The organism is Pseudomonas sp. LBUM1670, assembly GCF_059695695.1.
Genome location: NZ_CP166783.1, coordinates 3,081,478 through 3,139,148 on the forward strand (window position 1 = coordinate 3,081,478; position 57,671 = coordinate 3,139,148).

A 57,671-nucleotide genomic window follows, 5' to 3' on the forward strand; every position below is an offset into this window, starting at 1 on the left:
CGGCGTGCAGATTCATGCCGCACACGGTTACCTGATCAGTCAGTTCCTGTCGCCGCTGACTAACCGTCGGACCGACCGCTGGGGCGGGTCGCTTGCGAATCGCGCGCGCCTGCTGCTGGACGTCGTCAGCGCCGTTCGCCAAACCGTGTCACCGCAGTTTTGTGTGGCGTTGAAGCTCAACTCGGCGGACTTCCAGCGCGGCGGATTCGATGCCGACGACGCCCGACAAGTGATCCAGTGGCTCAACGATTCGCAGATCGATTTGTTGGAGTTGTCTGGCGGCAGCTACGAAGCACCGGCCATGCAAGGCGAGGCACGCGATGGCCGGACACTGGCGCGGGAAGCGTACTTTCTGGAGATGGCCGGCGAACTGGCGAGCGTGGCGCGCATGCCGGTGATGGTGACCGGCGGGATCCGGCGTCTGGCGATCGTCGAACAAGTGCTCGACAGCGGCATCGCCATGGCCGGTATTGGCACGGCGCTGGCCCTCGAACCGCAGTTGGTCAAACACTGGCGCGAAGGCCAGGACAGCCATCCGCAATTGCCGCCGATCCTCTGGAAACGCAAGGCGTTGGCCTCACTGGCGAGCATGGCCGTGGTGAAATTCCAGCTCCATCGCCTCAGCCGCGGACGCAAGCCCCGGCCCGAAGTGTCGGCAGTCTGGGCGCTGATCCTCGACCGCTTGTACATCGGCCGCCGCACACGGCAGTACCGTCAGGCGATGGGCAAGTAATCGGGAGAGTGCGCGAGAACGAGGTGATGGTGAAGGCTGGCGATGATCAAACGTGGGAGCGGGCTTGCTCGCGAAAGCGGTGGGTCATTCAACATTGATGTTGGCTGCACGACGCCTTCGCGAGCAAGCCCGCTCCCACAGTTGGTCGGTGGCGTTCACAAATCCCCTGTGGGAGCGAGACCGGCTTGCCGGCGAAGGGGCCATTGACATCACTGTTTTACCGGCCGGAGAAACGCAGTCGCGACAGCTGCCGCAAATCCCCCGCGAGGTAATAATCATGGGTCCAGCTGTCATCCGCCTTCAACGGCTGCACGTGCTTCAGCGCCAGTTTCTTGGCAAAGTAGCGAAAGCGGTAATGCTCGTAGAACCGCAGCAGTTCCAGGCCATAACGGTCGGCCAGATGGGTATCGCCGCGAACGATCAGGTAGTTCTCGTCGTTGCCGTTACTGGCCGCAGCGCTGAGGTTGTGGCTGCCACTGATGATCGTCGGCGCGTCGCTGGTGAAGTCGGTGACCACGGCTTTGGTGTGCACCAGCAAGTTACCCTTCTGGCCTTTCATGTTCTCGCGAAGCCAGCCTTCGAGCCCGGTGTTGAGCAGCGCAGTAGCGGCGAATTCGGCGCTGCGGTCGGCGTGGAAACCGGGGATGCGGCTCGCGGTGTTTTGCAGGCCGTAGCGCAAAATGTCGTCGTGGGGCTGGCCGAGCAACGCATTGAGAATGTCGTCGGGCAAGGCGAACGCGGTGACGAACAGCACGTCCTTTTTCGCGGCGTTGATGATCTCGACAAACTCACGCAAATCACCCTGCCCCGAACGCGGTGAGAAACCGGCGAACACCGGTTGCTGCGGGTCCATCGCGTTGTGTTGCGTGATCCATTGCCGGGTGGCGCCGACGTCGGCCGGTGTCGCCCAGACCTGCTCGAAGGTACGCAGATAACTGGCGCTGACGCTTGCATCGTCCAGCACATGCACCACGTTGGCCTGGCGATAAACGCCATTGGGCGTGAAGTTGGTGCTGCCGCACAGCACCGCTTCGGGCTGAAGCTGCCCGGCTGCATCGACCCGGCTCAGCACTATGAATTTGTTGTGGAAGATGTTGTGAGTGATGCGCCCGCGTTTGTTCGCTGCGGGGATTTTTTCCAGGCTGGCTTCGTTGATGGCGGTGTCGCCATCGTCGGGTTGCGCGTGATACAGCACGCGAACCTTCACGCCCCGTTCGAACGCCGCGTTGACGGCATTGACGATCGCCTCCAGCTCATATTCGTAAATGGCGATGTCCAGCGCCCACTGATCATCCAGCGCCCGCTCGATAAACCCCAGCAAGCGCCCGAGCAGACCATTTTCCAGCCATTGCCGAGGGGCATCGGGCCAGGCCTCGATGGGCAGGTTTTTGTTGGCGCTGATCTGCGCGTCAAGGTCGGGAAACTTGCGCTGGAACGCCTGACTGGCGGCCACCGCACGATTGAAGATCACGCTTTGATACTGCGGCAGGCCATTGTCGGACGTGACGGTCACTTCCAGGTATTCGCCCAGTTGCGGTGCGTCAGCGCTGCCGTACGCCAGGTGAATCCGGTAATGAATCGTCATCCCCGGATTGACCGCGTAATCGGCCCAGCGAAATTTCTGCAACGGCGCGAGATCGCTCGGGGTGGCGTGAAACTGCGGGAACGTGTGAGCCTTGCCGGGAAACGTCAGGCTGTTGAACAGGAACAACCAGGGCTTGCTGCCCTGCTGCTTTTCGATGGCGAAACCCAGCAGGCCTGTGCGACGGGATTCGGCCAGGTCCATGGCCAGCAGCACGCCGTTGGTGCCGGCGTAGGCTTTGACGCGGAAATCGTCCTGACTGTTTGTGGCTAGAACACGCATGATTCACTCCTGTGAATGACTGCTTTCAGAGCATAGGGCAGCGTTGCGGATTGGCCGTGATTATCCGATACCGAGGTGATGCTTTCGCGAGCAAGCCCGCTCCCACAGGGGATTTATGAACGCCACAGATCAACTGTGGGAGCGGGCTTGCTCGCGAAGAGGCCCGCACAAACACTGCAAAACTCACCCTGAAATCAGCTCGTCAATATGTCGATAATCCGCTTGCAGTTCTACTGCCAACTGCCGCGCCCGACCCAACCGAATCGGCCCCCGCTCAATATCAATCAGCACCCCCGGACACTCCAGCGCCGGCAACCTCGACCAATCCTTCAATCGCCCATCCGTCACCAGCAACAACCGCTGCTGTTCCGCCGGACAGCGTTTTTGTCGTGCCGCGAGCCATCGCCCCGCTTCGCCGAGCGCCGCCAGCAACGGTGTGCCACCGCCCGCACCGAGGCCATCGAGCCAGTGGCGTAAACCGGTAGAAGCTTTCAACCCCTGCACTTGCCACGTGGGTGCATGACCGCTGGCCGTCAACAACGCCAGGCGCGCGCGCTGACGGTAAGCGTCGTCGAACAATTGCGCCAACAAACCCTTGGCATCGCTCAATGCCTGGTGGCGGCGCGTCGAGGCCGAGGCGTCGACGATCACCAGCCACAGTTCGTGGGGCGAACGGGTGCGCACATGAAACAGGACATCCTGGCGTTGACGAGGACGGCCATTGAGCAAGGTGCCGGGCCAGTCGATCGAGCCGCTGCGCGCGGCCTGACGTTTACCCTGTTTGCCGTTGGCCAGCCGTCCGGCACGGGGTCTGGCATTCGCCCCCGCATCAGATCGAGGGCGAATGCCTAGGGCTTTTTTGGCCAGCTCGGCACTTCACGTCGGGCACCGACCGGCAGCGCCTGGGCAGGCATTTCGCCCCACTGGCCCTGGCCTTCACTCGGACTGGAATGTTGTGGTGCGGGTTGCTGGGCCTGCTGCGGCGTCGGTGGCGATTGTTCGCGACGACGGTGACGCAAGGCGAATTCGGCGACCGCGTCGATATCGACCTCGGCAATGACGCTCGCACCCCGCCACGCCGCATGGGCACGGGCGGCACGCAGCCAGACCAGGTCGGCGCGCAGGCCGTCGACACCGGCGGCAAAACAGCGCTCGGTAATCTGTGCCAGCGCTTGATCGTCGAGGGGAATGCTTGCCAGTGTGCTGCGCGCGTTCTCACAACGTTCGCGCAGGGACTGCTGATGACTTTCCCACTCGGTGCAGAACCGTTGCGGATCGCTGTCGAAATCCAGACGCCGGCGGATGATCTGACCACGTTGGGCCGGTGCGGTATGGCCACTGAGCGCCACGTTCAAGCCAAAGCGGTCGAGCAATTGCGGCCGCAGTTCACCCTCTTCCGGGTTCATCGTACCGATCAGTACGAACTTCGCTGAATGCCGGTGGGAAATGCCGTCGCGCTCGATCAGGTTGGTGCCGCTGGCGGCGACGTCGAGCAGCAGGTCGACCAGATGATCGGGTAGCAGATTGACTTCATCGACGTAAAGCACGCCGCCGTCAGCCTTGGCCAATACACCGGGAGAAAACTGCGCACGACCTTCGCTCAGGGCCGCGTCGAGGTCGAGGGTGCCAACCAGGCGCTCTTCGGTAGCGCCGAGCGGCAAGGTGACGAATTGACCGCTGGCGAGCAGGTCCGCGAGGCCGCGGGCCAGGGTGGATTTGGCCATGCCGCGCGGACCTTCGATCAGCACGCCGCCGATTTTCGGGTCGATGGCGGTGAGGTACAGGGCAAGTTTCAAGTCGTCGGCGCCGACCACGGCGGATAAGGGGAAATGCGGGATGTCGGTCATGTCGGGGTTTCTCATCATGGTCGGGGTGAACGATCTTTCACAGGCGCCGTTACCCCTGTGGGAGCGGGCTTGCTCGCGAAAGCGGTGTGTCAGCCAATACCAATGTCGACTGAAACACCGCTTTCGCGAGCAAGCCCGCTCCCACAGGGTTTGCGGCGCATCAGCTGTCTTCTTCTATATCCAGCAACAAATTCTCCAGCGCCTCGCGGTACTCGCCCGGTTCCTTCCACATCCCGCGCTGCTGCGCTTCCAGCATCCGCTCGGTCATGTCGCGCAAGGCATGCGGATTATGTTCGCGAACAAACTCCCGGGTCGCCGGGTCCAGCAAATAAGCATCCGCCAGCAACGCGTACTGGTGATCGTCGATCAGTTGCGTCGTCGCGTCGAAGGCGAACAGGTTATCGACCGTCGCCGCCAGTTCAAACGCACCTTTGTAGCCGTGGCGCGTCACGCCGTCGATCCACTTCGGATTGGCTGCCCGCGAGCGGATCACCCGGTTCAACTCTTCCTTCAACGTGCGAATTTTCGGCAAGTCCGGCTGACTGTGATCGCCATGGTAACTGGCCGCTGCTTCGCCGCTCAGGCTTTCCACGGCGGCGAGCATGCCGCCCTGGAACTGGTAATAGTCGTTGGAATCGAGCAAGTCATGCTCGCGGTTGTCCTGGTTTTGCAGCACGGCCTGAACCTGGCTCAGGCGCTGGGCGAACTGCTCGCGGGCCGCGGTGCCTTCGTCTGTACCGCCGTAAGCGTAGCCGCCCCAGTTCAGATACACCTCGGCCAAGTCCTCGCGGCTCTGCCACAATCGACCGTCGATGGCGCCCTGCACACCCGCGCCATAAGCACCGGGTTTTGCGCCGAAGATTCGCCAACCGGCCTGGCGCCTGGCCGCTTCCTCATCGAGCCCCGATTGCAGTAGCATTTCACGCTCGGCGCGGACCTTGGCGGCCAATGGATTGAGATCGTCCGGTTCATCCAGCGCGGCGACCGCTTGCACGGCGGCGTCGAACAGGCGGATCAGATTGGCAAAGGCATCACGGAAGAACCCGGACACGCGCAAGGTAACGTCGACCCGCGGACGGTCGAGCAGACTCAGCGGCAGAATTTCAAAATCATCGACGCGCTGACTGCCCGTCGCCCACACCGGGCGCACGCCGATCAGCGCCATGGCTTGCGCGATGTCATCGCCGCCGGTGCGCATGGTCGCGGTGCCCCAGACCGACAGGCCGAGCTGACGCAGGTGATCGCCGTGATCCTGCAAGTGCCGCTCGAGAATCAGGTTCGCCGACTGGAAACCGATGCGCCAGGCGGTGGTAGTCGGCAGGTTGCGCACGTCCACCGAGTAGAAATTGCGCCCGGTCGGCAGCACGTCCAGGCGACCACGACTTGGCGCACCGCTCGGGCCGGCCGGGACGAAACGACCGCTGAGGGCGTCGAGCAGACCGCGCATTTCCGCTGGGCCGCAGGCGTCCAGCCGTGGCGCGACCACTTCGCGCAGGTTGTCGATGATCGCGCCCACGTCAGACCAACCCGGACCCTGTGGGAGCGGGCTTGCTCGCGAAAGCGGTGTGTCAGTCGATATTGATTTGCCTGACACACCGCTTTCGCGAGCAAGCCCGCTCCCACAGGGTCCGGGTTTGGCTTGAGGATGATTTAGAGTCTGCGAGACCAGTTGAGCTGCGAACAGTTCAAGGCGTTCGCGGGTGTCACCAGCGGTGCGCCAGACTTCATCAGCGACGCGCTGCAATTCAGCCGGCCGCGGCCCGACCCAAGGCTCAGCCAACGCACAATCCAGAGGATCGAAACCCAATTCAAACGCCTTCGCCAACGCCCGCAACAAACTCGATTGTGCCCCTCGCCCATCGCCTCGCGGAATCCGCAACAGCGCCAGCAACGTATCGATGCGCAAACGCCCGGTCGGCGACTCGCCGAAAATGTGCAGGCCATCGCGGATCTGCGACTCTTTCAAATCGCACAGGTAAGTGTCCAGACGCGGTAACCAGATCGCCGCATCAGTATCGCTGTCGAGCTTCTCGTCCAGCTGCAGTTCACGGTCGATGTGCGTGTCGCGCACCAGTTGCAGTATGTCGCGCTGCAACTCCCGGGCGCGACGCGGATCAAGCAATTGTGCTTCGTAATATTCGTCGGCCAACAGCTCGAGATTACGCAGCGGACCATACGTTTCGGCGCGAGTCAGCGGCGGCATCAGGTGATCGATGATCACCGCTTGCGTGCGACGCTTGGCCTGGGCACCCTCGCCCGGATCATTGACGATAAACGGATAGATGTTTGGCATTGGCCCGAGCAACGCGTCCGGCCAGCAGCTTTCCGACAGCCCGACGCCTTTGCCCGGCAGCCATTCGAGGTTGCCGTGTTTGCCGACGTGGATCACGCCGTGAGCGCCGTAGGTGTTGCGCAACCAGAAGTAGAACGCCAGATAGCCGTGAGGCGGCACCAGGTCGGGGTCGTGATACACCGCGCTCGGGGCAACCTGATAACCCCGCGCCGGTTGAATGCCGATGAAGGTCAGGCCGAAACGCAGCCCGGCGATCATCATCCGTCCGCCGCGGAACATCGGATCGTTTTCGGGCGTGCCCCAGCGTTCCAGCACGGCTTGACGGTTGGTCTCGGGCAAGGCGTTGAACATCAGGTTGTAGTCGTCCAGCGCCAGGCTTTGATGACACGGACGCTGGTCGAGGGTATCGAGGTCGTTGCTGACACCGCCGAGCAATTGCTGGATCAACGCGGTGCTGCTGTCCGGCAGTTCGGCGGGCAGCGGATAACCTTCTGCGTGCAACGCACGGAGGATATTCAACGCGGCGGCCGGCGTGTCGAGACCGACACCATTGCCGATCCGTCCGTCGCGTGTCGGGTAGTTGGCGAGGATCAGCGCAATGCGTTTTTCGCTGTTCGGCACCCGCGCCAGATCAATCCAGCGCCGCGCCAGTTCGGCGACAAAGTCCATGCGCTCAGGTGCAGGCCGATAGCAGACCACATCGGACTGACTGCGCTCGCTGCGCCACGCCAGGTCCTTGAAGCTGATCGGGCGGCTGATGATTCGCCCGTCCAGCTCGGGCAGCGCAATGTGCATCGCCAGATCCCGCGGGCCGAGGCCTTGCTCGCTGGCACGCCAGCCGGGTTCGTTGTCCTGGGCGCAGATCGCTTGAATGACCGGGATATTGCGGCAAAACGGTCGCAAATGCGGCGCTTCGGGGCTGGACTGGGCGAAACCGGTGGTGTTGAGAATCACCCCTGCTTCGACCTCATCCAGCCAGTCCTCGACCACCGTCAGGCAGCCGGGCTCCTTCAAACTGGCCACGGCAATCGGCAACGGGCTCAACCCCGCCGCTTGCAAGCGCTGGCAGAAAACATCGATGAATGCGGTGTTCGCCGCCTGCAAATGCGAGCGGTAAAACAGCACCGCCGCCACCGGTTGACCGGCCTGCCAGTCGGCCTGCCAATCACTCAATGCGGCGGGGCTTTTTTGCGGGTGGTAGATCGCGGTGCGCGGCAGGGTTTGCGGTTCGGCCCACGCATAATCGCGATCCAGCCAGCGATTGGCGAGGCAGCGAAACAGGTCGAGCGCGTTGGCCATGCCGCCCTGACGCAAGTAGTGCCAGAGCCGATCGCGGTCTTCAGGCATCACCGTGCTCAGGTCGCTGAGCTCCGGGTCCGGGCGATCATCGCCGGGCACCAGAATCAGCTGTACGCCACGCTGCGAAAGCTCGACCAGACGCTCGACGCCGTAGCGCCAATAGGCGATGCCGCCGTGCAGCGAGATTAAAATCACCTTGGCGTGGCGCAGCACTTCGTCGACATACAAATCGACCGAGGCGTGATTCTGAACCTGCATCGGGTTGGCCAGGCGCACGCTCGGGTAGTCGTCGGGCAACTGCTGCGCCGCTTCGGCGAGCAACGCCAGGCTGGAATCGCCGCTGCACAGGATCACCAGCTCGGCGGGGGTTTGTCCAAGGTCGGCAATGTTGTCATCCGAGACGAAACCGCCGGGCTGGGTCCTGAGCAGGTGCATGGGTTAAACGCTGAGCGCGGCGCGCAATTGCGCTTCGAGTTGCGCGGCGTCCAGCGCCTGACCGATCAACACCAGACGCGTGGTGCGCGCTTCATCGGCGCCCCACTGACGGTCGAAATGCTTGTCGAATCGCGTGCCCACGCCCTGGATCAGCAGGCGCATCGGTTTGTTCGGGATGGCGGCAAAGCCTTTGACGCGCAGGATGCCGTGCTTGACCACCAATTGGGTCAGCGCGTCCAGCAGCAGGCTTTCGTCGGCTTGGGGCAGTTCGATGGAAATGGAGTCGAACGCGTCGTGATCGTGATCATCTTCGCCTTCATGGTGGTGATCGTGATGGCTGTGACGGCTGTCGATGTGTTCTTCAGAACCGGCGCCGAGGCCAATCAGCACGTCCAGTGGCAGACGACCGCTGCTGGCTTCGATGACTTTCACCGCCGGCGGCAGTTCTTCGGCGACTTCCAGGCGTACGCGGGCCAGGTCTTCCGGGCTGATCAGGTCGGCCTTGTTGAGGATCACCAGGTCGGCGCTGGCCAGTTGGTCGGCGAACAGCTCGTGCAGTGGCGATTCGTGGTCCAGGTTCGGGTCGAGTTTGCGCTGGGCGTCGACCTGATCCGGGAAGGCAGCGAAAGTGCCGGCGGCAACGGCCGGGCTGTCGACCACGGTGATGACCGCGTCCACGGTGCAGGCGCTGCGGATTTCCGGCCACTGGAAGGCTTGCACCAAAGGCTTCGGCAGGGCCAGGCCGGAAGTTTCAATCAGGATGTGATCGAGGTCGCCGCGACGGGCAACCAGTTCGCGCATCACCGGAAAGAATTCTTCCTGAACGGTGCAGCACAGGCAGCCGTTGGCCAGTTCGTAGACCCGGCCGTTGGCTTCTTCTTCGGTGCAACCGATGGAACACTGCTTGAGGATTTCGCCGTCGATGCCCAGCTCGCCGAACTCGTTGACGATCACCGCGATGCGGCGGCCCTGAGCGTTGTCGAGCATGTGCCGCAGCAAGGTGGTTTTGCCCGAGCCGAGGAAGCCGGTAACGATGGTGACGGGGAGTTTGGCCAGTGTTTTCATCGGATGCCCTTTGGCAAGGTGGCGGGCATACGGGACGACGACCGCTGCTGCACAGGCAGGCGCGCGGAAGATTTCGCCACCGGATCACCCCGCCCGGTTGTAGTGAGAATTCGTGTCGAGGCAGGTCTCCTGGCTGGCGGTGTGCCTGTCGCTAGACTGGCGTTTGCTGCGCCTTCCCGCGGGCTCCAGGGCTGGAGCGTGCAGTGGCGTGGCAGCGAACATCACCGTTCACAGTTGCGGGGGCAGCCGCGGCATTGACCGCGTTCCCTTCTTAGCTTCGGCAAACGCCGAAGAACCTCGAAAGCGCAAGGCTACGCATCGTCTTGGGGCGGGTCAATGTCCACGCTGAGTTCTGTGGTGCCTGAGACGACGCCTTCGCGAGCAAGCCCGTTCCCACAGTTGATCGCGTTCCAATGTGGGAGCGGGCTTGCTCGCGATGAAGGCGCCTCGGTCTCGAGATGAGAACGCCTGCCAATTGACGCCCAACCCCCGCCCATGCTCTCCTACACGCCTTGTTACGGGTGCCCTTCACAGGGTGAAACGGGAAACCGGTGAATCATGTGCTTTACTCAAAGCCATGTCAGTCCGGTGCTGCCCCCGCAACGGTAAGCGAGCGAAGCGTCAGATCCACTGTGCCAGCAGTTCGGCATGGGAAGGTGACGCTTGCAGGTTTCGGCTGACGCCCAAGCCCCTCGCGAGCCCGGAGACCGGCCCGCAACACAAAGTGACGATTACGTTCACTGAATAACAAACCCGCGGTGGGCGGGCGCTGTTTGAATCTCTGCGAGCCCGATTCGCAGGGCTCTTCCATGCGCTCTATTCACCCGCTGACAGACCAGAGGGAAGCGCCATGTCGATCATCAGCAGCACCGGCCACACATCCGCCAGCACCACCACTTCAACCCTGACTCAACGCCTGACCGTCGCCGTCTGTGCGTCGATCCTGGGCGCGTGCCTTGTGTATTTCGCCGGTTTCTCGCACATCGAAGCGGTGCACAACGCCGCACACGATACCCGTCACAGCTCCGCGTTCCCGTGCCATTGAGACCTGCCGACATGATCAAGCGTATCGCGCAAACCGCAGGCTTTACCGGGCTGCTGGCCGCCCTGCTGCTGACCCTGCTGCAAAGCTTCTGGGTCGCTCCGCTGATTCTGCAGGCGGAAACCTACGAAAAATCCGAACCGGCTGTTGTTGAGGTTCACGAACATGCCGCCGGTGCCGCCGCTCATTCCCACGATGCCGAAGCCTGGGAACCTGAAGACGGCTGGCAGCGCGTGCTGTCGACGACGGGCGGCAACCTGGTGGTTGCAGTGGGTTTCGCGCTGATGCTCGCCGGCCTCTACACCTTGCGTGCGCCGACCAAAACCTCCCAGGGCCTGCTTTGGGGCCTGGCCGGTTACGCGACGTTCGTGCTGGCACCGACCCTCGGCCTGCCGCCTGAATTGCCCGGCACTGCCGCGGCGGATCTGGCACAACGGCAAATCTGGTGGATCAGCACTGCAGCGTCCACCGCTGTCGGCATCGCGCTGATCGTGTTCAGCCGTCACTGGCTGATGAAGATCCTGGGCGTGGCGATTCTCGCCGTTCCTCACGTCATCGGCGCACCGCAACCGGAAGTGCACTCGATGCTCGCGCCGGAAGCCCTGGAAACGCAGTTCAAAATCGCTTCGCAGCTGACCAACGTGGCGTTCTGGCTGGCCCTGGGCCTGATCAGCGCCTGGTTGTTCCGCCGCAAAAGCGATGGCCAATACCACGCATGACAGACACTGGCACAGCGCCGACGTTAGTGGTCGGCCTGGGCTGCCAGCGCGGCTGCCCCGTCAGCACACTGCGGGCATTACTCGATCAGGCGTTACAGGCGCATCAAATCGGACTTCACCAGATCAAGGCCCTGGCCAGCATCGACTTGAAGCGCGACGAACCTGCTCTGATCGAGCTCGCCGCACAACTCTCGCTGCCCTTGATGTACTTCAGCAGCGAACAACTGGCCGGCTATCAATCGCGACTCAGCCACCGCTCAGACATCGCTTTTGAACGCACCGGCTGCTATGGCGTAGCAGAAAGTGCCGCCCTCGCCCTCGCTGAACAACTGGCTCAGGCACCGGCAAAACTGCTGATCTTGCGACAAAAATACGCCCAGGCCACCCTGGCATTGGCCGGCACTGCGTAAAATCCTCGATAATCCCGCCTTCGATCATGAGCAATCTTCATCTGAAGCCTTGCCCAGACCTTTTTCTGACAGGAAACGACGATGACCGTCTACTTCATTGGCGCAGGTCCCGGCGACCCGGAACTGATCACCGTCAAAGGCCAGCGCCTAATCCGCAGTTGCCCGGTGATCATCTACGCCGGTTCCCTGGTGCCCGCCGCGGTGCTGGAAGGCCATAGCGCCGGACAGGTGGTCAACAGCGCCGAACTGCACCTGGAACAGATCATCGAACTGATCAAGACCGCCCATGCCAATGGCCAGGATGTGGCGCGGGTGCATTCCGGCGACCCGGGTCTGTATGGCGCGATTGGCGAGCAGATTCGCTACCTGCGTGAACTCGACATTCCCTTTGAAATCATTCCCGGTGTCACCGCCACGGCGGCCTGTGCGGCGCTTTTGGGCGCGGAGTTGACGTTGCCGGACGTGTCACAGAGCGTGATTTTGACCCGCTACGCCGACAAGACTGCGATGCCCGCCGGTGAAGAACTGGGGAGTCTGGCGCAGCATGGAGCGACCATGGCGATTCACCTTGGGGTCAATCATCTGGAGAAAATCCTGGTTGAATTGTTGCCGCATTACGGCGCGGACTGTCCGATTGCGGTGATCCACCGGGCGACATGGCCGGATCAGGATTGGGTGGTGGGAACGATTGCGGATATTGCCGGGAAGGTTGAGGCGAAGGGGTTTCGGCGTACGGCGTTGATTCTGGTGGGTCGGGTGTTGGGTAGCGATCACTTCAGTGAGTCATCGTTGTATCGCGCAGGGCATGCGCATCTCTATAGACCATAGGACCCCTTCGCGAGCAAGCCCGCTCCCACATTGGATCTCCTGCGCGCACAGATTTTGTGTTCGACAACGATCCACTGTGAGAGCGGGCTTGCTCGCGAAGGCGCCAGTGAAATTTATCCATAAAAAAACGGCACTCACGGGGCGCCGTTTTTTCATTTTTGCAGCGAACACCTTACTTAGTAGTAGGCGTTTTCTTTCTGCGTATGGTCGGTCACGTCACGAACACCCTTGAGCTCGGGGATGCGCTCAAGCAAGGTGCGCTCGATGCCTTCACGCAGGGTGACGTCCGCCTGGCCGCAGCCCTGGCAACCGCCGCCGAACTTCAACACGGCGATACCGTCGTCGACCACGTCGATCAGGCTGACCTGACCGCCGTGACTGGCGAGCCCCGGGTTGATCTCGGTTTGCAGGTAGTAGTTGATGCGCTCGTTGACCGGGCTGTCGGCGTTGACCATCGGGACTTTGGCGTTTGGCGCCTTGATGGTCAGTTGGCCGCCCATGCGGTCGGTGGCGTAGTCGACAACCGCGTCGTCCAGGAAAGCTTCGCTGAACGAGTCGATATAAGCAGTGAAGCTTTTCAGCCCCAGCGCAGTGTCTTCGGGTTTTTCTTCGCCCGGCTTGCAGTAGGCAATGCAGGTTTCGGCGTACTGAGTGCCAGGCTGGGTGATGAAGACGCGGATGCCGATGCCCGGGGTGTTCTGCTTGGAGAGCAGATCAGCCAGGTAATCGTGGGCGGCGTCGGTAATGGTAATAGCGGTCATGGAAACTCCTCGCAGGCTTGGGCGCAGTTTACGCCAATCATCGCGCCGTACAAAGTCCTAGTATTTTTGTCGGGAAAGCGCCGGTTCGACACGAGGCGGCGATTGGCCGTCATTCCGCGCGTCAAGCCACCGATAGCTGCTTTTTGGTTGCGACGCAAACGGCGAACATCACGTCCCCTGTGGGAGCGGGCTTGCTCGCGAAGGCGGTGTGTCAGGCAATAGCGATGTCCATGACACACCGCCTTCGCGAGCAAGCCCGCTCCCACATTGGTTCAGCGGTGCCTTACCGATCCGACACCGGCCCACCATCAAAAGTCGATCAAAGATTCTCGTAGCGGTTCATGTCCAGCACGCCCTCTTCCACCGGGTCGGTTTCGTGGACGTACTGGCTCAGGTCATGGAAGTAAAACCAGAACTGCGGATGGCTACGACGAATCCCCCAGCGTTCAACGATTTTCTCGAAACGGTTGGTGTCCCTGGCATTTTCCATCGCCTCCACAAACGCTGGCACCTGCTCGGCGGGAATGTTGAACATGAAGTTCGGATAGCTGCTGAGTACGCCCGGGAATAGGGTGAGCGTGTCGAGCCCCGGTTGGTAACGCAGCGACTCGCCCAGCAGGAACGCCACGTTGCTGTGCGCGCGGTTGCGCAACAGGCTGTAAACCTCACGCTTGCCGCTCGCCGTTTCGATACGCAGCATGGTTGCTTCCGGCAACTGATCGATGACTTTCAGCCCGGCGGCAGGACGCGAGGTCAGGCGGCTGAGCGCTTGCTCGGCACTTTGCAATGCAGAATCAATGTTCGGCCGCGAGCAATAAGCGCCATCGCAGCGGTTGATCGGGTCGGGCTTGGCATTGAGTTCACCGTAACGAGTCAGTAACTGCATCGCAAAATCGCGCTTCGGGTCTTTCTCGTCGAGTTTCAGCGCCGTCGGTTTGTCGTTGTCGATGGCTTCATAGTCGAGCCACATCTTGAATTTGCCGCTGCTCTGATACCAATCGTCGAGATAGCCGTCCCGGGAATCGGCGGGCATCAGGCGCAGGAAGTTCTGTTCGGCGCCGTTGCGAATCAGGTCGAAATACAGACGCGTCTGAGCCTGATGGGAGACGTTGCCGAACACGTCGAAGTTGACCGCCAACTGATAGTACGTGCGCTCCAACAGCGGAAAATCGAACAGCCACATCGTTTGCGGCACATCGCCGATCAGGCCCTTGTTCACCGAGGCACTGTCGAAGTGCCGGAAAATGCTCAGCAGCGCGTTGTCGTTGCCTGCCCACAAGGTCGACCAGCCCGGCGCGGGTGAATCGGCGTAGTAGTCGCGGCGCAGCGCCTCGTACTTGTTGCGCTTGTCGCGGTAGTCATGCCACAGGCTCAGCACACTGCCGACATCGTCGTTCTGCCCCGGCATCGCCAGCAGTGGCGTGGCCTGACCGCGGTAATTGGGGTCGATGATGTAGAGGTCGTGTTCGGGCGCCTGAAACAGCGCCCAGAAATTATCGCGGATCACGTCGGTGGCAATCTGGCCACGACACACCGGCCCGCGGATAAACGTGCGCACAAAGTACTCGGCGTTATCGAGCATGAACTGATAGCGCGCCTGCGCCGGGATCGCCTCGAACGTGGCAAACGGATTGGCCCGGCGTTCCGGCCCGTAACCCGGCAAGGCGTTGACCTGCCATTTACCGTTGTAGAACAGGCTTTTGATCCGCGCCATCTTCGCCGCGCTCAGCGGATAGGTGATGTGGGTCTTCTGCACGATCACGCCCTGCACCGGCCACAAGCGGTAATACACCTGCGTACCCGGATCGTCATTCGGGCGGCGCGTGTTGATCAGGTCAATCGGCTGGCCGCTGGGCGTGCGCGAACGCACCCACTGAAAGAAATGCCCCGGCTCGCCCTCCTTGAAGTAAATGTGGGCGAGGAACCAGTGCTCAAACAACCAGCGCCCCACCAGGCTCTGGCGGGCGCCCGGCGAGTTGAGCAGGTTTTCCCACTGCACCACTTGCAAGGCTTCTTTCGCGGACGGCAGCAGACCTTGCTCGTCGATCGGCGCACCCGAGGCCAGCCAGCGTTGCAGCGTCTGGTACTGCTGATCGGTCAGGCCGGTAACCGCCAGCGGCATGCCTTCCTTCGGATGCGCGCTGGCGTAACCGTCGAACTCGGCCGGCATCGCGCACATGTTTTCCCGGTTCAGACCGAGGACGATGTCTTCCGGCAATTTGGCGTTGGGCGTCATCGGCGTTGTGTGACCCAGTTCCAGCATCCGCGCCATCAGCGCGGCCTGGCTGCCCTGAGCGTCGAGCACCGGATAGAAGCCCTTTTGCTGCCAGGCGTGCTTGCCGAAAGCGTCATAAAACAACCGGGTCGGCGCGGCCGCCTGACTGCGTTCGCCGTCGTAGACCGGGACTTTCGACGCGCCGCGCGCAGCCCCCTCGCCGCTGCCCAGATTGAGCTGACAGGCGGAGTCATTGCAGGCATGGCAGGCCACGCACTTTTCGGTGAAGATCGGTTGGATGTCGCGGCTGTAGGAAATGGCAGCAGAAATCGCCGGATCCTGCGCTACGGCGCCCCAGCTTAAAAACAGCAATACACTGCCGATGACGACGCGATACGACATGTCCCTGTTCCCGATCCCTGAAAAAACGCCGCGATTCTACCGGGACAGCGCCCACATCAACATGAGCGATATTCATGAAAAAACCGCACATGCTCTAAAAGCGCACAGGTTTGCTATGATCCCGGCCCTTCGTCATGGTCTTTCCGAGTAGTCCCAATGTCCGATCGCAGTGTTCGCCTTCAAGCCCTCAAGCACGCCCTCAAAGAGCGCATTCTGATTCTCGATGGCGGCATGGGCACGATGATCCAGAGCTACAAGCTCGAAGAGCAGGATTATCGTGGCAAGCGCTTTGCCGACTGGGCAAGCGATGTCAAAGGCAACAACGACCTGTTGGTGCTGACGCGCCCGGACGTGATCGGTGGTATCGAAAAAGCCTACCTGGATGCCGGCGCTGACATTCTGGAAACCAACACCTTCAACGCCACCCGGATTTCCATGGCCGATTACGGCATGGAAGAACTGGCCTACGAACTGAACGTAGAAGGCGCTCGCCTGGCGCGCAAGATCGCCGACGCGAAAACCCTCGAGAACCCGGACAAGCCGCGCTTCGTCGCCGGCGTGCTCGGCCCGACCAGCCGCACCTGCTCGCTGTCGCCGGACGTCAACAACCCCGGCTACCGCAACGTGACCTTCGATGAACTGGTGGAGAACTACACCGAGGCCACCCAAGGCCTGATCGAAGGCGGCGCCGACCTGATCCTGATCGAAACCATTTTCGACACCCTGAACGCCAAAGCCGCGATCTTCGCCGTGCAAGGGGTGTTCGAAGAGCTGGGCATCGAACTGCCGATCATGATTTCCGGCACCATCACCGACGCCTCCGGCCGTACCTTGTCGGGCCAAACCACCGAAGCGTTCTGGAACTCCGTGGCCCACGCCAAGCCGATTTCGGTCGGTCTGAACTGCGCCCTTGGCGCCAGCGAACTGCGCCCGTATCTGGAAGAGCTGTCGAACAAGGCCAGCACCCACGTATCGGCGCACCCGAACGCCGGCCTGCCGAACGAGTTCGGCGAGTACGACGAACTGCCGGCGGAAACCGCCAAGGTCATCGAAGAGTTCGCCCAAAGTGGCTTCCTCAACATTGTTGGCGGCTGCTGCGGCACCACGCCGGGCCACATCGAAGCCATCGCCAAAGCCGTGGCCGGTTATGCGCCACGTGAAATTCCGGACATTCCGAAGGCCTGCCGCCTCTCCGGTCTGGAGCCGTTCACCATTGATCGCAGCTCGTTGTTCGTCAACGTCGGCGAACGCACCAACATCACCGGTTCGGCCAAATTCGCCCGCCTGATCCGTGAAGACAACTACACCGAAGCCCTGGAAGTCGCCCTGCAACAGGTCGAAGCCGGCGCCCAGGTGATCGACATCAACATGGACGAAGGGATGCTCGATTCGAAGAAGGCCATGGTGACCTTCCTCAATCTGATTGCCGGCGAGCCGGATATCTCCCGCGTGCCGATCATGATCGACTCCTCGAAGTGGGAAGTGATCGAAGCCGGTCTGAAATGCATTCAGGGCAAGGGCATCGTCAACTCGATCAGCATGAAAGAAGGCGTCGAGCAGTTCATTCATCACGCCAAACTGTGCAAGCGCTACGGCGCCGCAGTGGTCGTGATGGCCTTCGATGAAGCCGGTCAGGCCGACACCGAAGCGCGCAAGAAAGAAATCTGCAAACGCTCCTACGACATTCTGGTCAACGAAGTCGGCTTCCCGCCGGAAGACATCATCTTTGACCCGAACATCTTTGCCGTGGCCACCGGTATCGAAGAACACAACAACTACGCCGTGGACTTCATCAACGCCTGTGCCTACATCCGTGACGAGCTGCCGTATGCGCTGACCTCGGGCGGCGTGTCCAACGTGTCGTTCTCGTTCCGTGGCAACAACCCGGTGCGTGAGGCGATTCACTCGGTGTTCCTGCTGTATGCGATCCGCAACGGCTTGACCATGGGTATCGTCAACGCTGGCCAACTGGAGATCTACGACCAGATCCCGGTCGAGTTGCGCGACGCCGTCGAAGACGTGATCCTCAACCGCACCCCGGAAGGCACCGACGCCCTCCTCGCCATCGCCGACAAGTACAAGGGCGACGGCAGCGTCAAGGAAGCCGAGACCGAAGAGTGGCGCGGCTGGGACGTCAACAGACGTCTGGAACACGCACTGGTCAAGGGCATCACCACGCACATCGTCGAAGACACCGAAGAATCCCGCCAGTCCTTCGCGCGTCCGATCGAAGTGATCGAAGGCCCGCTGATGTCGGGCATGAACATCGTGGGTGACCTGTTCGGCGCCGGCAAAATGTTCCTGCCGCAGGTGGTGAAATCCGCCCGCGTAATGAAGCAGGCCGTGGCGCACCTGATCCCGTTCATTGAACTGGAAAAAGGCGACAAGCCGGAAGCCAAGGGCAAGATCCTGATGGCCACGGTGAAAGGCGACGTGCACGACATCGGCAAGAACATCGTTGGCGTGGTGCTGGGCTGCAACGGCTACGACATCGTCGACCTCGGCGTGATGGTGCCGGCAGAGAAGATCCTGCAAGTGGCCAAGGAGCAGAAGTGCGACATCATCGGCCTGTCCGGGCTGATCACGCCTTCGCTGGATGAAATGGTCCACGTCGCCCGCGAGATGCAGCGTCAGGACTTTTACCTGCCGTTGATGATCGGTGGCGCGACCACCTCCAAGGCGCACACGGCAGTGAAGATCGAACCGAAGTACAGCAACGACGCGGTGATCTACGTCACCGACGCCTCCCGCGCCGTCGGTGTGGCGACGCAATTGCTGTCCAAGGAATTGAAACCGGCGTTCGTCGAGAAGACCCGCCTGGAATACATCGACGTTCGCGAGCGCACCGCCAACCGCAGCGCCCGCACTGAACGCCTGAGCTATCCGGCCGCCATCGCCAAGAAGCCACAGTTTGACTGGAGCGCCTACGAGCCGGTCAAGCCAACCTTCACCGGGTCGAAGGTGCTGGACAACATCGACCTGAAAGTCCTCGCCGAATACATCGACTGGACACCGTTCTTTATCTCCTGGGACCTGGCCGGCAAGTTCCCGCGCATCCTTGAAGACGAAGTGGTCGGTGAAGCTGCGACCGCGCTGTATGCAGACGCCCAGGAAATGCTCGCCAAACTGATCGACGAGAAACTGATCAGCGCCCGCGCGGTGTTCGGTTTCTGGCCGGCCAATCAGGTGCGCGACGACGACATCGAAGTCTACGGCGATGACGGCAAGCCATTGGCCAAGCTGCATCATCTGCGTCAGCAAATCATCAAGACCGACGGCAAGCCGAATTTCTCCCTGGCCGACTTCGTGGCACCGAAAGACAGTGAAATCACCGACTACGTGGGCGGCTTCATCACCACCGCCGGCATCGGTGCCGAAGAAGTGGCCAAGGCGTATCAGGACGCTGGCGACGACTACAACTCGATCATGGTCAAGGCCTTGGCCGACCGCCTGGCCGAGGCCTGCGCCGAGTGGCTGCACCAGCAGGTGCGTAAAGAGCACTGGGGTTACGCCAAGGACGAGACGCTCGACAACGAGGCGTTGATCAAAGAGCAATACACGGGCATCCGCCCTGCTCCGGGCTACCCGGCGTGCCCGGATCACACCGAGAAAAGCACGCTGTTTGCCTTGCTCGACCCGGAAGCCCGCGAAATGCAGGCCGGCCGCAGCGGCGTGTTCCTCACCGAGCACTACGCAATGTTCCCGGCGGCGGCGGTCAGCGGCTGGTACTTCGCTCACCCGCAGGCGCAATACTTTGCCGTGGGCAAGGTCGACAAGGATCAGGTGCAAAGCTACACGTCGCGCAAAGGGCAAGAGTTGAGCGTGACCGAACGCTGGCTGGCACCGAACCTGGGTTACGACAACTAAAATCACTCTCTGGCCACAATCCTGTGGCCAACAGAGATCCCCAACTGTGGGAGCGGGCTTGCTCGCGAAAACGGTGTATCAGACGACAATGATGTCGACTGACACAGCCCCTTCGCGAGCAAGCCCGCTCCCACAGGTGTTTTGGGGCGTTCACAAATATCCGGATCAATACTGATCAAGTGTGGGAGCGGGCTTGCTCGCGAAAACGGTGTATCAGACGACATTGATGTCGACTGACACGGCCCCTTCGCGAGCAAGCCCGCTCCCACAGGTGTTTTGGGGCGTTCACAAATATCCGGATCAATACTGATCAAGTGTGGGAGCGGGCTTGCTCGCGAAAGCGGTGTATCAGACGACATTGATGTCGACTGACACGGCCCCTTCGCGAGCAAGCCCGCTCCCACAGGTGTTTTGGGGCGCTCACAAATATCCGGATCAATACTGATCAAGTGTGGGAGCGGGCTTGCTCGCGAAAACGGTGTATCAGACGACAATGATGTCGACTGACACAGCCCCTTCGCGAGCAAGCCCGCTCCCACAGGTGTTTTGGGGCGCTCACAAATATCCGGATCAATACTGATCAAGTGTGGGAGCGGGCTTGCTCGCGAAAGCGGTGTATCAGACGACATTGATGTCGACTGACACGGCCCCTTCGCGAGCAAGCCCGCTCCCACATTTGGTTTGTGCATGTCGCTGATTGTCTATGCTTACCACACACACATCCGTGCCGAGGAGTTTATGGACGATCCAGTCGACAACAAGCCGCCCACGTTCTGGCAGATGCTGCACAGCGTCATGGCGGCGGCGTTCGGGGTGCAGAGCGGGAAGAACCGGGCCCGGGATTTCACTCACGGCAAGCCCAGTCATTTCGTGATTCTGGGGATTCTGTTCACGACCGTGTTCGCATTGACGCTCTACGGCATCGTGCAACTGGTAATGCTGCTGGCAGGGGTTTAGCGCATCAGGGTTTGCAAGTTGAACGGATTGCGACAGGACGTCGGCCGGCCCTTGGCCGACAGTCGACGGAAGGTCATGCAATTCCAGCAGTGTTCGTCCGAGCCCCCGAAAATTCGCTGCGCACTCTAGCCAGCGAACCTCCGTAAAACGGCGCTTATTCCGGTTTTTGTCTAACAGTTGTCAGAATCGGGCCCGGACGGGGTCGGTTACTGATGGCTGACCCAGAATACCGCGGTGCCCACAACCAGAATGATCAGAAACAGAATGGCCCAAGCATCGACCGTACTGTCAGGCTTTGAAGCTTTGGTAGGGTTGCTCATTGCATCGCCTCTTGTCGGTTTTATCGGTGATTGCATAAAGACTCGACCACAGTAAAGACGAGGATTGCCCGCGCGACAAATACGGGTTTATCAATAACGGTTCTCGTTAGTCGTTTTGGTTCTTTACATATACTCAAACATCACTTTTGCGCATAACTCCAAACTGGTATCTTGCCCCGGCTCCGTTGGGAGTGCGCGGCCGTGCGCGCAGAATTGCCGAGGCAGTATCGGAGACTTTCCAGGCGAAAAACGCAACTGGATCCGACCGGCCCAAGCCTGAGAACAGGACTTATATGTACGTATACGACGAGTACGATCAGCGGATCATCGAGGACCGCGTCAAGCAGTTCCGTGATCAGACCCGACGCTATCTGGCAGGCGAGCTGAGCGAAGAAGAATTCCGCCCTCTGCGCCTGCAAAACGGGCTCTATGTCCAACGCTTCGCGCCGATGTTGCGGGTAGCAGTGCCTTACGGCCAGCTGACTTCGCGCCAGACGCGAATGATGGCCAAGGTTGCCCGCGACTATGACAAGGGCTATGCCCACATCAGTACCCGCCAGAACGTGCAGTTCAACTGGCCGGCACTGGAAGACATCCCGGACATCCTGCAAGAGCTGGCCACCGTGCAGATGCACGCGATCCAGACCAGCGGCAACTGCCTGCGCAACGTCACCACCGACCAGTTCGCCGGTGTCGCTGCCGACGAGTTGATCGACCCGCGCCCGTGGTGCGAGATCGTTCGCCAATGGACGACGTTCCACCCGGAATTCGCCTATTTGCCGCGCAAGTTCAAGATCGCCATCAACGGTTCGACGTCTGACCGTGCAGCCATCGAAGTTCATGACATCGGCCTTGAGCCGGTGCACAACGCCGCGGGCGAACTGGGCTTCCGTGTGCTGGTCGGCGGTGGACTGGGCCGTACCCCGGTGGTCGGCGCGTTCATCAATGAATTCCTGCCGTGGCAAGACCTGTTGAGCTACCTCGACGCCATCCTGCGTGTTTACAACCGCTATGGCCGTCGCGACAACAAGTACAAGGCGCGGATCAAGATTCTGGTCAAGGCCCTGACGCCTGAAGTCTTCGCGCAGAAAGTCGATGCGGAAATGGAACACCTTCGCGGAGGCCAGACCACGCTGACCGAAGCCGAAGTGCATCGCGTTGCCAAACACTTCGTTGACCCGGACTACAAGGCGCTGGACAACCAGACGGCCGAACTGGCCGAACTCGACAAACAACACCCGGGCTTCGCTCGCTGGCGCACCCGCAATACCCTGGCGCACAAGAAGCCGGGTTATGTCGCCGTGACCCTGTCCCTGAAACCGACCGGCGTTGCGCCGGGCGACATCACCGACAAGCAGCTCGACGCCGTGGCCGACCTGGCCGATCGTTACAGCTTCGGTCAACTGCGCACGTCCCACGAGCAGAACATCATTCTGGCCGACGTTGAACAGTCCCAACTGTTCGCCATGTGGGGCGAATTGCGCGAGCAAGGTTTCGCCACGCCGAACGTCGGTTTGCTGACCGACATCATCTGCTGCCCTGGCGGTGATTTCTGCTCGCTGGCCAACGCCAAGTCGATCCCGATCGCCGAATCGATCCAGCGTCGTTTCGACGACCTGGATTACCTGTTCGACATCGGTGAACTGGACCTGAACATCTCCGGTTGCATGAACGCCTGCGGTCACCACCACGTCGGCCACATCGGCATCCTCGGGGTGGACAAGAAAGGCGAAGAGTTCTACCAGGTGTCCCTCGGCGGCAGCGCCAGTCGCGATGCGAGCCTGGGCAAGATCCTCGGCCCGTCCTTTGCCCAGGAAGCCATGCCTGACGTGATCGAAAAGCTGATCGACGTGTACATCGAACAACGTACCGAAGACGAGCGCTTCATCGACACCTATCAACGTATTGGCATCGACCTCTTCAAGGAACGCGTCTATGCAGCGAATCATTAAGAACAACGAAGTCGTCGACGAAACCTGGCACTTGCTGCCCAAGGACTTCAACATCGACGAGATCAGCAACTGCGACGACCTGATCGTGCCGCTGACGCTGTGGCGCGAACACGGCCGTATGCTCAAGGCGCGCGACGGCGGCCTGGGCGTTTGGCTGGACGCTGACGAAGAAGCTGAAGAGATCGGTGACGACGTGGAAAACTTCCAGGTGATCGCCCTGAATTTCCCGGCCTTCACCGATGGCCGCAATTACTCCAACGCCCGTTTGCTGCGAGACCGTTACGGTTTCAAAGGCGAACTGCGGGCGATTGGCGATGTGTTGCGCGACCAGCTGTTCTACCTGCATCGCTGTGGTTTCGATGCATTTGCGATTCGCGCCGATAAAGACCCGCACGAAGCCCTTGAAGGTCTCAAGGACTTCTCGGTGACCTATCAGGCCGCCACCGACGAACCGCTGCCGCTGTTCCGTCGCCGTTGATTGTTATGCCTTGAGCCCCTTGCGGGGTTCAAGGCTCACAGGCTGTTGCTAGGGATGCCCTACGGCCGGAAATGGCCGCCCCAACGCCACCCAGTGGGCGTAAAGTCGCGCCCGGTCCTCCAATGTTGTGAACGCCGCAAACGGGTTGTCGAAGGCACCCGCTGGTAACGGCACATCCTGAATCAATCGCCCCCACAATTCATTCGAAGCGTCTGCTTCAGTCAGCAGTCGCCATACCCGTGTCTGAAGATCCAGATAATTGACCTGAAAATCCGCGGTGAGCGTCAAGGTATTGATAGTCCCTAAAAATCGTCCGCCGCGCTGTCTGAGTGCCAGTCGTTGCCATATCTGTAACCGGGCATTCTCTTGCGCGGGTTCAATGCCGTGCAACCAGGCAGCCGGATTCGAATAGTCATTGCCCGGTGCGCTCAGCCACAAGTTGATGCCTGTTTGTTCGCGATGCGTGACCAGGCGCTGCAAGGTGTCCTCGTCGGTGATCGGGTTATGCCACAGCAGAACTCGATCCCGGGCGATAGCCTGATTCAGTACCGCCTGCGGCACTCGACTGATCAGGTTATCTCTCAAATCCAGCAGCGTCAGATACGGTTGGTCCATGATCCCGACCGGGCAAATTTTGATCTTTGAGTTGTTCAAATTCAAAGACCGCAGCTGGTTCATGCTCATGACCAAGGGCGGATCACCCAATGGGTTATCGCTCATGTCCAAGTGTTGAAGATTAGTCAGTTCATTCAACTTCCCGGCATTGAGCTCACTCAATTTCAGGTGGGTGTTACGCAAGCTCAATGAAGTGAGACGCTTCAAACTCGGAATCGTGACTGGCAATTCGCCGACCTGGAACGCATTACCAATGTGAAACCGCAAGTCAACATCTTCAAGATCCAGCATTTGCAGATTGGGGAAGCCATCAAGAAATTCATCCAGGCTGGAAATGACGTTCATTTGAAAGCTCGCCATTTCCAAACCGACAACATCGTTCAGTCGAACGCTGAGCGCTGGTAATCGGTGGAAAAATTCTCCTTCCATGTCCATCGTGACACCCACAACATGGTTGCCGGAATAATGGCTGTTTGGCTGCGGTGGACGCTTTCGCCAGATGGAAATGAGTTCGTCGGCCAGTTCAATTCTGGTCTGCCTCTCAAGCGTCATCGCATCTTGTATCAGCCCTGCATTATGGGCTGCCAATTGCGCAGGATTCATACCTGCTGCCCCGGGATCGCCGATGTTCAGGACAGGTACACCCATATCGTCAATGTCGTGCGCCACCAGATCAATCCAGTCGCTCATATCAACGCACAACTGCTCAAGTTGATCTTTCAACCGATCCATATGGGCTATGTAATTGATGCCCACTGACTCCAACTCCGCATCGGCTTCAGCATCAGTGAACTCTGGATAGATTTCCCTGAGCAGTAGCCTCTTCACTGGCTGCGTGAGCGCTTCGGCTTGAGTTGTGTCCGGGTAAACGCCGCCCTTGAGTCCCTGCGAATCAAAGGCGAGTCGTGAGTTCATTCTGTCCAGCCCGGTAGCCAGCTCGGTGCGAGACAGCGCGTGATCGCTGATTTTGAGCTTCAGCTCGGCGCCAGTATCCGCGGACAGCAGTTGCAAGGCCGAACGTTCGTCCTTGGACAGGACCTCGGCGACCGCCGCGCAAAAATTTGTCGCTGCGGTAGCAGGAGCTGACTGATAGCGCTCCTGGACCTTGATCAGGCGCAGGCAATCAGGTGAGGTGACTGGACCGGTATGATCCAGCACCCGCCCGCCAAGCGAACCGTCGAGCACTTCGATTCGCAGTCCTTTGGGCCATCCAGGAAGGTTTGCGAGTGAATGCAGCGCCAGTGTGTCCGATTCAGCACTGGTGACTGAGCGAAGATAGAGACCTTCATAGGCACGATTGAGGCGCACGTGCTGCTGGTATTGGCGGGCCTTTCTGTCCAGTTGTTTGAACAATTCCCTGGCAAGGTCAGGGTCGGGGGTCGCCTTGAAATCGATGCCATAGCGATCGAGCATTTGCTCCACGGCCGATTTGGGCAAATCGGGATAGGTCCGTTGAAAGAGCTGGACCCATTCGTGCTCCGACTGCTGAAGTGCCTGATATCGACGGTTGAACTCAGCAGCCGCAGTCGACGGATCGCTCAACGCTGCGACTTCCTGATCAATCCTGAAACGATCCACCGTATCGGCCAGTAAAGGCGTCGGTGCGCGCCCGGCCTGCATCAGCCGAAGCATGTCGTTATCGACGGCGCTGACCTTGCCGATTTGTGCCAGCACCTCATCCGTGAAAGTACCGGCCGGGGCACCGACTCCCCGCAAAAGCTCCACCCGCGTCGGCAGCGGTAATTCCGGTTGCAGGGGCGCTGGGGGTGCAACGGGTTCCTTTATCGGCTGGCTTGAGCCGCCGCTTTCGTGATCCAGATCGGTCAGCTCAGCCAACTCCGCCCCGTCCTTGCCAAGCGAACCAACGGCTGGTATCAGCGGCAGTGCATTGAGCAAACCGAACACGGTTCGCGTCACACCCTGCGAGCGTTTGCTGGCGGTTTCACCGTTAACAGCCTGATCCAGGCCATACCCGGTGTCGATCAGTCCGGCAAGGACCAATAACCCCTCGCCTCCAGGAACGAACAGCGCCAGCGGGCCGAACTGATTGACCCACTGGACAATGGGCTCGACGATGGCGCTCAAATTGGCGCGATTGACATCAGCATCGTCGCGGATGATTTGATTACTGACGATGGCCGCCTGCTTCATGGTCAGAACCAGCTGCGCAAACGGATCAGTCTTCGAAGAAGCAATGTCGACGTCGATGTAGTCCGCGGGGTCCCAATAGCCGTCGTTGTTGAAGAAGCCGGACTCTTTGGTCAAGTGATACTGGCGCGGATAAATCGCCATGCCATCGAGCGCTGTGAGCACGCCGGCGTGAAAGGTTCCGTCCTCGCGATCCTCAACTGCGAAGTGCGCAGCCAGTGCCTGCTTCGTTACCGCAGCCTTACCCTGCTCGACTATCCATTGGCGAAGCTCGCTCCCGTCGGCGAACTCATGCAGCGGTGAGGAGTTGCCGGGAATGTACAGCAGCACTCGGCCACTGGATCGGTCGCGGTAACACCAGACATCCCTTGCCGTGTATCGATAGAGCTTTAAACGCCCCCCCTCGACGCTGGCAGACAGCCGCGTCGACGCTTGCAGTTGTCCAATAGTCAGCCCTTCCCAGGTTTGATCGGAAGGCAACCCCGCCGCGCGCATCGCCAGCTCCAGGCCTTTTCTGGACAAGCTGTTCTCATGATGTTGCAGCCACGCGGTCATGACAAAAGCGGCCTTGGCCGAGGTTCTCAATGCGTAAGGTCTGGACGCCATCAGCACCTCGTCCGACGGCCAGGCTTTGTCCAGATAGTTTTCATACAAATACTTCAAATCCAGCTCCCAGACCCATTTCTTGAAGTCGGCTGGACGCAGGTTGATTTGTGTATCGGGTCCATAGGCTTGCGGGGTTGTCTGTCGATAAATGCCTTCGTAAGTACGGTGATTGCCACTGCCGTGATCAGCGAATTCGTCGACGTTTTCGACAAGACGAACAGCTGGCCCGACATCTGGCGGCGTATATAAACCAAAAGCTGTTTCACCGAAGCGCCCGTCGCCAACGGTCTGGTAGTTGGAAAGCAGCGTCTGCACCAGCGTGCGCGAACTTCCCACTTGGCCTTGGTGAATGCCGTTCTGTGCTTCATGGCCCCTGTAGTCGTAATCGAGGGTCACCAGCAAGGCGGTCTGCGGATCGATTTCCGCACCCCACTTTTGCTTGATCAATTGCTCGCCAAACTGGCCCGGGGTTTGCGGAAGCGCGATGTCCACCGCCGCTTTCAGTTCGTCGCGCATTCGTAGAGGGGGTGCCGTGTTCATGATGCATTCCTTTGCAGTCAATTCAGAACCACCACCCTACCCAATCCGGCCGCTCTGCAACGTCAGAGTGATCGACAGCAACGTAAGGAAAGTTCGCTGCTGGCGGACGGACGTTTTGCAGACCAAAAAAAACCGTGGAAATGTCCACGGTTTTTTATTGGTCATGACGATTAGACATTCCAGCCAGGCCCCGTAGGAGCGAGCTTGCTCGCGATGGACGCCAACGATAACGCGTATTCTCTGGATACACGCGTCGTCCTGAAGTCCATCGCGAGCAAGCTCGCTCCTACACGTTACCAGAAGCGTTGCTGCGTCAACCGGCTCCACCAGGTCAGCAACACGCGATCGACCGAACCGCTGGCCGCCATGCCGATGCGCTCCTGCAGGCTTTTGCGTTCGGCGTAGTGCAAGTGGTACAGCTCGGACTTCTTCGCCCGTTCGGCGAGGTATTCGTCGCTGGTCTTGAGTTCGTCCACCAATTGCTTGTCCAGCGCGGCGACGCCGAGCCAGATTTCGCCGGTCGCCACTTCGTCGATGGCCAGTTGCGGGCGATAGCGGGAAACGAAGTTCTTGAACAACTGATGGGTGACGTCCAGGTCTTCCTGAAATTTCTCGCGGCCCTTTTCGGTGTTTTCGCCAAACACGGTCAGGGTGCGTTTGTATTCGCCGGCGGTGAGGACTTCAAAATCGATGTCGTGCTTTCTCAGCAGGCGATTGACGTTTGGCAACTGCGCCACCACACCGATCGAGCCGAGGATGGCGAATGGCGCGCTGATGATCTTCTCGCCGATGCACGCCATCATGTAGCCGCCGCTGGCCGCGACCTTGTCGATGCACACCGTCAGTGGCACGCCAGCGTCACGGATGCGCGCCAGTTGCGACGACGCAAGGCCGTAGCTGTGAACCATGCCGCCACCGCTCTCCAGACGCAGCACCACTTCATCCTTTGGCGTGGCCAGGGTCAGCAGCGCGGTGATTTCGTGGCGCAGGCTTTCAGTGGCCGAGGCCTTGATGTCGCCATCGAAATCCAGCACGAACACCCGGGATTTGGCCTCGGGTTTTTTCTTCTGCTTTTTCTCGATTTTAGCTTCGACCTTGCGAAGGGCCTTGAGCTGGTCCTTGTCGAGCAAGGTCTGCTCCAGGCGTTCGCGCAGCCCTTTGTAGAAATCATTGAGTTTGCTGACTTGCAACTGGCCGGCGGACTTGCGCCGACCTTTACTGCGCAACGACGCGAAACTGGCCAGGACCACCAGAATGGCGATCACCAGCGTCACGGTTTTAGCCAGGAAACTGGCGTACTCGGACAAAAACTCCACAGTGACTCCTTCAGCACAATGCGCGGCAAAAACGCGCGCGGGATAACATCAGCATACCCATGCGCCAGCCCGGCGACCAGCCGGGAAACCTCTGGCACTGGCCTGCAACAAGCATTTCAAACAAGCGTATGTTTTTTCATTGACAGCTCACCGTCATCCTCATAACCTCGCCAAACCTTCAACGTACCGGGATGACGCGGACGTGGGCAGTATCTATTTGATTCGACATGGCCAGGCCTCCTTTGGTGCAGACGACTATGACGTCCTGTCACCGACCGGTATTCGCCAGGCAGAAGTCCTCGGCCAGCACCTCGCCGGGCTGGGTATCCGCTTTGATCGCTGCCTCTCGGGCGATCTGCGCCGCCAGCAACATACCGCCAGCAGCGCGCTGGAACAGTTCGCCGCTGTGGGGCTGCCGGTGCCGACTGTGGAAACCGATTCCGCCTTCAATGAATTCGATGCCGATGCGGTGATCCGCGCGCTGCTGCCGGCCATGCTCGACGACGAGCCCGAAGCGCTGGAGATCCTGCGCAACGCCGCGCAAAACCGTGCCGAGTTCCAGCGTATTTTCGCGCTGATCATCGAGCGCTGGCTGGCCGGTACGTATGACACGCCGGGCCTTGAAAGCTGGCTGGGTTTTGTCGAGCGGGTGCAGGCCGGTCTGCACCGAATCCTCGAAAGCGCCGACAACACCCAGAAAATCGCCGTGTTCACCTCCGGCGGCACCATTACTGCCCTGCTCCACCTGATTACGCAAATGCCTGCCCGCCAGGCGTTTGAACTTAACTGGCAAATCGTCAACACCTCGCTCAACCAACTGAAGTTTCGTGGTCGCGAGGTGGCACTGGCTTCTTTCAACAATCATGCGCACCTGCAACTGTTGAAAGCACCGGAACTCATCACGTTTCGCTGAGTCCGGACTATTGTGACCCTGGCTGTAATCACCCAGCTCTAATTACCCAAGAAAGGATCGAACCATGACCTCCGTAGCTGATGCCGTACAAGCAATGAAAGCCAAGTTCAACCCAGCCGCTGCTGCCGGTCTGGACCTGGTTTTCGGTTTCCGCATCGACGACACCAAGAACTTCTCGCTGATTGTCAAAGACAGCACCTGCGAGCTGCAGGAAGGCGAGAACCCTGACGCCCAGGTCACTCTGGTGATGGACGGCGAAACCCTGGAAGGCATCGTTGACGGTTCGACCGACGGCATGCAAGCGTTCATGGGCGGCAAACTGCGCGCTGAAGGCGACATGATGCTGGCCATGAAACTGTCCGAGCTGTTCCCGAGCTAAGACGACGGCTCCCGCTCTCGGGAGCCTCTCTGGCTGCACACGAATCCCGCCCCTTGTGGCGGGATTCGTCGTTTTTCACCTTTGGAAAACCGCCCCCTGCGGATTTGCGGTCTATATTCCTTCTGGCCGCATGCGTCAGACATCGGCTGTTCTATCCCCTTTTTCTTCTATGAAAGAACCGAGCGGAGAGCACTGCCATGAGCCCACCTGACGAGCACAACGGTTTCAATCGCCGACGTGTTTTGCACGGCCTTTCGGCAGGTGCCGTCGGTGCCTGGATCAGCCCTCTATTCGCAGGGAGTAAAACCATGCCAGAGACTCCGGCCGACCTCATTCTGTACAACGGACGCCTGCACACCGTCGATCGCAAGAAACCCCAGGCCAGTGCCGTCGCAATCAAGGACGGACGCTTCGTGGTGGTTGGCAGCGACGCTCAAGCCATGGCGTTACAAGGCCCCGCCACGCAAATTATTGACCTGCACGGACGCACGGTGATTCCCGGCCTCAACGACTCGCACCTGCACCTGATCCGTGGTGGTTTGAATTACAACCTGGAACTGCGCTGGGAAGGCGTGCCGTCGCTGGTCGATGCCCTGCGCATGCTCAAGGATCAGGCCGACCGCACACCCACGCCGCAATGGGTACGGGTCGTCGGTGGCTGGAACGAATTCCAGTTCGCCGAAAAACGCCTGCCAACGATTGATGAACTGAATAAAGCGGCGCCGGACACGCCGGTGTTCGTGCTGCACCTCTACGACCGCGCCCTGCTCAACCGCGCCGCATTGAAAGTGGTCGGCTACACCCGCGACACGCCGAACCCGCCCGGCGGTGAAATCCAGCGCGACGCCAATGGCGACCCGACCGGCATGCTGATCGCCCGCCCCAACGCGATGATTCTCTATTCGACCCTGGCCAAGGGACCGAAACTGCCACTGGAATACCAAGTCAACTCGACCCGGCAATTCATGCGCGAACTCAATCGCCTCGGTGTCACCAGCGCCATCGACGCCGGTGGTGGTTATCAGAATTACCCGGACGACTATCAGGTCATTCAGCAACTGGCCAAGGACCAACAGCTCACGGTGCGCATCGCCTACAATCTGTTCACCCAAAAACCCAAGGAAGAGCTGACCGACTTCAAGAACTGGACCAGCACCTCCCATTACGGTCAGGGTGACGACTTCCTGCGGCACAATGGTGCCGGAGAAATGCTGGTGTTTTCGGCGGCGGATTTCGAAGACTTTCTCGAGCCGCGTCCGGACCTGCCGCCAACCATGGAACAGGACCTGGAGCCGGTGGTTCGCCATCTCGTCGAGCAACGCTGGCCATTCCGCCTGCACGCCACCTACAACGAATCCATCAGCCGTATGCTTGATGTGTTCGAGAAGGTCAATCGCGACATTCCGTTCGACGGCTTGCCATGGTTTTTCGATCACGCCGAAACCATTACCCCGCAGAACATCGAGCGGGTCAAAGCCTTGGGCGGCGGGATCGCGATCCAGGATCGCATGGCGTTTCAGGGCGAGTACTTTGTCGACCGCTACGGCGCCAAGGCCGCCGAGCACACGCCACCGATCGCACGGATGCTTGCCGAAGGCGTTCCCGTTGGCGCCGGCACCGATGCCACGCGGGTGTCGAGCTACAACCCCTGGACGTCGATGTATTGGCTGATCAGCGGGCGCACCGTTGGTGGTCTGGCTCTGTACCCGCAAGGCTTGAGCCGTGACACCGCACTGGAGTTGTTCACCCACGGCAGTGCCTGGTTTTCTTCCGAGCAAGGCAAGAAAGGCCAGATCAAGGTCGGGCAACTGGCGGATTTGATTGCACTGTCGGCGGACTATTTCCACATCGAGGATGAGGCGGTGAAATGGATCGAGTCGGTGCTGACGATTGTCGATGGCAAGATCGTCTATGGCGCCGTCGAGTTCGAGAAATTCGGTCCGCCCCCCGTGCCGGTGGTGCCGGAATGGTCACCGGTGGTTAACGTGCCCGGCCATTGGAAACCGCTGGCGCCGATGACGGCGCAGGTTCATCAATGCGTCGGGGCTTGCGCGGTGCATGCTCACGGCCATGATCGGGCGCGATTGTCTTCGGCACCGGTCAGTGACTTTCAGGGGTTCTGGGGAGCGTTTGGCTGTTCGTGTTTTGCGTTTTGAATTGAACCGCTGTAGGCAGATGGCTGACCTGGCCTTGCGGATGTACCCGAAACCATTGTGGGAGCGAGCCTGCTCGCGAAAAACCTCTGGACAACGCGTTCATTCAGACAGCACGCATTATCGTTGGCGTCCATCGCAGGCAAGCCAGCTCCCACAGGGGAACGCATACACCTGCAATCAGGTCGGCTGGCAGGCCGCCTCGCGGTGCTGTTGCGATAGGCGCCCCCTGCGCTCGGCCTTCCGACGGCGCAGATCAAGATCAAAAGCCAGAGCCACTGGAAACGGTAGGAGCGAGCTTGCTCGCGAAAATCGTCCGGACAACGCGTTCATTCAGACAGCACGCGTTATCGTTGGCACCCATCGCAGGCAAGCCAGCTCCCACAGGGGAACGCATACACCTGCAATCAGGTCGGCTGGCAGGCCGCCTCGCGGTGCTGTTGCGATAGGCGCCCCCTGCGCTCGGCCTTCCGACGGCGCAGATCAAGATCAAAAGCCAGAGCCACTGGAAACTGTAGGAGCGAGCTTGCTCGCGAAAATCGTCCGGACAACGCGTTCATTCAGACAGCACGCGTTATCGTTGGCACCCATAGCAGGCAAGCCAGCTCCCACAGGGGAACGCATACACCTGCAATCAGGTCGGCTGGCAGGCCGCCTCGCGGTGCTGTTGCGGTAGTCGCCCCCTCGAGAGGCCGAGCGCAGGTTCTGCGCAGTGGGCAACCCGGCATGGATGCCGGGTTAGCCGCGCACGGCCATGGATGGCCGATCGCGGCGGGCCCACGGAGCAGGACCGGAGCGAGGGCATGCCGAGCACTAGCGAGGCACCGAACGAAAGGGGCAAAAGCCCTTGGTTACTTGGGGCTTTTCCAAGTGACTCGCCGTAAGGGCGAAACCGCCAGCAGCCGTTACCGCACAACGGATATGTACCCATTCAACAAAAGAAACACCGCGCAACCACCACACAAAACGAGTCCGGCTGTATCCGCTTACAATGCCCACACCTCCCAAACCGGCCTCCCCATGGACATCGACCTCGCCCGTACCTTTCTGGAAATCGTCCGCCACGGCAGCCTCGCCGCCGCAGCGGAAAAACTCCACGTTACCCAGACCGCGATCACCGCACGTGTACAGAAACTTGAAAACCAGCTGGGCAGCACGCTGTTCGTGCGCAACCGCGCCGGTGCTCGTTTGACCCCGAACGGCGAAGCCTTTGTGGTCTACGCCAATCAACTGGTCGAAACCTGGGAAGCCGCACGCCGGGACTTGCCGTTGCCAGAGGGCTACCACGACGTACTGCACATCGGCGGCGAAGTCAGTCTGTGCAACCCGTTGATGCTCAGTTGGGCCGGCGAACTGCGGGAGAAGATTCCCGGCCACGCGCTGCGCATGGAGATCCGCGACGGTGAAAACCTGCTGCGCCAACTGGAACTGGGGGTGCTGGACGCGGCGCTGGTCTATCAGCCCGAGTATTGGCCGCGCCTGCAAGTCGAACAGGTGCTGGAAGAAAAACTGATTCTGGTCCGTCTGACCGCAAACCCTGAACCCTACGTGTACATCGACTGGGGCCAGGACTTTCGCCGTCAGCACGATGCCGCGCTACCGGAGAAAGCCAAGGCAGCGCTGAGCTTCAACCTCGGTCCGCTGGCCCTGCAATACATTCTGGAAAACGGCGGCAGTGGCTACTTTCGTACCCGGGTGGTGCAGAGCTACCTGGAAAGCGGTGTACTGGAACAAGTGCCGAAAGCCCCGGAATTCAGCTACCCGACCTATCTGGTTTACTCCCGCGACCGTGACTCGGCGACCCTGCAACACGCTTTCGACCTGCTGCGCGAAGTCATCCAGTCCGACGATGACTGGTCGCAACGCTGGAACCCGCTGACCTGAGTCCGGTTTACACCGGAACATGGCGTTTGTGTCTTCTGGCTTCGACCCTCCGGAAACGGCGGGATCGTCTAATCTGCTGGGACAACAATAACCACAGGTGAACGCAGTGAGGCAGACCACCGAGGCTTTCCGCACCCGCTATCGCGCTGACATTCATCCACGCTACAACCCCTGGCTGCACGGCGGCTTTGTGCTGCTGTTCGGGTTGCTGGCCATCGGGGCATTCTGGAGCACCGTGCATCAGGTGCTGCCGCTGGAATGGCTGGCAGTGCCGCTGACGTTGTTATTCTTCAACTTCGGCGTGTACACGGTCCATCGCCACCTCGGCCATCACAAAAAAAGCTTCGCGCGGATGTTCTATGCCCGCCATGCCGGTGACCATCACAGCTTCTTCGCACCCGACCACATGACTTACGGCAGCGCCCGCGACTGGCGGGTGATCCTGTTTCCAGCCTGGCTGATCGTGGTGCATACGCTCGTCATCACCTTGCCCGTCTGGTGGCTGCTCAAGCAGTTCGATGCCAACGTCGCCGGATTGGTCGGCGGCTGCCTGGTCCTCGGTTACCTGACTTATGAAGTGTTCCATGCCTGCGAGCACTTGCCGCCCTCGAACCCGGTAACGCGCTGGCCGTGGATCCGTCAGATGCGCCGTCTGCACGAACTGCATCATCGCCGGGAGTTGATGCAGGAACGCAATTTCAACATCGTTTTTCCACTGATGGACTACCTGTTCGGCACCCTTTATTGGGAGCCCGAGCCGACTTACCTGTACCCGACGAGAACGCCCATGACCCGCATGCAGCATCAGATCAACATTGCCGGTAACCCGATTGACGTGCTCGCCTACGCCAGCACCGTGACCCGCTGGCCGGAGTGGCACCCGTCGTCGCTCAAGGTCAAGGGCCAGGGCGGTCCGTTACATGCCGGGGCGCGCTTCGAAGAAGACATCAGGGCTGGCGGGCGCGAGGGGCATTTACGCTGGGCGGTCAACGAGTATTTGCCCGGTCGTCGCTGGAGCGCTCGTGCTCAGGGCGATCATGGCCTGTCGTTGGTGGTGACTTACGAATGCGAGGCCGAGGGCGATGGCACGCGGTTTGTCCGCACCCTGGAGTACCAGTTCAGCGGCCTGGCGATGCGCATCGCCAACCGTCTGCTGCTGAAGCGGCGCATCAATCATGAATCAGCCGCGTCGATGCTGGCCTTGCGCGAAATGGCCCACAAGCACCTGGCCCCGACGGGAGTCACCGTGTGAGTCGAACCGTCAAGTTCCGCCATGTCGTGTTGCTGGTGATCGTGGCCATTGCCGCCTTTCTGCTGCTGATGCCGACCAAGGTGCAACCGGTGGCCTGGACGCCGCCACCGGCGCCTTCGCTCACCAATGGACCCTATGCCGACAATCAGCGCCTCAAAGGCATGGAGCGTGTGGGCGCCGACGATATCGACGGGCCGGAAGCCTTGTTGCTGGAGGACAATGTCCTCATCACCGGCCTGCACGACGGCCGGCTGATTCGCACCAGCCTCGATGGTAAGGTCACCAAAGTGCTGGCCGACACCGGCGGGCGGCCGCTGGGACTGGCGCGTCATCCCAATGGTTTGCTGGTGATCGCCGACGGGGTCAAGGGCTTGCTGTCGCTGGACGCTCAAGGACGGTTGATTGCGTTGACCACGGCGGCGAATGGCGTGGCCTTTGGTTTCACCGACGACGTGGCCATCGACAAGTCCGGGCATTACGCCTATTTCAGTGATGCTTCCAGCCGCTTCGGATACGGCCACGATGGCGAGGCGATCATGGAGCACGGCGGCGATGGTCGCTTGCTACGCTATGACTTCCAGACCGGTAAAACGGCGGTCCTGCTGGATAAACTCGAGTTTGCCAACGGCGTGACCCTGGGACCGGACGATGCTTTTGTGCTGGTCAACGAAACCGGTGCCTATCGCATCAGTCGTTACTGGTTGAGCGGGCCGAAAGCAGGTACTCATGATGTGTTTATCGACAACTTGCCGGGACTGCCGGACAACCTCGCTTTCAATGGCCGGGACCGTTTCTGGGTGGCGCTGTATGCCCCGCGCAACGCACTGCTCGATGCCACGGCAGCACATCCCTTCGTGCGCAAGATGATCGTGCGGGCGATGACGGTTCTGCCCAAACCAGTGGAGAAACGCGGGTTTGCATTGGGGCTGGATGTCGAGGGCAAGGTGATTGCCAATCTCCAGGACGGCAGCAGCGACAATTACTCGCCGATTACCACGGTGCGTGAGTATGGGGAGTGGTTGTATTTCGGGTCGTTGAAGGCCAGACACATGGTGCGCTTACCGCTTACCACGGCATTACAGAAGTAACGCAAATCAAAAATGTGGGAGCGGGCTTGCTCGCGAAAGCAGTGTGTCAGTCGACATATGTATTGACTGACATACCGCTTTCGCGAGCAAGCCCGCTCCCACAGGGATTTTGCACGGCCTGATCAACGAGGATTCCTCTCACCATCGCGCACCGCATTATCGGTTTCTTCACGAACGCGTTCCGGGTCAAGGTCGGTGCCGTCGTCCTGGTCCATGGGGATGGCGCCTTCGTTGTTGGGCAGTTCGTCGATACCCGGCTCATCTTCAGGGTTGACGGTGGTGCGCCCCGGGCTCAATGGCTCGGGATGGGTGGGGATGGGGTCGTAGCCGCCCTGCTCTTCGCTGGGGAATTTAGGGTCATTCATTGGGGCACCTCGCATGGAGCCGTAAGGTCGGACTCTGATCATTCGAGGTGCCGGGATTTATCGCCGTTCCAATTTTTCAGTCACCGGTCGTCGGTGGCTGGGGCGACATGTCAGGACGACTGGAGTTGTTGGACGATCTTGTCCTTGACCTGCAAGCGCTTCTCCTTGAGCTTCTTCAGTGCGTCATCACTGGGCGCATCCGATTGGGCGGTTTCAGCCTTTACCACCTCGGCGTCCGCCTGCGAATACTTGTTGATCAGTGAATCCAGTAACGGATCCTTGGTGCGTTTTTGCTGGATATCTTCCTTTGAAAGTTTCAAGTCCTGATAAAGGTCGTGTGGCACCGGCATGGAACACCTCCGTTGTTGATCGGTGGCAAACGCGATCGATTGCGTTCACCAACTATCAGAATGGCCTCGGTCTGCGGGTTCTGTCGACCGCCTATCAGACCAGCGGTGTCCGTTCGTCGTCCTGTCGCAAACCCGATAAAACCTTTGCCCGTCCGTCGGCATCCACAGATTAACGATCACATGATCGTCCATGAAAACCTGTGTGGAGAATGACCAATGGACGGATTGACCCTGCGCCACCTCACTTTGGCCGTAGCCTTGAGCACCAGCATGGGCGCGGCTTTCGCGGCCACTGACAATGACTTCGTCGACAACGCGGCTGCCGGCGGTATCGCGGAAATTGAAACCAGCAAACTGGCACTGGAAAAAAGTGCCTCGGCCGACGTCAAGGCGTTTGCCAACATGATGATCACCGATCATTCCAAGGCGAATAAAGAACTGGCGGCCATCGCGAAGAAACATGATATCGAAGTGCCGGATGAAACGACGCTAGTGAAGCAGGCCAAGGAAAAGATCCTCGACATGCGTGACGAATCGTTCGACGCCGCCTACGCCAACAATCAGGTCAAGGCGCACGAAGACACCATCGAACTGTTCAAGAAAGAAGCCAACACCGTGACCGACGACAAAGTCAAAGGCGCTACCGAACTCAAAGGGTTCGCACAGAAAATGTTGCCGGGTCTGGAAAAACACCTGGATATGGCGAAAAAACTGCAAGCCGCCCATCCGAGCAAGTAACCCGCGCCAAAACAAAAAGACCGCCTCCATGGAGTAAAGCCGATCAGTTAAGCGAAAGCTGACTCTTGTAGGAGCGAGCTTGCTCGCGATGGACGCCAACGATAACGCGTATTTTCTGGATTCACGCGTCGTCCTGAAGTCCATCGCGAGCAAGCTCGCTCCTACGGAGTCGATGTGCGCGTATGAAAATATCCGGTGGGAGAAAACAACTATTTCATACGAGAAATGTCACTGACTTGCACCGGTCATTTTTTGGCGAATCGGCGCACACTTTCAGGGAGTCAAGACACATGGCAGCACTGCAAACCACCACACTCGAAGCGATCAAGAAAAGCCAGACGCAACTGCTTGCCGACTGGACCAGGAGTCTTGAGACCAGCGGTGCCTCGCGCAATATAAAAGAGCTGGATCTGAAGCAGCAGACCTCGGAATTTCTGCACTTGATCGTCGCCGGCCTTGAAAACGGCAACAGCCAGAATGTAGCGGCGCCAGGCTGGGACGAGATTCGCCAGTTTCTTGAAAAGCTCTCCCATACCCGTGCCCTGCTCGGCCAGGATTCGCAGCAGACCGCCAGTTTCATCTTCGCGTTGAAAGGCCCTCTGTTCGCCCTGTTGCAAAATCATTACCAGGACAATCCGGCACTGCTGGCCGAACAACTCTGGGAAGTCTCCGAACTGCTCGACGCGCTGGGCATGCACACGATCCGCACGTTCCAGAAATCCCGCGAAGCGGTGATCAAGCGACAGCAGGAAGAGCTGCTTGAGTTGTCGACCCCGGTGGTCAAGCTCTGGGACGGCGTCCTGGCGCTACCGATGATCGGCACCCTCGACTCGCAGCGCACTCAGGTAGTGATGGAATCGCTGTTGCAACGCATCGTCGACACCGGCTCGGAAATCGCCATCATCGACATTACTGGCGTGCCGACCGTCGACACCCTGGTCGCCCAGCACTTGCTCAAAACCGTGACCGCCATTCGCTTGATGGGCGCCGATTGCATCATCAGCGGCGTGCGTCCACAGATCGCCCAGACCATCGTGCACCTGGGGCTGGACCTGCAAGGCGTGGTCACCAAAGCCAACCTGGCCGATGCGCTGAAACTGGCCCTGACCCGACTGGGCATAACCGTCAGCAAGGCGGATTGAGCCGATGGAGCGTATTCCGATTTTGCAGATGGGCAACTTCCTGCTGGTGACCATCCAGGTCGACATGCACGACCAGTTGGCCCTGACGCTCCAGGATGATTTGTCCGAGCGCATCAGCCGGACATCTGCCCGGGGTGTGTTGATCGATATCTCGGCCCTGGACATGGTCGATTCGTTCATCGGCCGGATGATCGGCACCATTTCCGGGCTGTCGAAAATCATGGACGCCCAGACCGTGCTGGTCGGCATGCAGCCCGCCGTTGCGATCACGCTGGTTGAACTCGGGCTGACCCTGCCCGGTGTCAGCACTGCACTGAATGTCGAACGCGGAATGAAATTGCTTCAGGATCGAGTACGCGAGCAATGACCGTGCGCAGTAGCGGTAGCCAACCCATTCATATCGAACAGGACGTGGTCCTGGCGCGCCAGACCGCGCGTAAGCTGGCCACCGAATGCGGCATGCGTCTGATTGACCTGACCAAACTGGTGACCGCCGTCAGCGAGCTGGCGCGCAACACCATGGTGTATGGCGGTGGTGGCGACATGGACTGGCAAATCCTCGACGAAAACGCGCGCACCGGTTTGCGCCTGACATTCCGTGACGAAGGCCCGGGCATCCACGACATCAAACTGGCGATGACCGACGGCTGGACCTCCGGCAGCGGCCTCGGGCTGGGCCTGACCGGCGCCAAGCGGCTGGTGGAAGAGTTCGAACTCGACACCGCGCCCGGCAAAGGCACTCGCATAACGATCACGCGATGGACATGAATATCGGCGGTTCGATGACGCAGGTATTAATCATCGAAGACAGCAGCCAGATCGGTCACGCACGCCGCACCGCTCAGCGCCTCGCAGAAAAGAACGGCTTTGACGCCACGGATGCCGGGCGTGTGGCGCTGGTGGCCACAGAGCTTGCCACTAACATTATCAAGCACGCCACCCGCGGTGAACTGCATGTGAGGGTGTTGCCGCGCCCTTCAGGCTCAGGCATCGAAATGCTCGCCATCGACCGCGCCAATGGCTTTGATTTGCACGCGTGCCTGGCCGACGGGTTTTCCACCCGCGGCACCCAGGGCATTGGCCTTGGTGCGGTGTCGCGCCAAACCGACGTGTTCGATGCCTATGCCGATGCGCGGGGTGCCGTGCTGTTGACCCGGTTGTACCCGCGCAGCGACAAGGCGCCGGACCGGCGGATCGGCGTCAGCCAGCATTCATTGGGTAATGACCCGGCCTGCGGCGACGTCTGGCACCTGGCCTTCGACGGACCAAGCATCAGTGCGCTGGTGATCGACGGCCTGGGTCATGGCGAAGACGCCGAACGTGCCGCCCGCGCCGGCGAAAAAACCTTTGCCCGGTCGCCGTTCACCTCGCCGGTGCTGCTGCTGGAAGACATCCATCAGTCAATGATCGGGACGCGGGGTGGCGCCTTGGCCATCGCACAGTTCGATGGCGCGGCCAACGCGCTGAGATTCGTCGGGATCGGCAACATCGGTGCCTGCGTGATCGGCCCGGACAAAACCCGCGGCCTGGCCTCCCACCCTGGCATCGTCGGTGGGCAATACCGGAAAGCGCAGCCCTTTGACTATGCTCACGTGAACGGACATTTGTTGATCATGTACAGCGACGGCCTGCAGTCCCGTTGGAACCTGCAAGATTACCCCGGCCTGGTGCATCGGCACCCCGCCGTGATTGCCGCCATTCTGCACCGCGATTTCTGCCGTGGACGGGACGATGTCACAGTGTTGGTCATTGCTCTGGAGACGGCCCATGGCTAAGTCGCCCCTGAGTCAGATTGACGAACAAGCCGCGTTGGTGGCGCAGCTGCAAAGCGAAGTCGACGCTCTGCGCGAAGAGCTGGATGAAACCAACCAGGGCGTGCTGGCGCTGTACGCCGAGCTCGACACTCAGGCAGAAGAGCTGCGTCAGGCCTCAGACCTGAAAAGTCGTTTCCTGTCGTACATGAGCCACGAGTTCCGCACGCCGCTGGGTTCGATCCTGAGCATTGCCAGCCTGCTGACCGATGAAATCGACGGCCCCCTGAGTCTTGAACAGCACAAACAGGTCACCTTCGTCAGCACCGCCACGCGAGAGTTGAGCGACATGGTCGATGACTTGCTCGACCTCGCCAAGATCGAGGCCGGGCGCATCACCATCTCGCCCGCCTGGTTCGACATGTTTGACCTGTTCGCCGCCCTGCGTGGCATGTTCCGCCCGATTGTCGATGCGACCTCCGTGGACCTGATTTTCGAAGAACCGGTCGGTTTGCCACGGTTGTACACCGACGACAAAAAGCTCGCGCAAATCCTGCGCAACTTCATTGCCAACTCGCTGAAGTTCACCACCCGAGGCGAAATCCGCGTCTCGGCGCAGTTGGAGGGCAGCGACCAGGTACGCTTCGCCGTGACCGATACTGGAGTAGGTATCGCTGCCGAGCTGCATGGGGCATTGTTCGAAGACTTCTCCCAAGTCGACTCACCCCTGCAAAAACGCTTGCGCGGGACGGGTTTGGGACTGTCCTTGTGTAAACGCTTCGCGGCACTGCTGGGAGGTGACGTCGGGGTCAAGAGTACACCGGGGGTCGGCTCGACCTTCTTCGTGATCATCCCGCTGGCCATTGCCATGGAGCCCGCCGATGAAACGTGATATCCATCTGCTGATCGTCGATGACAACGTCGCCACGCGCTACGCCTTGCGTCGACGCCTGGAACCGCACGGCTACCTTGTGCTGGAAGCCGGGACCGGCGGTGACGGCCTGGCGTTGATCGAAAACCATACGATCGATGCGCTGATTCTGGACGTCAACCTGCCGGACATGAGCGGCTTCGACATCGTGCGCAAACTGCGTTCCGAAGCCGCCACCGCCCTGCTCCCGGTGATCCACGTGTCCGCCGCATCCATCCAGACCGGCGACATCATCACTGGCCTGGACGCCGGAGCCGACGCCTACCTGATCCACCCCGTGGACCCGGATGTGTTGCTCGCGACCTTGCGTACGCTGCTGCGGGTCCGTGATACCGAAAATGCCCTGCGTGAAAGCGAAGCGCGTTTTCGCGAGATTTTCGTCAACGTCTCGGCGCCCATCGCCGTGCTGGACGCGCAGTTCAAGGTGCATGAATGCAATCACGCGTTCGCCCGACTGATCCAGGACAATCGCGACCTGGACGCCCTGCGCGAGTGCTTCGCCGACCAGCAGGACGCGATCCTCGATGAACTGCGCTTGCGCCTGACCGCTGGCGAGCGCTGGAAAGGCACGCTGAACATGCGGGTCGAAGGTGAGTTGCGGGAAACCGAGTGGCAGATCTCGCCCTATCGCACGCCGGAGCTGAGCCTGGTGTTCGTGGAGGACGTCACCGAACATCGCCACCGCGAACGCTCGCACCTGGCCCGACTGGATGATGCGACGTCGCAGCTGGAACATGAAATCGCCGAACGAGTGCGTACCGAAGCGCAGTTGCTGCAAGTGCAGAAGATGGACGCACTGGGCAAACTCACCGGCGGCATCGCCCATGACTTCAACAACTTGCTGACCGGCATCATCACCAGCCTGGAGCTGATCCAGAAACGCGTCACTGACGGGCGCACCGACAAGGTCGTTCTTTACGCCGAAGCGGCACTGAACTCGGCCACCAGCGCCGCCTCGCTGACTCATCGCTTGCTGGCCTTTGCCCGCCAGCAACCGCTCGATACCCGGCCGGTGGACATCAACGAACACATCCGTTCGCTGGAAGAATTGCTGGTACGCACCATCGGCGAACACATTGCGCTGAAACTCGAACTGACCTCGAAGGCAGCGATTGCGCTGGTCGATCCGATTCAACTGGAAAGTGCGGTGCTGAATCTGGTGATCAACGCCCGCGATGCTCTGCCTCAGGGCGGCAATATCTGGGTCAGCACCTACGCGGCGTACTCACACGGCGATCTGAAACTGGCGGACGGGGCGTACGTCGCGCTGTCGGTGCGCGACGACGGCACCGGCATCGAACACAGCGTGATCGACAAGGTGTTCGACCCGTTTTTCACCACTAAGCCGCTGGGCCAGGGCACCGGGCTGGGGCTGTCGAGTATTTACGGGTTCGCCCGGCAATCCGGGGGCGATGCGCACATCCGCAGCGTGGCGCGACGCGGCACTGAAGTGACCATCATGCTGCCCGCCAGCGCTGATCCGACCCGCGCTGAAACGGAATCTTCGGCCGTGGACCCGCAAGGCTCGGGCGAGCATGTGCTGATTGTCGAAGACATGCCGTCGGTGCGCATGTTCGTTGCCGAAGTGCTGGTGGATGCGGGTTATCGCTGCACGCAGGTGGGTGATATCGAAGGTGCGCTGGAACGCCTGCAAAACGACCCTTCCATCAATCTGATGCTGACGGACGTGGGCCTGCCGCGCATGAACGGCCGGGAACTGGCGGACGTCGCCCGTGGCTGGCGCGAAGGGTTGCCGATCCTGTTCATGACCGGCTACGCGGAAAACGCCCTCAACCGCCAGGTGTTCCTCGGCGATGGCATGGACATGCTGATCAAGCCATTCCAGATCAGCGAGCTGCTGGACAAGGTCCGCCGCACCCTCGACTGCGCCTGACAAACCGATTCGCGAGCAAGTCAGATCGCCGCACCGCCGCTCCCACACTGGATCTGTGTCGTTCACAAATCACCTGTGGGAGCGGGCTTGCTCGCGAAGAGGCCAGCAAAAGCAACTCACCTCTCAAGCGTCCCCAAGCACCCGAGCCAAAAACGGCGCGGTCCGGCTCTTTTTGCTGCTGGCAACTTTCTGCGGCATGCCCGCCACCACAATCTTGCCGCCCTGATCCCCGGCCCCCGGCCCGATGTCGATCACCCAGTCACTCTGCGCCACCACGCGCATTTCATGTTCGACGACAATCACCGTGTGCCCCGCCGTGACCAGCGTGTTCAATTGCTCAAGCAAGCGATCGACATCCCGCGGGTGCAACCCGGTGGTGGGCTCGTCGAGCACATACAAGGTTGCGCCGCGCTGGTTGCGTTGCAGTTCGGTGGCCAGTTTGATCCGCTGGGCTTCGCCGCCGGACAACTCGGTCGCCGGCTGGCCGAGACGCAGATAGCCCAGACCGATGTCACGCAGCACCTCCAGTGAGCGACGGATACCCGGTTGCTCAACGAACACCTCTACCGCTTCCTCCACCGTCAACTGCAACACCTGGGCAATGTTCAAACCCTGCCAGGTAATCGCCAGCGTTTCCGGGTTGTAGCGCGCGCCATGGCACGTCGGGCATGGCGCGTAGACGCTGGGCATGAACAGCAACTCGACGCTGACAAAGCCTTCGCCTTCGCAGGTCGGGCAGCGGCCCTTGGCGACGTTGAAGGAGAACTGGCCGGCATCGTAGCCCTCGGCATGCGCCTCGGCTGTCGCGGCGTACAGTTTGCGCACGTTGTCGAACAGCCCGGTGTAGGTTGCCAGGTTCGAACGTGGCGTGCGGCCGATGGGTTTCTGATCGACTTGCACCAGCCGCTTGATCGACGCCAGCCCTGCGCTGACCTGTCCGCCACTGACGTGCGGCGCATCGTCTTCAAGGCTCAGCTCTTGCGGTTCGCTGTCACTCGCCCCACGCCCGAGATGCGCGCCCACCAGTTCCAGCAACGCCTGACTGACCAGGCTGGATTTGCCGGAGCCCGAAACGCCGGTCACCGAGGTGAAACAGCCCAGCGGAAACTCGACACTGAGATTGTCCAGGTTGTTGCGGGTGATGCCCTCCAGCCGTAGCCAATCGGTCGGCTTGCGGCTGGTTCGCGTCTGACGGACCTGATCGGCGAACAGGTACGCGCGCGTTTGCGAGTTCGTCACTTGCGCCAGACCTTGCGGCGGCCCGCTGTATAGAATCCGGCCACCATGCTCACCCGCCGCCGGCCCTACATCGATCAGCCAGTCGGCGCGACGCATGGTTTCCAGGTCATGCTCGACCACGAACAAGGTATTGCCAGCCGCTTTCAAGCGTTGCAGGGCTTCGAACAGCGCTTCGCCATCCGCCGGGTGCAAACCGGCGGACGGCTCATCCAGCACGTAAATCACCCCGAACAACTGCGAACCCAATTGCGTCGCCAGACGCAGGCGTTGCAACTCACCGGACGACAATGTCGGCGTGCTGCGCTCCAACGCCAGGTAACCGAGCCCCAGATCGGTCAACGTGCTGACCCGCTCCAGCAAGTCCTGGGCGATCCGCTGCGCGGCCAGGCGTTTTTCCACCGACAGGTTGGGCGTGTGGCGTACATCCGGCGCGTTGGCGTGACCACTGGCGCCGTGGGCCACTCGCTGCTCACGAGCCTCGCGGGTCTGGTCGTGGGTCAAGACCTCGCCCGCCTCATCGGCCTGTTCGAGGTAACTGTGAGCCGCCACCGGCTTCAAGACTTCGGCCACTTGCAGCAACGGCATTTGCGACAACTCGCCGATGTCGTAACCGGCGAACGTCACCGACAGCGCCTCGCGTTTGAGCCGTTTGCCGTCGCACACCGGGCACGGGCTGCCGAGCATGAATTGCGAAACGCGCTTCTTCATCAGCGCGCTTTGCGAATGGGTGAAGGTGTGCAGGATGTAGCGTCGGGCACCGGTGAAGGTGCCTTGGTAACTCGGTTCCATGATGCGCTTGAGTGCGACGCTGGTTTCTTCGGGCGTGAGCCCGGCATACACCGGAACAGTCGGGGTTTCCTCGGTGAAGAGAATCCAGTCGCGCTGCTTTTTTGGCAGATCGCGCCATGGCTTGTCGACGTCATAGCCCATGGTGACGAGGATGTCCCGCAGGTTCTGTCCCTGCCACGCCGTGGGCCAGGAGGCGACCGCGCGCTGGCGAATGGTCAGGCTGGGGTCCGGGACCATCAAGGCTTCAGTGACTTCATACACCCGCCCCAAACCATGACATTCCGAGCAAGCGCCTTGGGGTGTATTGGGCGAAAAATCTTCGGCGTACAGCATCGGCTGCCCCGGCGGATAGCTGCCGGCGCGGGAGTACAGCATGCGGATCAGGCTCGACAATGTGGTCACGCTGCCCACCGAAGACCGTGTGCTCGGCGTGCCCCGCTGTTGTTGCAAGGCGACCGCGGGTGGCAGGCCTTCGATGGAATCGACGTCCGGCACGCCGACCTGATCGATCAGGCGCCGCGCATACGGCGCCACGGATTCGAAATAGCGCCGCTGCGCTTCGGCGTACAGGGTCGAGAACGCCAGGGACGATTTCCCCGAACCGGATACGCCGGTGAACACCACCAGGGCATCCCGAGGGATGTCGACGTCAATGTTCTTGAGATTGTGTTCACGGGCACCGCGCACTCTGACCATGCCGGAAGGATTGGAGGTGCGCTTGGAAGTCATCAGGTGGCCTTGATCAAATTGCAGAAATAACACAGGCCCGGGTGGGAGCGGGCTTGCTCGCGAAGACAATTTATCATTCAACATTGATGTCGGCTGACACGACGCTTTCGTCGGAACGCCGCCCGGAGCAAGCCCGCTCCCACAGTTTGATTGGGGTTAGTCGTTGAGCACGGTGCGGACCATTCGGGTGAGCGACTCGGGGCTATAAGGTTTGCTCAGCAAAAAAGTGTCGGGGCTGAGTTGGTGATTGCGCGAAATAATGTCACGGGTGTGGCCGGACGTGAACAGCACCGCCACCGGTGGCGTCTGCACTTTGGCCCACGCCGCCAGGTCCGAACTTTTGATCAGCCCGGGCATGACCACGTCGGTGAAAATCAGCTCCACCGTCACGCCGTCCAGCAACATCTGCATAGCGGCATCGCCGTTGGAGGCGGTCAGGACCTGATAGCCCTCCTCGCTCAACAATTCCACCGCCGAAACGCGCACCGCTTCATTGTCCTCGACCACCAGAATGGTTTCATGGCCGCCGCGTTGCAGCGCGTCTGGGGTCGCTGTTTCATTGAGCAACGGCCGCAGGCTTCGCGGAAAATACAGCTGCACCCGAGTGCCCTGCCCCTCGACGCTGGACATCTCGATGTGCCCGTCACTCTGTTTGACGAAACCGAACACCATGCTCAGCCCCAAGCCCGTACCCTGGCCGTCGGCCTTGGTGGTGAAAAACGGTTCGAATGCTTGCGCGAGCACCTGCGGCGACATGCCGATGCCGGTATCGGCCACGGCGACGCGGACATAATCGCCCGCCGAAATCCCCTTGCCCGTGCAGAATTTGCGGTCGAGTGCGACGTTCTCGGCGCTCAGTTCAATGGTCCCTTCACCCTGCATGGCGTCGCGGGCATTGATTGCCAGATTGAGGATGGCGTTTTCCAGTTGATTGCGATCGACGTTGATGTGCCAGGACGCTTGAGGCAACCGCACATCAATCTGGATGGTTTCTCCCAGTGCCCGCTGCAACAGTTCGCCCAGGCCTTCGAAGATTTGCCGTGGGTCGCAGACCGCTGGCGACAGCGGCTGACGGCGGGCGAATGCGAGCAATTGCGAAGACAGCTTTGCGCCACGCTCCACCGCCGCAATCGATGCGCTGACCCGGCGCTGCACGTTGGCATTGTCCGGCTCATGCCGCGCCAGCAAGTGCAGGTTGCCGGCAATCACCTGCAACAGGTTATTGAAGTCGTGGGCCACGCCGCCCGTGAGACTGCCGATGGCTTCGAGTTTCTGTGACTGGCGCAGTTGTTCTTCCGCCGCCAGCCGCGCTTCGACTTCGTCGGCGACGCGCTGCTCCAGATTTCGGGTGAACTTGAGCAGGGATTCTTCGGCGGTCTTGCGCTCATGGATGTCGATCAACACGCCGGGAAAGCGAAATGGCTGGCCTTGCTCATCGAACTCACAGCAACCGCTGGCCTGCACCCACAGGTAGCTGCCGTCAGGGCGCAGAATCCGGTATTCGGCGTTGAAAGGCTCGCCGGTGGTGACGGATCGATCGACCTGCTCGTTGACCCAGCTGCGGTCATCGGGGTGAATCCGCGCTTCAGCGAAGTCCGTCGGCAAGTCGCCGAGGTTATGCCCGGCCGGATAGGAAAAGGTCCGGGCAAAACGTTCATCGCCGGTGAGCAGATTGCCCTTGATGTCCCACACGAACGAGCCGAGCAAGGCACCGGCATTCAACGCCAGGCGCACCCGCTCATTGTCGGCGCGGTAGGCATCTTCGGCTTCCTGGCGACGGCGCTCGGAAATCACATGGTCAGTGGTTTCGACCACCATGGCCATGACCCCGGCCGGCGCGCCTTTGTCATTGGCCACCGGGCTGTAATAGAGGTCCAGCCAGACGTCTTCGGGGACGCCGTCCCTCAACAGCACCAGCTCTTTGTTGCGATAGGACAAGGTGCCGCCGGCCAGGCAGGTATCGACCACATGCCGGTTGAACTCGGCGACTTCCGGCCAGCCCAGCTCCACCGGGGAGCCGAGCAGGTAAGGATGCCGGCCACCGGCGAACGACGAGTACGCATCGTTATAAATCATGTAACCGGGGCGGCCCCACAGCATCACCATCGGCAGTGACGAGGCGAGCAACAGCTGCACCGCGCTGCACAGGCTGGCGGGCCAGGTGTCGATACTTCCCAGCTCGGTCCGGCTCCAGTCGAACGCGCGGATGCGCCCGGCCATTTCGCCGTTCCAACCGGCACACCCGTGGCTATCGTCTAGAAAATGCATCGACTGGCTCTGTGTCCTGTAAATGGCGCCCGATTGTTTCGAGCATCGCGGATGCCGATGGTTTCATAGAGGTATAGCTGATTCTCACGGCGATCTATGGCAACCACAGATCCCTGTAGGAGCGAGCTTGCTCGCGATGGATGTCAAGGCGCCGCGTTTATCCAGGCGTCCCCCGATTTCGTTAACGTCCATCGCGAGCAAGCTCGCTCCTACAGGGATCAATGGAAATCCCGGCTGCGTACGCTGATGCCATCCAATAGTGGGCTCAGGTCACTCAAACGTCCGGCGATCAAATGCCGCACCTCGCCTTCCTTCTCCCAGCGCCCATCGACCTTGAGCAACTGCGATCCGACCAACACCTGCCGTTGCCGCTCGGCCAGGTCGCGCCAGACCACCACATTGACGTTGCCGAACTCGTCTTCTAGGGTGACGAAGGTCACGCCACTGGCGGTGCCCGGACGCTGTCGACCGGTCACCAGCCCGGCGACGCTGACCGGTCGGCCATGCTCGACCTCCAGCAGTTCCTTCGAACTGCGGCAGCGCCGGGCTTTCAATTCGCCCCGCAACAGGGCCAGCGGATGCGGGCCGAGGGTGGTGCCGAGACTGTTGTAATCGGCCAGCAGGTCTTCACCGACCGTGGGTTTTGGCAACGCCACCGCGTCCTCTTCCTGGCTCGGCAAACCGGCGAACAAACCCAATTGTTTCTGCACCCCCGCCACCTCCCAGCGCGCCCGATGCCGGTCACCGGCCAGCCCACGCAACGCGCCGGCATCGGCCAGGTGCTCCTGCGCACGGGCATCGAGCCGCGCCCGTTCGCCGAGGTCGGCGATGTCGATAAACGCCCCCCTCGACCTCGCGATTTCGATTCGCCTCGCATCGTCCTCGCGAAAGCCCTTGATCATCCGCAGCCCCATGCGAATCGCCGGCTGCGCGCCGATGATCGGTTCGAGGCTGCAATCCCAGTCGCTGGCGCGCACGTCCACCGGGCGAATCTGCAAATGATGCCGGCGAGCGTCCTGCAGAATCTGGTCCGGGCTGTAGAAACCCATGGGCCAGCTGTTGATCAGCGCGCAGGCGAAGGCCGCCGGTTCGTGGCATTTCAACCAGCAACTGGCATAGGTCAGCAAGGCAAAACTGGCGGCGTGGGACTCGGGGAATCCGTAGCTGCCAAAGCCTTTGATCTGCTCGAAAATCTGCGCGGCGAATTCTGGCGTGTAGCCTTTTTTCTTCATGCCCGCAGCGAGGCGATCCTTGTGCGGTTCGAGACCTCCGTGACGTTTCCAGGCCGCCATGGAGCGGCGCAACTGATCCGCTTCGCCGGGACTGTAGCTGGCGGCGACAATCGCAATCTGCATGACCTGCTCCTGAAACAGCGGCACACCGAGGGTACGCTTCAACACTTCCCTCAACTCTTCGGAAGGGTAGCTTTCGAGCTCTTCCTTGTTTCGCCGCCGCAGATACGGATGCACCATCCCGCCCTGAATAGGTCCCGGGCGAACGATGGCCACCTCAATCACCAGGTCATAGAACTTGCGGGGCTTGAGCCTGGGCAGCATCGACATTTGTGCCCGGGATTCGATCTGGAATACGCCGATGGTGTCGGCACGGCTGATCATGTCGTAGGTTTGCGGGTCTTCGGAGGGCACCGTGGCCAGACTCAAGTCCAGGTCGCGATGACGGCGAAGCAGATCGAAACAACGACGAATCGCGCTGAGCATGCCCAAGGCCAGAATATCCACTTTGAGCAGCCCGACCGCATCGAGATCATCCTTGTCCCACTGAATGATGGTGCGCTCGGCCATCGCCGCGTTTTCCACCGGCACGAGGCTGTCCAGCGGCTGCTCGGAAATGACGAAGCCGCCGGGGTGCTGGGACAGGTGCCGGGGGAAACCGATCAGCTGTTGCGTCAAACTCAACACCCGGCGCAGCACCGGGCTCTCGGGATCGAACCCCCCTTCAAGCAGGCGCTCGACGGGCGGCGCCTTGTCACTCCAGTGTCCGCAGCAATCGGCCAGGGCATTGATCTGATCCGGCGGTAAACCCAGGGCCTTGGCCACATCGCGTACCGCGCCGGCCGCGTGATAGGTGCTGACCACCGCGGTCAACGCTGCGCGGGTCCGGCCATAGCGCTGAAACACGTACTGCAAGACTTCTTCGCGGCGTTCGTGCTCGAAGTCCACATCAATATCCGGCGGCTCGTTGCGTTCCTTGGAGAGAAAACGCTCAAACAGCATGTTCATGCGGTCCGGATCGATCTCGGTGATGCCCAAGGCGAAACACACCGCCGAGTTGGCCGCAGAACCTCGACCCTGACAGAGAATTTTCTCGCGTCGGGCGAAGGCAACAATGTCCTGAACGGTCAGGAAATAGCTTTCGTAACCCAGCTCGGCGATCAGCCCCAGCTCCTTGTCGATCAACCCGCGCACCTTCTCGCTCGCACCTGCGGGCCAACGCTCGCGAATGCCACGTTCGGTCAACTCGCTCAGCCAGGACGCTGCGCTGTGACCTTCCGGCACCAGTTCGCGGGGATACTGATAACGCAACTGGCCAAGATCAAAGGTGCAGCGTCGGGCAATGGTCAGCGTTTCATCGAGCAGCGCTTGCGGGTAGATCGATTGCAAAACATCGAGGCTGCGCAGATGCCGCTCGCCATTGGGGTGCAGGCGCAACCCGGCCTCGGCCACCGGCAGGTGATAACGGATGGCGGTCATGGTGTCCTGCAAGGCGCGCCGGCCACGGGTGTGCATGTGCACATCGCCGCTGGCCACTGCCGGGATTTGCAGTTCCCGCGCCAGCATCAACAGCTCGTTCAGCCGTCGGGTATCGTCCTGACCTCGATGCAGCTGGACCGCCAGCCACAGGCCTTCGGCGAAGGTCTGCTTCAGCCAGTGACCGCTTGCAAAATCATCCACCGCATCCGGCACCCACAACACCAACAGCCCCGGCAACGGCTCGCTGAAATCCTCCCGCAACACCTGATACTGGCCTTTTTGCGTGCGACGCCGCGCCCGGGTAATCAGCCGGCACAGGTTTTGATAGCCCTCAAGGTTCTCCACCAGCAACACCAGTTTCGGACCGTTCTCGATGCGTACTTCGCTGCCGATAATCAGCGGCAGCTCCACGGATTTGGCCGCTTGCCAGGCGCGGACAATGCCGGCCAGGGTGCATTCATCGGTGATCGCCAGCGCTTGATAACCCTGTTTTTTCGCCTGTTGAAAGAGTTCAAGGGCACTGGAAGCACCGCGCTGGAAACTGAAGTTCGACAGGCAGTGCAACTCGGCATAGTCGATGCTCATGCGAACCAGCCCTGCAACCACAACGGGCCGGTTTCGCCGACTGCACGATAGGCCCAGCCCTGCTGGCCGGAACGGGTTTCGATCAGGTAGTAATCGCGGCGCACGTCGTCGCCGTCCCACCAACCGGACTCGATGCGCTCCGGGCCCATGAGGATGCGCGTCGAACCTTCGTGGACCGCCTGCGGTTCCGTCAGCAACCAACCCGGACGCTGCACGCCCGGCATGACACCGCAACGCTGACTGTCGACACTGGCCTGCCACGCGCACTCCGGCCGGTGATCGGCCTGGAACCGCAAGCCATGCACCGCGTCATCCCCCAACCGCGCGCGCAAGCGTTCGCGCAGTTGCTCCCAGGGCAAGGACTGCTGCGGGCGATCGTCGAACAGTTCCTGATACTGGGGAACGAAGGCCGGCAAGTCTTCGGCGCGCAGGCGAAAGCCGCGCACCGGCGCCTCGACCTGGACTTGTTCCAGGCGCCCTCGGGCCAATTCGAAGAGCATTGCTGGATCGCGCTCGGCGCTGAGCAGGCCGACCTTGATCACGCTGTCCGGTAACCCGGCGTGTTCCAGGTGCAGGTCGAAACGCTGCACGCCGCTGTCGCGACCGCACAGGAACGCCGACAGATCGCCGGTCAACCGGCGTAACGGAAACAGCAGCGCCTGATGGGAGTGCACGTCGAAATTGAGCTCGATGCGCACATCGAACCGGTCCGGCGGCAGATAGAACGCCAGGGCCAGTCGCCGCGTACCCAGCAGAGCATCCAGGTGCTTGAGCACCTGAGACTCGAAACGCCGGGCCAGACTCTGCCGGGGCAACGCCTGCACCTGACTCAAGGTACGCAGCCCCATGCGCGACAACGCCGTGGCGACGCTGGCCTCCAGCCCGATCCGGTCGACGGGCAATTGCCCCAGATGATGCTGCAAGGCCTGATCGTCGGGCACCACCAGACCGTCATAGGCGTTGGCCAGAATCCGCGCCGCCACCGGGTTGGGTGCCGCAACGATCCGATGCCGAAACCCCAGCTCGCCGAGTTCAGCGCGCAATCGCGCTTCGAGTTGCGGCCAGTCCCCGAACAAACCCAGGCTGGACTCGATTTCAAACACCACCGCACGCGGGTAATGCACGCTGACCTGGGAGCTGAAGCGGTAGGCCCACGCGGCCAGAAACTGCTGCCAGTGCTCGATTTCGGCCGCGTCGTATTCCGCCGTGACAAAGCCTTTGCTCAAGGCCTGGGCGGCGGTCATCGACTGGCCGGGGCGCAAGCCCAGCGCCCGCGCCGAAGCGTTGACCGCCTGCAACACCCGACGCTGCGCCGGGCCGGTCAGCAGCGCCAGCGGCTCATCGGGGTCGGCGCGTTGACGCAGTACCGCGTCCAGCGCCAATTGCGGGAAAAGAATGCAGACCCAGCGCATGGCAACCTCAATGCCCCACGGGGAAGGCAATCGGCGCCGAACGGGCCAGCCCGCCCCGGCACTTGAGCACGCGCAATTGTGCTGGCCTGGCGTCGATGGCGATGCGCAGCGCGGCCGGTGACGGGTTGATCGCTTCATTGATCGAGCGGTAGGCGAACGCCAGGGTCGAGCCGGTTTCCGCCGCGACCTGCAAGCGGCGCAACGCCCGGTCATCGGCCTTGTGCGGCCAGCACAGCACCGCGCCGCAACTGCCCGAACGCAGGCATTGTTCCGCCGCCCACAGCGCATCGCGCTCGCTGGCCTGGATGATCGACAACTGGCGCAGATCGACCCCGGCGTTTTGCCACGCTTGCGGATACGGCACGTACGGCGGCGCCACCAGCACGATGCGCTCGCCCGCCGCCGACAGCCGCGCCAGCGCCGGCCACACCAGTTGCAACTCGCCAACGCCCTGCCCGGCCAGAAGGATTTCGGTCAGTGCCGCTTCCGGCCAGCCACCGTTGGGCAACGCCGCATCCAGCGCGGCATGCCCGGTGGGTTGCGGGCTGACGGTCGGGGGCGCAGGCCGGCCTTTCCAGACCTGGCCGCCATTGAACAGCGTATCCAGCGCAACGACGGCGCCCATCACCCTTGCCTCACCAGACCGCAGAACACCCCTTCGATCGCGAGGTCCTGATCGGGTTGAACGATGATCGGCTGGTAGGCCGGGTTACGCGGCAACAGGCGCACCGCGTCGCCGACCCGCTCGAAACGCTTGATGGTCACTTCGCCGTCGAGCCGCGCCACGACGATCTGGCCGTTAAATGCCTCGGGGTTGCGGTGCACGCCAACCAGATCGCCGTCGAGAATGCCGTCCTCGATCATCGAATCGCCTTTTACCCGCAGCATGTAGTCCGGCACCCGCGAAAAAATCGAAGGATCGAGCAACAACCGACTGTGCACCTCGGCATCGGCACCGATCGGCGCACCCGCGGCCACCCGGCCGAGGACCGGAATATCCAGCAACTCGGGCCGCGCCGGTTGCCCGAGCAAGCGAATGCCCCGGGCCTGATGCGGATTGACCTCGATGAAACCGGCTTCGGTCAGCGCCAGCACGTGCTTGCGCGCCACGCTGCGGGAGGCGAAACCGAAGGCCTCGCTGATTTCAGCGAGGCTCGGGGACTGGCCGTGCTCCGCGATTCGATCGCGGATAAAGGTCAGGATGGCGGTACGGCGGGGAGTTAAAGTCGTCATGGAGTACATTTGTACTCTTTTGCTTTGATCCTGGCAAGGACCCTGTAGGAGCGAGCTTGCTCGCGAAAAACGTTTGAACCACGCGGTCATCCAGACTGCCCGCATTACCGTTAACGTCCATCGCGAGCAAGCTCGCTCCTACAAGGGGGACGCCAGAAACCCTGCGATGTAATCGATAAACGCCAGGACCTTGGCCGTCGCCCGCCGATGGCTCGGGTACACCGCCAGAATATGCGCGCCAAAGCTGTCCGGATCGATGTCGTAGTCAGCCATCATCCGCACCAGCCGCCCGTCGGCGATGTACGGCGCAGCACTCCACAAAGGCGTGTGCAGCAAGCCGCGCCCGGCCAGTGCGTTGGCCAGCAGCAGGTCGTAATTGTCGCTGCGCAAACGCGGCGACGGCGGTTGCGGCAGGCTCAGGCGCTGCCCGTCGCGCTCGGCCCACCAGAATTCGCGGCTGAGCAACGGATGGCGATACAGCAGCCATTCGTGCTCATCGAGGGTTTGCGGCGTGACCGGCAGCGCCTTGCGCGCCAGATACGCCGGGCTGGCGCACAACGCCAGGCGATTGCTGCCGACGACGCGGGCGATCAACCCCGGCAAATCGTCATGGCCTTCGCGCAACGCGAGGTCATAGCCGCTTTCCAGCAGGTTGACGAACTCATCGCACAGGTCCACTTGCAGATTGATCTGCGGGTATTGCTCCAGAAAACCGCCGCAGACCTGATCCAGAAAAGCCTGCCCGTAAGCCAGCGGCGCGGTGATTTTCAGGTTGCCACGCAAGCCATGCTGCAACTGCTCGATTTCCTCGCCCGCCTCGTCCAGCCGCTGCAACACCTGGCGTGCGGTTTCCAGGTAAAGCCGGCCCGATTCCGTCAGCAGAATTCGGCGGGTGCTGCGCTCGAACAATCGGGCACCCAGTTCCGCTTCCAGGTGATTGACCGCTTTGGTCAGGGCCGACGGTGTCTTGCCCAATTGCTCGGCGGCGCGACTGAAACTGCCCAGTTGCGCCGTGGCCACAAACATTTTCAATGCACCCAACTTGTCCATGCTTTTTCCATTCAGGCAAAAACGTTTTTCGTGAGCGAGGCGTTCTGCTGCACCACGACAGCCACTAATCTGGCCATCAGACGCAATAACAAGGAAACATTCAATGAAAAGATTCATCCCGAATCTGTTGATGGCCGCCGTGAGTTTTGCCTCGATGGAAGCCATGGCAGCGGCCGACCTGGTGCTGCTCAATGGCAAGATTTTCACCGCCGACCGCGCCAACCCGAGGGTGCAGGCGCTGGCGGTGCAGGACGGCAAAGTGCTGCAGGCCGGCAGCGATGCGCTGATCAAAAACTTGATCACAGCTGAAACCAAAGTGGTTGATCTCGGCGGCAAGGCGCTGATGCCCGGCCTGATCGACAGCCATTCCCACGGGATTTTCGGCGGTCTGGAAATGGTGTCGGCCAACATGGAAGACGAGGTGGTCGACCTCGATGAACTGGAAAAACGCCTGCGCGGCTGGCGTGATGACGGCAAAGCGAAGCATGGTGATGTGCTGAGCGTGGCCGGCATGAGTTCGGCTTATTGGGCGCAGGTCGAAGCCTTCGGCAAAACATTCAACACGGGGGAATGGGCCAAGGTGCCCGTGGTGTTCACCGGCAGCGACCATCACACCGCGTGGGCCAATAACGCGATGCTCGAACGCGCCGGCATCGATGGCGCGCTGCTGAAAAATCTACCCGACGCCGAGAAAGACACCATTGGCAAACTCGCCGATGGCAGCCCCAACGGTTTCGTAGTGGACGCCGGTTGGGACCGCGTCGCCTCGAAAATGCCGGTGCCGAGCGCCGCCGACATGCTCAAAGCCGCGCAATCGGCCGTGCGCTACAACAACAGTCTCGGCATCACGGCCTGGATGGACCCCGCCGCCAACGCCGCCCCCGGCGAGCCGGTATTCGCGCTCAAACCTACGGAGAAAACCGTCGGCGTGCTGCCGGTGTACAAAGCGCTGTCCGAAAGCGGTGGCATGAGCGCTCACGTCGCCGCGCTGCTGGTGGCCAATCCAAAAAGCGTGCCGGCCGATCTCGATACGCTGGACAAGGTCCGCCAGCAATTTCAGGGCATCCCTAACCTGACCCTGCCCGGCATCAAGATCTTCGCCGATGGCGTGATCGAATACCCGGCGCAGAGCGCGGCGATGATTGATCCGTACAGCAACTCGCACAAACAGGGCGAACTGCTGATCGATCCCAAGCATTTCGGTGAACTGGTCAGCGCCATCGATCAGCGTGGCTGGCGGGTGCACATCCACGCCATCGGCGACCGCGCCGTGCGCGAGGCGTTGAACGGCATCGCTCAGGCGCGCAAGGATCGCCAGAGCGGCGTGACGCATTCGATCACCCACCTGCAGATGGTCAACCCGAAGGAGTTTGCGCGGTTCAAGCCGCTCGACGTCATCGCCTCGATGCAACTGCTGTGGGCCACCGCAGACGACTACACCCTGGACATGATCAAGCCGTACGTCAGCGCCCTCGCCTTCCGCTATCAATACCCGGCGCACTCGCTGCTCAAACAGGGCGCGACCATTGCCGGCGCCAGCGACTGGCCGGTGTCTTCACCGAACCCGTGGAACGCCATGGCCCAGGCCATCACCCGCGACGGCCCGTTGGGCGTGCTCAACGCCTCTGAACGCCTCGACCGTGAAACCATGTTTTACGCCTACACCCTGAACGCCGCGCGCACGATCGGCCTGGAGAAGCAGATCGGTTCGCTGAGTCCCGGCAAACAAGCCGATTTCATCGTGCTGGACCGCGACGTGTTCAGCGTCGACAACAAAGCCCTGCATGACACCCAAGTGCTGCAAACCTGGTTCGCCGGCCGCGAAGTCTACGCACCCGCCCTCTAAGAACAATCACCTGAAACCACTGCCCGACCCCGCGCTCGTCGCCGGGGTTCGGCGCAGCCTTGCCGCAAAAAACTGCCCTTGACAACCCTGCCCTTAACAATAAAAACATCGGGACTTTACTCATGAAAGCTTTCACCCTGTTCGCCCTCGGTTCTTTGAGTGCGCTGCCGTTGTGCAGCCAGGCGTTGCCCTTGAATGACGACTTCGCCGTGCTGGTCGACCTGACGCTGGCCAGCGATTACCGCACCCGCGGCATT

The 57,671-nt window shown here is 60.9% G+C and carries 42 protein-coding genes and 2 riboswitches (2 of these 44 only partly in view); of the genes, 24 read left to right on the plus strand and 18 right to left on the minus strand.

The window, feature by feature from the left end; all coding sequences use genetic code 11:
• Positions 1–733, plus strand: partial view of an NADH:flavin oxidoreductase/NADH oxidase family protein gene (locus tag ACA073_RS13940; protein ID WP_497396932.1) — the 3' portion only. Its footprint begins 491 nt before the window's first position; 733 of the gene's 1,224 nt are visible here — the last part of the coding sequence; the start codon falls outside the window, past its left edge; its stop codon occupies positions 731–733.
• A 217-nt stretch (positions 734–950) separates the two neighbouring features.
• On the opposite strand, the gene ACA073_RS13945 is transcribed toward ACA073_RS13940, so the two are convergent.
• The 5 genes from ACA073_RS13945 to cobW all read right to left on the minus strand — a co-directional run bounded on the left by ACA073_RS13945 (position 951) and on the right by cobW (position 9,536).
• Positions 951–2,597: a phospholipase D-like domain-containing protein gene (locus tag ACA073_RS13945; RefSeq protein ID WP_497396934.1), complete on the minus strand. Its 1,647-nt coding sequence runs from the start codon at positions 2,595–2,597 to the stop codon at positions 951–953.
• Between the two features lie 183 nt (positions 2,598–2,780).
• Positions 2,781–3,326: a vWA domain-containing protein gene (locus tag ACA073_RS13950; RefSeq protein ID WP_497396936.1), complete on the minus strand. Its 546-nt coding sequence runs from the start codon at positions 3,324–3,326 to the stop codon at positions 2,781–2,783.
• A 119-nt stretch (positions 3,327–3,445) separates the two neighbouring features.
• A complete protein-coding gene (locus ACA073_RS13955; protein WP_497396938.1) occupies positions 3,446–4,444 on the minus strand; it encodes a magnesium chelatase ATPase subunit I in 999 nt (332 codons plus the stop codon).
• 160 nt (positions 4,445–4,604) lie between these two features.
• Positions 4,605–8,471, minus strand: coding sequence for a cobaltochelatase subunit CobN (gene cobN, locus ACA073_RS13960; RefSeq protein WP_497396940.1), 3,867 nt, complete (start codon positions 8,469–8,471; stop codon positions 4,605–4,607).
• Between the two features lie 3 nt (positions 8,472–8,474).
• On the minus strand, positions 8,475–9,536 hold the full coding sequence (gene cobW / locus ACA073_RS13965; RefSeq protein ID WP_497396942.1) for a cobalamin biosynthesis protein CobW: 1,062 nt from the start codon (positions 9,534–9,536) through the stop codon (positions 8,475–8,477).
• Between the two features lie 102 nt (positions 9,537–9,638).
• Positions 9,639–9,851: riboswitch (cobalamin riboswitch) on the minus strand.
• Between the two features lie 187 nt (positions 9,852–10,038).
• Positions 10,039–10,266: riboswitch (cobalamin riboswitch) on the plus strand.
• A gap of 120 nt (positions 10,267–10,386) precedes the next feature.
• Here cobW and ACA073_RS13970 point away from each other — a divergent pair.
• The 4 genes from ACA073_RS13970 (at position 10,387) to cobM (ending at position 12,535) form a co-directional block, all read left to right on the plus strand.
• Entirely contained in the window at positions 10,387–10,581 is a 195-nt protein-coding gene (locus ACA073_RS13970) for a CbtB domain-containing protein (protein WP_497396944.1), read from the plus strand.
• Between the two features lie 11 nt (positions 10,582–10,592).
• Positions 10,593–11,297, plus strand: a complete 705-nt coding sequence (locus ACA073_RS13975; RefSeq protein ID WP_497396946.1) for a CbtA family protein — start codon at positions 10,593–10,595, stop codon at positions 11,295–11,297.
• Complete coding sequence (locus ACA073_RS13980; RefSeq protein WP_497396948.1) at positions 11,294–11,707, plus strand: cobalamin biosynthesis protein; 414 nt, start codon at positions 11,294–11,296, stop codon at positions 11,705–11,707. Before ACA073_RS13975 ends, ACA073_RS13980 begins: the two co-directional genes overlap by 4 nt.
• An 81-nt stretch (positions 11,708–11,788) precedes the next feature.
• Positions 11,789–12,535, plus strand: a complete 747-nt coding sequence (gene cobM, locus ACA073_RS13985; protein ID WP_497396950.1) for a precorrin-4 C(11)-methyltransferase — start codon at positions 11,789–11,791, stop codon at positions 12,533–12,535.
• A gap of 176 nt (positions 12,536–12,711) precedes the next feature.
• Here the strand turns inward: cobM and nfuA are convergent, their stop codons facing one another.
• Both nfuA and ACA073_RS13995 read right to left on the minus strand, forming a co-directional pair.
• Positions 12,712–13,296, minus strand: a complete 585-nt coding sequence (gene nfuA, locus ACA073_RS13990; RefSeq protein ID WP_028621370.1) for a Fe-S biogenesis protein NfuA — start codon at positions 13,294–13,296, stop codon at positions 12,712–12,714.
• Positions 13,297–13,615: 319 nt separating this feature from the next.
• Positions 13,616–15,913 (minus strand): fatty acid cis/trans isomerase, encoded by a 2,298-nt coding sequence (locus ACA073_RS13995; protein ID WP_497396952.1) that lies wholly within the window; start codon positions 15,911–15,913, stop codon positions 13,616–13,618.
• A 156-nt stretch (positions 15,914–16,069) separates the two neighbouring features.
• Here ACA073_RS13995 and metH point away from each other — a divergent pair, with 156 nt between their 5' ends.
• The 4 genes from metH (at position 16,070) to ACA073_RS14015 (ending at position 23,487) form a co-directional block, all read left to right on the plus strand.
• Entirely contained in the window at positions 16,070–19,780 is a 3,711-nt protein-coding gene (gene metH / locus ACA073_RS14000; RefSeq protein WP_497396954.1) for a methionine synthase, read from the plus strand.
• A 738-nt stretch (positions 19,781–20,518) separates the two neighbouring features.
• On the plus strand, positions 20,519–20,737 hold the full coding sequence (locus ACA073_RS14005) for a DUF2970 domain-containing protein (protein ID WP_497396956.1): 219 nt from the start codon (positions 20,519–20,521) through the stop codon (positions 20,735–20,737).
• Positions 20,738–21,350: 613 nt separating this feature from the next.
• Positions 21,351–23,009 (plus strand): nitrite/sulfite reductase, encoded by a 1,659-nt coding sequence (locus ACA073_RS14010; protein WP_497396958.1) that lies wholly within the window; start codon positions 21,351–21,353, stop codon positions 23,007–23,009.
• Entirely contained in the window at positions 22,993–23,487 is a 495-nt protein-coding gene (locus tag ACA073_RS14015; RefSeq protein ID WP_497396960.1) for a DUF934 domain-containing protein, read from the plus strand. Before ACA073_RS14010 ends, ACA073_RS14015 begins: the two co-directional genes overlap by 17 nt.
• Positions 23,488–23,535: 48 nt before the next feature.
• On the opposite strand, the gene ACA073_RS14020 is transcribed toward ACA073_RS14015, so the two are convergent.
• A complete protein-coding gene (locus ACA073_RS14020) occupies positions 23,536–27,396 on the minus strand; it encodes a leucine-rich repeat domain-containing protein (protein ID WP_497396962.1) in 3,861 nt (1,286 codons plus the stop codon).
• Positions 27,397–27,689: 293 nt separating this feature from the next.
• The gene (gene sohB, locus ACA073_RS14025) at positions 27,690–28,712 is read right to left on the minus strand and encodes a protease SohB (protein WP_497396964.1); all 1,023 of its coding nucleotides are present in this window, start codon (positions 28,710–28,712) and stop codon (positions 27,690–27,692) included.
• A 202-nt stretch (positions 28,713–28,914) separates the two neighbouring features.
• Here sohB and ACA073_RS14030 point away from each other — a divergent pair, with 202 nt between their 5' ends.
• From ACA073_RS14030 to ACA073_RS14055, 6 genes are all read left to right on the plus strand, one after another.
• On the plus strand, positions 28,915–29,625 hold the full coding sequence (locus ACA073_RS14030) for a histidine phosphatase family protein (protein ID WP_497396966.1): 711 nt from the start codon (positions 28,915–28,917) through the stop codon (positions 29,623–29,625).
• 64 nt (positions 29,626–29,689) lie between these two features.
• Positions 29,690–30,004 carry an SCP2 sterol-binding domain-containing protein gene (locus ACA073_RS14035; protein ID WP_008015934.1) on the plus strand — a complete coding sequence of 105 codons (315 nt, stop codon included), beginning with the start codon at positions 29,690–29,692 and terminating at the stop codon, positions 30,002–30,004.
• A gap of 308 nt (positions 30,005–30,312) precedes the next feature.
• Positions 30,313–32,160, plus strand: coding sequence for an amidohydrolase (locus tag ACA073_RS14040; protein ID WP_497396969.1), 1,848 nt, complete (start codon positions 30,313–30,315; stop codon positions 32,158–32,160).
• A 1,017-nt stretch (positions 32,161–33,177) separates the two neighbouring features.
• Positions 33,178–34,041: a LysR family transcriptional regulator gene (locus tag ACA073_RS14045; protein WP_497396971.1), complete on the plus strand. Its 864-nt coding sequence runs from the start codon at positions 33,178–33,180 to the stop codon at positions 34,039–34,041.
• Between the two features lie 106 nt (positions 34,042–34,147).
• A complete protein-coding gene (locus ACA073_RS14050) occupies positions 34,148–35,293 on the plus strand; it encodes a sterol desaturase/SRPBCC family protein (protein ID WP_497396973.1) in 1,146 nt (381 codons plus the stop codon).
• On the plus strand, positions 35,290–36,381 hold the full coding sequence (locus tag ACA073_RS14055) for an SMP-30/gluconolactonase/LRE family protein (RefSeq protein WP_497396975.1): 1,092 nt from the start codon (positions 35,290–35,292) through the stop codon (positions 36,379–36,381). Before ACA073_RS14050 ends, ACA073_RS14055 begins: the two co-directional genes overlap by 4 nt.
• Positions 36,382–36,503: 122 nt before the next feature.
• On the opposite strand, the gene ACA073_RS14060 is transcribed toward ACA073_RS14055, so the two are convergent.
• The gene (locus ACA073_RS14060; RefSeq protein WP_497396977.1) at positions 36,504–36,746 is read right to left on the minus strand and encodes a hypothetical protein; all 243 of its coding nucleotides are present in this window, start codon (positions 36,744–36,746) and stop codon (positions 36,504–36,506) included.
• Between the two features lie 110 nt (positions 36,747–36,856).
• Positions 36,857–37,096 carry a DUF465 domain-containing protein gene (locus ACA073_RS14065; RefSeq protein WP_214382902.1) on the minus strand — a complete coding sequence of 80 codons (240 nt, stop codon included), beginning with the start codon at positions 37,094–37,096 and terminating at the stop codon, positions 36,857–36,859.
• Between the two features lie 216 nt (positions 37,097–37,312).
• Between ACA073_RS14065 and ACA073_RS14070 the strand changes: the two genes are divergently transcribed.
• The 7 genes from ACA073_RS14070 to ACA073_RS14100 all read left to right on the plus strand — a co-directional run bounded on the left by ACA073_RS14070 (position 37,313) and on the right by ACA073_RS14100 (position 43,552).
• Positions 37,313–37,834 (plus strand): DUF4142 domain-containing protein, encoded by a 522-nt coding sequence (locus tag ACA073_RS14070; protein WP_497396979.1) that lies wholly within the window; start codon positions 37,313–37,315, stop codon positions 37,832–37,834.
• Between the two features lie 290 nt (positions 37,835–38,124).
• Entirely contained in the window at positions 38,125–38,976 is an 852-nt protein-coding gene (locus ACA073_RS14075; RefSeq protein ID WP_497396981.1) for an STAS domain-containing protein, read from the plus strand.
• Between the two features lie 4 nt (positions 38,977–38,980).
• Positions 38,981–39,343: an STAS domain-containing protein gene (locus ACA073_RS14080; RefSeq protein ID WP_084323448.1), complete on the plus strand. Its 363-nt coding sequence runs from the start codon at positions 38,981–38,983 to the stop codon at positions 39,341–39,343.
• Complete coding sequence (locus ACA073_RS14085; protein WP_497396983.1) at positions 39,340–39,744, plus strand: ATP-binding protein; 405 nt, start codon at positions 39,340–39,342, stop codon at positions 39,742–39,744. The genes ACA073_RS14080 and ACA073_RS14085 overlap by 4 nt, the downstream gene beginning before the upstream one ends.
• Positions 39,741–40,751, plus strand: a complete 1,011-nt coding sequence (locus ACA073_RS14090) for an ATP-binding protein (protein ID WP_497404097.1) — start codon at positions 39,741–39,743, stop codon at positions 40,749–40,751. The genes ACA073_RS14085 and ACA073_RS14090 overlap by 4 nt, the downstream gene beginning before the upstream one ends.
• Positions 40,744–41,619 carry a sensor histidine kinase gene (locus tag ACA073_RS14095; RefSeq protein ID WP_497396985.1) on the plus strand — a complete coding sequence of 292 codons (876 nt, stop codon included), beginning with the start codon at positions 40,744–40,746 and terminating at the stop codon, positions 41,617–41,619. Before ACA073_RS14090 ends, ACA073_RS14095 begins: the two co-directional genes overlap by 8 nt.
• Positions 41,609–43,552 carry a PAS domain-containing hybrid sensor histidine kinase/response regulator gene (locus ACA073_RS14100; RefSeq protein ID WP_497396987.1) on the plus strand — a complete coding sequence of 648 codons (1,944 nt, stop codon included), beginning with the start codon at positions 41,609–41,611 and terminating at the stop codon, positions 43,550–43,552. Before ACA073_RS14095 ends, ACA073_RS14100 begins: the two co-directional genes overlap by 11 nt.
• Positions 43,553–43,675: 123 nt before the next feature.
• Here ACA073_RS14100 and ACA073_RS14105 read toward each other — a convergent pair whose 3' ends face one another.
• From ACA073_RS14105 to ACA073_RS14135, 7 genes are all read right to left on the minus strand, one after another.
• Positions 43,676–46,309: an excinuclease ABC subunit UvrA gene (locus ACA073_RS14105; protein ID WP_497396988.1), complete on the minus strand. Its 2,634-nt coding sequence runs from the start codon at positions 46,307–46,309 to the stop codon at positions 43,676–43,678.
• Positions 46,310–46,465: 156 nt separating this feature from the next.
• The gene (locus ACA073_RS14110; protein WP_497396990.1) at positions 46,466–48,577 is read right to left on the minus strand and encodes a hybrid sensor histidine kinase/response regulator; all 2,112 of its coding nucleotides are present in this window, start codon (positions 48,575–48,577) and stop codon (positions 46,466–46,468) included.
• Between the two features lie 218 nt (positions 48,578–48,795).
• Positions 48,796–51,894: an error-prone DNA polymerase gene (locus ACA073_RS14115; RefSeq protein WP_497396992.1), complete on the minus strand. Its 3,099-nt coding sequence runs from the start codon at positions 51,892–51,894 to the stop codon at positions 48,796–48,798.
• Positions 51,870–53,285: a Y-family DNA polymerase gene (locus ACA073_RS14120; RefSeq protein ID WP_497396994.1), complete on the minus strand. Its 1,416-nt coding sequence runs from the start codon at positions 53,283–53,285 to the stop codon at positions 51,870–51,872. Before ACA073_RS14120 ends, ACA073_RS14115 begins: the two co-directional genes overlap by 25 nt.
• 7 nt (positions 53,286–53,292) lie before the next feature.
• Positions 53,293–53,910: a translesion DNA synthesis-associated protein ImuA gene (gene imuA, locus ACA073_RS14125; RefSeq protein ID WP_497396996.1), complete on the minus strand. Its 618-nt coding sequence runs from the start codon at positions 53,908–53,910 to the stop codon at positions 53,293–53,295.
• Entirely contained in the window at positions 53,910–54,527 is a 618-nt protein-coding gene (gene lexA, locus ACA073_RS14130; protein ID WP_461954245.1) for a transcriptional repressor LexA, read from the minus strand. The genes imuA and lexA overlap by 1 nt, the downstream gene beginning before the upstream one ends.
• A gap of 129 nt (positions 54,528–54,656) precedes the next feature.
• On the minus strand, positions 54,657–55,568 hold the full coding sequence (locus ACA073_RS14135; protein WP_497396998.1) for a LysR family transcriptional regulator: 912 nt from the start codon (positions 55,566–55,568) through the stop codon (positions 54,657–54,659).
• Between the two features lie 103 nt (positions 55,569–55,671).
• Between ACA073_RS14135 and ACA073_RS14140 the strand changes: the two genes are divergently transcribed.
• Positions 55,672–57,414 (plus strand): amidohydrolase, encoded by a 1,743-nt coding sequence (locus ACA073_RS14140; RefSeq protein WP_497397000.1) that lies wholly within the window; start codon positions 55,672–55,674, stop codon positions 57,412–57,414.
• Between the two features lie 122 nt (positions 57,415–57,536).
• Positions 57,537–57,671: the start of a TorF family putative porin gene (locus ACA073_RS14145; protein WP_497397002.1), read on the plus strand. 603 nt of this gene lie beyond the right edge of the window; the window shows 135 of its 738 coding nt (coding positions 1–135); it begins with the start codon at positions 57,537–57,539; its stop codon lies beyond the right edge, outside the window.

What these genes read in the sequence shown, in the direction of transcription:
- ACA073_RS14140 (WP_497397000.1), top strand. Translation starts at nt 55,672, where the DNA reads ATGAAAAGATTCATCCCGAATCTGTTGATGGCCGCCGTGAGTTTTGCC.
- ACA073_RS14015 (WP_497396960.1), top strand. Translation starts at nt 22,993, where the DNA reads ATGCAGCGAATCATTAAGAACAACGAAGTCGTCGACGAAACCTGGCAC.
- ACA073_RS13955 (WP_497396938.1), bottom strand. Translation starts at nt 4,444, where the DNA reads ATGACCGACATCCCGCATTTCCCCTTATCCGCCGTGGTCGGCGCCGAC.
- ACA073_RS14090 (WP_497404097.1), top strand. Translation starts at nt 39,741, where the DNA reads ATGAATATCGGCGGTTCGATGACGCAGGTATTAATCATCGAAGACAGC.
- ACA073_RS14095 (WP_497396985.1), top strand. Translation starts at nt 40,744, where the DNA reads ATGGCTAAGTCGCCCCTGAGTCAGATTGACGAACAAGCCGCGTTGGTG.
- ACA073_RS14105 (WP_497396988.1), bottom strand. Translation starts at nt 46,309, where the DNA reads ATGACTTCCAAGCGCACCTCCAATCCTTCCGGCATGGTCAGAGTGCGC.
- ACA073_RS14035 (WP_008015934.1), top strand. Translation starts at nt 29,690, where the DNA reads ATGACCTCCGTAGCTGATGCCGTACAAGCAATGAAAGCCAAGTTCAAC.
- ACA073_RS14100 (WP_497396987.1), top strand. Translation starts at nt 41,609, where the DNA reads ATGAAACGTGATATCCATCTGCTGATCGTCGATGACAACGTCGCCACG.
- nfuA (WP_028621370.1), bottom strand. Translation starts at nt 13,296, where the DNA reads ATGACCGCTATTACCATTACCGACGCCGCCCACGATTACCTGGCTGAT.
- ACA073_RS14065 (WP_214382902.1), bottom strand. Translation starts at nt 37,096, where the DNA reads ATGCCGGTGCCACACGACCTTTATCAGGACTTGAAACTTTCAAAGGAA.
- ACA073_RS14135 (WP_497396998.1), bottom strand. Translation starts at nt 55,568, where the DNA reads ATGGACAAGTTGGGTGCATTGAAAATGTTTGTGGCCACGGCGCAACTG.
- cobN (WP_497396940.1), bottom strand. Translation starts at nt 8,471, where the DNA reads ATGCACCTGCTCAGGACCCAGCCCGGCGGTTTCGTCTCGGATGACAAC.
- metH (WP_497396954.1), top strand. Translation starts at nt 16,070, where the DNA reads ATGTCCGATCGCAGTGTTCGCCTTCAAGCCCTCAAGCACGCCCTCAAA.
- ACA073_RS14005 (WP_497396956.1), top strand. Translation starts at nt 20,519, where the DNA reads ATGGACGATCCAGTCGACAACAAGCCGCCCACGTTCTGGCAGATGCTG.
- ACA073_RS14080 (WP_084323448.1), top strand. Translation starts at nt 38,981, where the DNA reads ATGGAGCGTATTCCGATTTTGCAGATGGGCAACTTCCTGCTGGTGACC.
- ACA073_RS14085 (WP_497396983.1), top strand. Translation starts at nt 39,340, where the DNA reads ATGACCGTGCGCAGTAGCGGTAGCCAACCCATTCATATCGAACAGGAC.
- ACA073_RS14045 (WP_497396971.1), top strand. Translation starts at nt 33,178, where the DNA reads ATGGACATCGACCTCGCCCGTACCTTTCTGGAAATCGTCCGCCACGGC.
- cobW (WP_497396942.1), bottom strand. Translation starts at nt 9,536, where the DNA reads ATGAAAACACTGGCCAAACTCCCCGTCACCATCGTTACCGGCTTCCTC.
- ACA073_RS14040 (WP_497396969.1), top strand. Translation starts at nt 30,313, where the DNA reads ATGCCAGAGACTCCGGCCGACCTCATTCTGTACAACGGACGCCTGCAC.
- ACA073_RS14020 (WP_497396962.1), bottom strand. Translation starts at nt 27,396, where the DNA reads ATGAACACGGCACCCCCTCTACGAATGCGCGACGAACTGAAAGCGGCG.
- ACA073_RS14010 (WP_497396958.1), top strand. Translation starts at nt 21,351, where the DNA reads ATGTACGTATACGACGAGTACGATCAGCGGATCATCGAGGACCGCGTC.
- ACA073_RS13970 (WP_497396944.1), top strand. Translation starts at nt 10,387, where the DNA reads ATGTCGATCATCAGCAGCACCGGCCACACATCCGCCAGCACCACCACT.
- ACA073_RS13975 (WP_497396946.1), top strand. Translation starts at nt 10,593, where the DNA reads ATGATCAAGCGTATCGCGCAAACCGCAGGCTTTACCGGGCTGCTGGCC.
- cobM (WP_497396950.1), top strand. Translation starts at nt 11,789, where the DNA reads ATGACCGTCTACTTCATTGGCGCAGGTCCCGGCGACCCGGAACTGATC.
- ACA073_RS14120 (WP_497396994.1), bottom strand. Translation starts at nt 53,285, where the DNA reads ATGCGCTGGGTCTGCATTCTTTTCCCGCAATTGGCGCTGGACGCGGTA.
- imuA (WP_497396996.1), bottom strand. Translation starts at nt 53,910, where the DNA reads ATGGGCGCCGTCGTTGCGCTGGATACGCTGTTCAATGGCGGCCAGGTC.
- ACA073_RS13980 (WP_497396948.1), top strand. Translation starts at nt 11,294, where the DNA reads ATGACAGACACTGGCACAGCGCCGACGTTAGTGGTCGGCCTGGGCTGC.
- ACA073_RS14110 (WP_497396990.1), bottom strand. Translation starts at nt 48,577, where the DNA reads ATGCATTTTCTAGACGATAGCCACGGGTGTGCCGGTTGGAACGGCGAA.
- ACA073_RS14070 (WP_497396979.1), top strand. Translation starts at nt 37,313, where the DNA reads ATGGACGGATTGACCCTGCGCCACCTCACTTTGGCCGTAGCCTTGAGC.
- ACA073_RS13945 (WP_497396934.1), bottom strand. Translation starts at nt 2,597, where the DNA reads ATGCGTGTTCTAGCCACAAACAGTCAGGACGATTTCCGCGTCAAAGCC.
- ACA073_RS13995 (WP_497396952.1), bottom strand. Translation starts at nt 15,913, where the DNA reads ATGTCGTATCGCGTCGTCATCGGCAGTGTATTGCTGTTTTTAAGCTGG.
- ACA073_RS14060 (WP_497396977.1), bottom strand. Translation starts at nt 36,746, where the DNA reads ATGAATGACCCTAAATTCCCCAGCGAAGAGCAGGGCGGCTACGACCCC.
- lexA (WP_461954245.1), bottom strand. Translation starts at nt 54,527, where the DNA reads ATGTACTCCATGACGACTTTAACTCCCCGCCGTACCGCCATCCTGACC.
- ACA073_RS14075 (WP_497396981.1), top strand. Translation starts at nt 38,125, where the DNA reads ATGGCAGCACTGCAAACCACCACACTCGAAGCGATCAAGAAAAGCCAG.